Origin of the sequence: Achromobacter sp. ACM03 (assembly GCF_014851665.1) — a bacterium.
GTDB classification, from domain to species: domain Bacteria; phylum Pseudomonadota; class Gammaproteobacteria; order Burkholderiales; family Burkholderiaceae_B; genus Achromobacter; species Achromobacter aegrifaciens.
In genome coordinates this window covers 1-55,532 of the sequence record NZ_JACVAD010000002.1, presented here as the reverse complement: position 1 = coordinate 55,532, position 55,532 = coordinate 1, and the positions used below count along the sequence as shown (strand labels likewise).

At 66.3% G+C, this 55,532-nt stretch carries 58 protein-coding genes and 2 tRNA genes (1 of these 60 running past the window's edge); 54 read left to right on the top strand and 6 right to left on the bottom strand.

Going from position 1 to position 55,532, the window contains the following annotated elements; all coding sequences use genetic code 11:
- The 3 genes from IB257_RS08540 to IB257_RS08530 form a co-directional block, all read left to right on the top strand.
- Positions 1-1,582, top strand: the final stretch of a protein-coding gene (locus tag IB257_RS08540; RefSeq protein WP_054455466.1) for a glutamate synthase-related protein. Its footprint begins 3,158 nt before the window's first position; the window shows 1,582 of its 4,740 coding nt (coding positions 3,159-4,740); its start codon lies off the left edge, out of view; the stop codon is at positions 1,580-1,582.
- 8 nt (positions 1,583-1,590) lie between these two features.
- On the top strand, positions 1,591-3,057 hold the full coding sequence (locus IB257_RS08535) for a glutamate synthase subunit beta (RefSeq protein ID WP_054455468.1): 1,467 nt from the start codon (positions 1,591-1,593) through the stop codon (positions 3,055-3,057).
- A gap of 195 nt (positions 3,058-3,252) precedes the next feature.
- Positions 3,253-3,891, top strand: a complete 639-nt coding sequence (locus tag IB257_RS08530) for an OmpW family protein (RefSeq protein WP_054455471.1) — start codon at positions 3,253-3,255, stop codon at positions 3,889-3,891.
- A 34-nt stretch (positions 3,892-3,925) separates the two neighbouring features.
- Here the strand turns inward: IB257_RS08530 and IB257_RS08525 are convergent, their stop codons facing one another.
- Positions 3,926-4,798 (bottom strand): LysR family transcriptional regulator, encoded by an 873-nt coding sequence (locus IB257_RS08525; RefSeq protein ID WP_192492179.1) that lies wholly within the window; start codon positions 4,796-4,798, stop codon positions 3,926-3,928.
- Positions 4,799-4,863: 65 nt separating this feature from the next.
- Here IB257_RS08525 and IB257_RS08520 point away from each other — a divergent pair, with 65 nt between their 5' ends.
- From IB257_RS08520 to IB257_RS08395, 26 genes are all read left to right on the top strand, one after another.
- Positions 4,864-6,087: a YbfB/YjiJ family MFS transporter gene (locus IB257_RS08520; RefSeq protein ID WP_192330602.1), complete on the top strand. Its 1,224-nt coding sequence runs from the start codon at positions 4,864-4,866 to the stop codon at positions 6,085-6,087.
- Between the two features lie 25 nt (positions 6,088-6,112).
- On the top strand, positions 6,113-7,090 hold the full coding sequence (locus IB257_RS08515; protein ID WP_054455477.1) for a tripartite tricarboxylate transporter substrate binding protein: 978 nt from the start codon (positions 6,113-6,115) through the stop codon (positions 7,088-7,090).
- 18 nt (positions 7,091-7,108) lie between these two features.
- A complete protein-coding gene (locus IB257_RS08510; RefSeq protein ID WP_192492178.1) occupies positions 7,109-8,170 on the top strand; it encodes a nitronate monooxygenase family protein in 1,062 nt (353 codons plus the stop codon).
- A 242-nt stretch (positions 8,171-8,412) separates the two neighbouring features.
- A complete protein-coding gene (locus IB257_RS08505; protein WP_054455481.1) occupies positions 8,413-9,249 on the top strand; it encodes an ABC transporter ATP-binding protein in 837 nt (278 codons plus the stop codon).
- Positions 9,246-10,034: a lipid asymmetry maintenance ABC transporter permease subunit MlaE gene (mlaE, locus tag IB257_RS08500; protein ID WP_054455483.1), complete on the top strand. Its 789-nt coding sequence runs from the start codon at positions 9,246-9,248 to the stop codon at positions 10,032-10,034. Before IB257_RS08505 ends, mlaE begins: the two co-directional genes overlap by 4 nt.
- 12 nt (positions 10,035-10,046) lie before the next feature.
- Entirely contained in the window at positions 10,047-10,544 is a 498-nt protein-coding gene (gene mlaD / locus IB257_RS08495) for an outer membrane lipid asymmetry maintenance protein MlaD (protein WP_054455485.1), read from the top strand.
- Positions 10,545-10,625: 81 nt separating this feature from the next.
- Complete coding sequence (locus tag IB257_RS08490) at positions 10,626-11,432, top strand: VacJ family lipoprotein (RefSeq protein ID WP_054455487.1); 807 nt, start codon at positions 10,626-10,628, stop codon at positions 11,430-11,432.
- Between the two features lie 37 nt (positions 11,433-11,469).
- Positions 11,470-12,099, top strand: a complete 630-nt coding sequence (locus tag IB257_RS08485; RefSeq protein WP_175180349.1) for a phospholipid-binding protein MlaC — start codon at positions 11,470-11,472, stop codon at positions 12,097-12,099.
- Between the two features lie 169 nt (positions 12,100-12,268).
- Positions 12,269-13,081, top strand: coding sequence for an ABC transporter ATP-binding protein (locus tag IB257_RS08480; protein WP_054455490.1), 813 nt, complete (start codon positions 12,269-12,271; stop codon positions 13,079-13,081).
- Positions 13,078-13,890 (top strand): ABC transporter permease, encoded by an 813-nt coding sequence (locus IB257_RS08475; RefSeq protein ID WP_042795704.1) that lies wholly within the window; start codon positions 13,078-13,080, stop codon positions 13,888-13,890. Before IB257_RS08480 ends, IB257_RS08475 begins: the two co-directional genes overlap by 4 nt.
- Before the next feature lie 5 nt (positions 13,891-13,895).
- Positions 13,896-14,141, top strand: a complete 246-nt coding sequence (locus IB257_RS08470) for a BolA family protein (RefSeq protein WP_013390953.1) — start codon at positions 13,896-13,898, stop codon at positions 14,139-14,141.
- Positions 14,141-15,406 (top strand): UDP-N-acetylglucosamine 1-carboxyvinyltransferase, encoded by a 1,266-nt coding sequence (gene murA, locus IB257_RS08465; protein ID WP_192492177.1) that lies wholly within the window; start codon positions 14,141-14,143, stop codon positions 15,404-15,406. Before IB257_RS08470 ends, murA begins: the two co-directional genes overlap by 1 nt.
- On the top strand, positions 15,403-16,080 hold the full coding sequence (gene hisG / locus IB257_RS08460) for an ATP phosphoribosyltransferase (protein ID WP_054455497.1): 678 nt from the start codon (positions 15,403-15,405) through the stop codon (positions 16,078-16,080). The genes murA and hisG overlap by 4 nt, the downstream gene beginning before the upstream one ends.
- Before the next feature lie 53 nt (positions 16,081-16,133).
- Positions 16,134-17,438, top strand: a complete 1,305-nt coding sequence (gene hisD, locus IB257_RS08455) for a histidinol dehydrogenase (RefSeq protein WP_054455499.1) — start codon at positions 16,134-16,136, stop codon at positions 17,436-17,438.
- Positions 17,435-18,523: a histidinol-phosphate transaminase gene (gene hisC / locus IB257_RS08450; protein WP_192492176.1), complete on the top strand. Its 1,089-nt coding sequence runs from the start codon at positions 17,435-17,437 to the stop codon at positions 18,521-18,523. Before hisD ends, hisC begins: the two co-directional genes overlap by 4 nt.
- Position 18,524: 1 nt before the next feature.
- Complete coding sequence (gene hisB, locus IB257_RS08445; protein WP_013390948.1) at positions 18,525-19,112, top strand: imidazoleglycerol-phosphate dehydratase HisB; 588 nt, start codon at positions 18,525-18,527, stop codon at positions 19,110-19,112.
- Positions 19,113-19,147: 35 nt separating this feature from the next.
- Positions 19,148-19,843, top strand: coding sequence for an imidazole glycerol phosphate synthase subunit HisH (gene hisH, locus IB257_RS08440; RefSeq protein WP_054455503.1), 696 nt, complete (start codon positions 19,148-19,150; stop codon positions 19,841-19,843).
- 56 nt (positions 19,844-19,899) lie between these two features.
- A complete protein-coding gene (gene hisA, locus IB257_RS08435) occupies positions 19,900-20,640 on the top strand; it encodes a 1-(5-phosphoribosyl)-5-[(5-phosphoribosylamino)methylideneamino]imidazole-4-carboxamide isomerase (RefSeq protein WP_054455505.1) in 741 nt (246 codons plus the stop codon).
- Complete coding sequence (gene hisF / locus IB257_RS08430; RefSeq protein WP_119449858.1) at positions 20,637-21,455, top strand: imidazole glycerol phosphate synthase subunit HisF; 819 nt, start codon at positions 20,637-20,639, stop codon at positions 21,453-21,455. The genes hisA and hisF overlap by 4 nt, the downstream gene beginning before the upstream one ends.
- Before the next feature lie 282 nt (positions 21,456-21,737).
- Positions 21,738-22,142 (top strand): phosphoribosyl-AMP cyclohydrolase, encoded by a 405-nt coding sequence (hisI, locus tag IB257_RS08425; RefSeq protein ID WP_054455509.1) that lies wholly within the window; start codon positions 21,738-21,740, stop codon positions 22,140-22,142.
- Positions 22,139-22,489, top strand: a complete 351-nt coding sequence (locus IB257_RS08420) for a phosphoribosyl-ATP diphosphatase (RefSeq protein WP_054455510.1) — start codon at positions 22,139-22,141, stop codon at positions 22,487-22,489. The genes hisI and IB257_RS08420 overlap by 4 nt, the downstream gene beginning before the upstream one ends.
- 17 nt (positions 22,490-22,506) lie before the next feature.
- Positions 22,507-22,875, top strand: a complete 369-nt coding sequence (locus IB257_RS08415; protein WP_054455512.1) for a histidine triad nucleotide-binding protein — start codon at positions 22,507-22,509, stop codon at positions 22,873-22,875.
- A 14-nt stretch (positions 22,876-22,889) separates the two neighbouring features.
- Positions 22,890-23,120: a Sec-independent protein translocase subunit TatA gene (gene tatA / locus IB257_RS08410; protein ID WP_054455514.1), complete on the top strand. Its 231-nt coding sequence runs from the start codon at positions 22,890-22,892 to the stop codon at positions 23,118-23,120.
- 71 nt (positions 23,121-23,191) lie between these two features.
- On the top strand, positions 23,192-23,716 hold the full coding sequence (gene tatB / locus IB257_RS08405) for a Sec-independent protein translocase protein TatB (RefSeq protein WP_125471990.1): 525 nt from the start codon (positions 23,192-23,194) through the stop codon (positions 23,714-23,716).
- A complete protein-coding gene (gene tatC, locus IB257_RS08400; RefSeq protein WP_054455518.1) occupies positions 23,713-24,504 on the top strand; it encodes a twin-arginine translocase subunit TatC in 792 nt (263 codons plus the stop codon). Before tatB ends, tatC begins: the two co-directional genes overlap by 4 nt.
- Before the next feature lie 77 nt (positions 24,505-24,581).
- Positions 24,582-24,950 carry a helix-turn-helix domain-containing protein gene (locus tag IB257_RS08395; RefSeq protein WP_054455520.1) on the top strand — a complete coding sequence of 123 codons (369 nt, stop codon included), beginning with the start codon at positions 24,582-24,584 and terminating at the stop codon, positions 24,948-24,950.
- Positions 24,951-24,977: 27 nt separating this feature from the next.
- Here the strand turns inward: IB257_RS08395 and IB257_RS08390 are convergent, their stop codons facing one another.
- On the bottom strand, positions 24,978-26,138 hold the full coding sequence (locus IB257_RS08390) for a trypsin-like peptidase domain-containing protein (protein ID WP_054455522.1): 1,161 nt from the start codon (positions 26,136-26,138) through the stop codon (positions 24,978-24,980).
- A 19-nt stretch (positions 26,139-26,157) separates the two neighbouring features.
- Here IB257_RS08390 and IB257_RS08385 point away from each other — a divergent pair, with 19 nt between their 5' ends.
- The 3 genes from IB257_RS08385 (at position 26,158) to IB257_RS08375 (ending at position 29,211) form a co-directional block, all read left to right on the top strand.
- Positions 26,158-26,934 (top strand): Nif3-like dinuclear metal center hexameric protein, encoded by a 777-nt coding sequence (locus IB257_RS08385; RefSeq protein WP_192492175.1) that lies wholly within the window; start codon positions 26,158-26,160, stop codon positions 26,932-26,934.
- 268 nt (positions 26,935-27,202) lie between these two features.
- Entirely contained in the window at positions 27,203-27,829 is a 627-nt protein-coding gene (locus IB257_RS08380; RefSeq protein WP_175212851.1) for a glutathione S-transferase family protein, read from the top strand.
- A 50-nt stretch (positions 27,830-27,879) separates the two neighbouring features.
- Positions 27,880-29,211 (top strand): MFS transporter, encoded by a 1,332-nt coding sequence (locus IB257_RS08375; RefSeq protein WP_192492174.1) that lies wholly within the window; start codon positions 27,880-27,882, stop codon positions 29,209-29,211.
- 33 nt (positions 29,212-29,244) lie between these two features.
- Here the strand turns inward: IB257_RS08375 and IB257_RS08370 are convergent, their stop codons facing one another.
- Positions 29,245-30,273 carry an AraC family transcriptional regulator gene (locus IB257_RS08370; RefSeq protein ID WP_054455530.1) on the bottom strand — a complete coding sequence of 343 codons (1,029 nt, stop codon included), beginning with the start codon at positions 30,271-30,273 and terminating at the stop codon, positions 29,245-29,247.
- A gap of 144 nt (positions 30,274-30,417) precedes the next feature.
- Between IB257_RS08370 and IB257_RS08365 the strand changes: the two genes are divergently transcribed.
- On the top strand, positions 30,418-31,185 hold the full coding sequence (locus IB257_RS08365) for an aldolase (protein WP_175163688.1): 768 nt from the start codon (positions 30,418-30,420) through the stop codon (positions 31,183-31,185).
- 117 nt (positions 31,186-31,302) lie between these two features.
- On the opposite strand, the gene mscL is transcribed toward IB257_RS08365, so the two are convergent.
- Complete coding sequence (mscL, locus tag IB257_RS08360; protein ID WP_042795720.1) at positions 31,303-31,749, bottom strand: large conductance mechanosensitive channel protein MscL; 447 nt, start codon at positions 31,747-31,749, stop codon at positions 31,303-31,305.
- A 140-nt stretch (positions 31,750-31,889) separates the two neighbouring features.
- Here mscL and petA point away from each other — a divergent pair, with 140 nt between their 5' ends.
- The 12 genes from petA to IB257_RS08300 all read left to right on the top strand — a co-directional run bounded on the left by petA (position 31,890) and on the right by IB257_RS08300 (position 40,499).
- Entirely contained in the window at positions 31,890-32,525 is a 636-nt protein-coding gene (gene petA, locus IB257_RS08355) for a ubiquinol-cytochrome c reductase iron-sulfur subunit (protein ID WP_054455534.1), read from the top strand.
- A gap of 74 nt (positions 32,526-32,599) precedes the next feature.
- Complete coding sequence (locus tag IB257_RS08350; protein WP_054455536.1) at positions 32,600-33,988, top strand: cytochrome bc complex cytochrome b subunit; 1,389 nt, start codon at positions 32,600-32,602, stop codon at positions 33,986-33,988.
- 23 nt (positions 33,989-34,011) lie between these two features.
- Complete coding sequence (locus IB257_RS08345) at positions 34,012-34,863, top strand: cytochrome c1 (protein ID WP_054455538.1); 852 nt, start codon at positions 34,012-34,014, stop codon at positions 34,861-34,863.
- Between the two features lie 154 nt (positions 34,864-35,017).
- Complete coding sequence (locus IB257_RS08340) at positions 35,018-35,629, top strand: glutathione S-transferase N-terminal domain-containing protein (RefSeq protein WP_006388039.1); 612 nt, start codon at positions 35,018-35,020, stop codon at positions 35,627-35,629.
- Between the two features lie 12 nt (positions 35,630-35,641).
- On the top strand, positions 35,642-36,091 hold the full coding sequence (locus IB257_RS08335) for a ClpXP protease specificity-enhancing factor (protein WP_054455540.1): 450 nt from the start codon (positions 35,642-35,644) through the stop codon (positions 36,089-36,091).
- Between the two features lie 67 nt (positions 36,092-36,158).
- Positions 36,159-36,234: transfer RNA gene (locus IB257_RS08330), tRNA-Thr, on the top strand.
- A gap of 221 nt (positions 36,235-36,455) precedes the next feature.
- A complete protein-coding gene (locus IB257_RS08325) occupies positions 36,456-37,214 on the top strand; it encodes a GAF domain-containing protein (RefSeq protein WP_192492173.1) in 759 nt (252 codons plus the stop codon).
- Position 37,215: 1 nt separating this feature from the next.
- Positions 37,216-37,422 carry a sulfatase gene (locus IB257_RS08320; RefSeq protein WP_082401081.1) on the top strand — a complete coding sequence of 69 codons (207 nt, stop codon included), beginning with the start codon at positions 37,216-37,218 and terminating at the stop codon, positions 37,420-37,422.
- A 167-nt stretch (positions 37,423-37,589) separates the two neighbouring features.
- Positions 37,590-37,665 (top strand) — tRNA-Asn (locus IB257_RS08315).
- Positions 37,666-37,799: 134 nt separating this feature from the next.
- Positions 37,800-38,714, top strand: coding sequence for a transcriptional regulator GcvA (gcvA, locus tag IB257_RS08310; RefSeq protein WP_147400229.1), 915 nt, complete (start codon positions 37,800-37,802; stop codon positions 38,712-38,714).
- Between the two features lie 97 nt (positions 38,715-38,811).
- Entirely contained in the window at positions 38,812-39,285 is a 474-nt protein-coding gene (locus IB257_RS08305; protein ID WP_054455544.1) for a RidA family protein, read from the top strand.
- A gap of 17 nt (positions 39,286-39,302) precedes the next feature.
- Complete coding sequence (locus tag IB257_RS08300; protein WP_192492172.1) at positions 39,303-40,499, top strand: aminotransferase class V-fold PLP-dependent enzyme; 1,197 nt, start codon at positions 39,303-39,305, stop codon at positions 40,497-40,499.
- Positions 40,500-40,523: 24 nt separating this feature from the next.
- Here IB257_RS08300 and IB257_RS08295 read toward each other — a convergent pair whose 3' ends face one another.
- Positions 40,524-41,417, bottom strand: coding sequence for an EamA family transporter (locus IB257_RS08295; protein ID WP_192492171.1), 894 nt, complete (start codon positions 41,415-41,417; stop codon positions 40,524-40,526).
- A gap of 155 nt (positions 41,418-41,572) precedes the next feature.
- On the opposite strand from IB257_RS08295, the gene IB257_RS08290 reads away from it, so the two are divergent.
- From IB257_RS08290 to IB257_RS08255, 8 genes are all read left to right on the top strand, one after another.
- Positions 41,573-42,463: a helix-turn-helix domain-containing protein gene (locus tag IB257_RS08290; RefSeq protein WP_054455549.1), complete on the top strand. Its 891-nt coding sequence runs from the start codon at positions 41,573-41,575 to the stop codon at positions 42,461-42,463.
- Between the two features lie 88 nt (positions 42,464-42,551).
- Positions 42,552-43,994 carry a DUF2868 domain-containing protein gene (locus IB257_RS08285; protein ID WP_225588914.1) on the top strand — a complete coding sequence of 481 codons (1,443 nt, stop codon included), beginning with the start codon at positions 42,552-42,554 and terminating at the stop codon, positions 43,992-43,994.
- Entirely contained in the window at positions 43,987-45,375 is a 1,389-nt protein-coding gene (locus IB257_RS08280) for a GTPase/DUF3482 domain-containing protein (protein WP_175180342.1), read from the top strand. The genes IB257_RS08285 and IB257_RS08280 overlap by 8 nt, the downstream gene beginning before the upstream one ends.
- 356 nt (positions 45,376-45,731) lie before the next feature.
- Complete coding sequence (locus tag IB257_RS08275; RefSeq protein ID WP_054455552.1) at positions 45,732-47,339, top strand: ABC transporter substrate-binding protein; 1,608 nt, start codon at positions 45,732-45,734, stop codon at positions 47,337-47,339.
- Between the two features lie 117 nt (positions 47,340-47,456).
- Complete coding sequence (locus tag IB257_RS08270; protein ID WP_054455554.1) at positions 47,457-48,428, top strand: ABC transporter permease; 972 nt, start codon at positions 47,457-47,459, stop codon at positions 48,426-48,428.
- A gap of 10 nt (positions 48,429-48,438) precedes the next feature.
- Positions 48,439-49,365 carry an ABC transporter permease gene (locus tag IB257_RS08265; protein ID WP_054455556.1) on the top strand — a complete coding sequence of 309 codons (927 nt, stop codon included), beginning with the start codon at positions 48,439-48,441 and terminating at the stop codon, positions 49,363-49,365.
- 7 nt (positions 49,366-49,372) lie between these two features.
- Positions 49,373-51,100: an ABC transporter ATP-binding protein gene (locus IB257_RS08260; protein WP_054455558.1), complete on the top strand. Its 1,728-nt coding sequence runs from the start codon at positions 49,373-49,375 to the stop codon at positions 51,098-51,100.
- A gap of 25 nt (positions 51,101-51,125) precedes the next feature.
- A complete protein-coding gene (locus IB257_RS08255) occupies positions 51,126-52,334 on the top strand; it encodes an amidohydrolase family protein (protein ID WP_192492169.1) in 1,209 nt (402 codons plus the stop codon).
- 90 nt (positions 52,335-52,424) lie between these two features.
- Here IB257_RS08255 and IB257_RS08250 read toward each other — a convergent pair whose 3' ends face one another.
- Positions 52,425-53,897 carry a YdgA family protein gene (locus IB257_RS08250; RefSeq protein WP_125471003.1) on the bottom strand — a complete coding sequence of 491 codons (1,473 nt, stop codon included), beginning with the start codon at positions 53,895-53,897 and terminating at the stop codon, positions 52,425-52,427.
- Between the two features lie 304 nt (positions 53,898-54,201).
- Here IB257_RS08250 and IB257_RS08245 point away from each other — a divergent pair.
- Positions 54,202-55,532: DEAD/DEAH box helicase (locus IB257_RS08245; RefSeq protein ID WP_225588855.1), on the top strand; the 1,331-nt coding region annotated here is incomplete at its 3' end.

Genomic DNA, 55,532 nt, shown 5'->3' with positions numbered 1-55,532 from the left:
GATCGAAGACCTGGCCCAGCTGATCCACGACCTGAAGAACGTGAATTCCAAGGCTTCGGTGTCGGTCAAGCTGGTGTCCGAAGTGGGCGTGGGCACGGTGGCCGCGGGCGTCGCCAAGGCCAAGGCCGATCACGTCGTGATCGCCGGCCATGACGGCGGCACGGGCGCATCCCCGGTGTCGTCCATCAAGCACGTGGGCACGCCCTGGGAACTGGGCCTGGCCGAAACGCAGCAGACGCTGGTGCTCAACCGCCTGCGCAGCCGCATCCGCGTGCAGGCCGACGGCCAGATGAAGACCGGCCGCGACGTCGTCATCGGCGCGCTGCTGGGCGCCGACGAATTCGGCTTCGCGACCGCGCCGCTGGTCGTGGAAGGCTGCATCATGATGCGCAAGTGCCACCTGAACACCTGCCCGGTGGGCGTGGCCACGCAAGACCCGGTCCTGCGCAAGAAATTCCAGGGCAAGCCCGAACACGTCGTGAACTTCTTCTTCTTCATCGCCGAAGAAGTCCGCGAAATCATGGCCCAGCTGGGCATCCGCAAGTTCGACGACCTGATCGGCCGCGCCGACCTGCTGGACATGCGCTCGGGCGTGGAGCACTGGAAGGCCCAGGGCCTGGACTTCGCCCGCGTGTTCCACCAAACGCAATCCGACGCCGACGTGCGCCAGACCGAAGAGCAGGACCACGGCCTGGCCGGCGCGCTGGACCACCAGCTGATCGAGCGCAGCAAGCCCGCGCTGGAACGCGGCGAGAAGGTGTCCTTCATCGTCCCCGTGCGCAACCGCAACCGCACCATCGGCGCCATGCTGTCGGGCGCGGTGGCCGCGCGCTACGGCCATGAGGGCCTGCCGGACGACACCATCCACATCCAGTGCAACGGCACGGCCGGCCAAAGCTTCGGCGCGTTCCTGGCCCACGGCATCACGATGGACCTGGTGGGCGAAGGCAACGACTATGTCGGCAAGGGCCTGTCGGGCGGCCGCATCATCGTGCGCTCGCCCAACGACTTCCGCGGCTTCGGCCCGGACCACATCATCGCCGGCAACACCGTGCTGTACGGCGCGCTGGCGGGCGAGGCGTTCTTCAACGGCGTGGCCGGCGAACGCTTCGCGGTGCGCAACTCGGGCGCGGCCACCGTCGTGGAAGGCACCGGCGACCACGGCTGCGAATACATGACCGGCGGCACCGTCGTGGTGCTGGGCACGACCGGCCGCAACTTCGCGGCAGGCATGTCGGGCGGCGTGGCCTACGTGTGGGATCCGGAACGCACGCTCAAGCAGCGCGCCAACCTGTCCATGGTCGAACTGGAAAGCATCGTGCCGCACGCGGAACAGCTCGCCCAGAACAACATCGACGTCTGGCACAGCGCGCAGCGCGGCGGTGAACGCGAAACGGACGAAACCATCCTGCGCCGCCTGGTGGAAGATCACTTCCGCTACACCGGCAGCTTCCGCGCCCGCGAGATCCTGGGCGACTGGGAAGCCTCGCGCGGCAAATTCGTGAAAATCATGCCGACGGACTACCGCCGCGCATTGGGTGAAATGTGGCGTGCAGCCAACCCGCAACAACTGGCTGCGTGAGGGATACCATGGGAAAGATTACCGGCTTTATGGAATTTCAGCGTCTGCAGGAGGCCTCCGAGGCCCCGCAGAAGCGGCTGAAGAACTGGCGCGAATTCGTGCTGCACCTGAGCGACGATCAGGCCAAGCAGCAGGCGGCGCGCTGCATGGACTGCGGCATCCCGTTCTGCAACAACGGCTGCCCGGTCAACAACATCATCCCGGACTGGAATGACCTGGTGTACCGGCAGGACTGGAAGCGCGCGCTGGACGTCCTGCACTCCACCAACAACTTCCCCGAGTTCACCGGCCGCATCTGCCCGGCGCCGTGCGAAGCTGCCTGTACCTTGAACATCAACAGCGACGCTGTCGGCATCAAGTCCATCGAACACGCCATCATCGACAAGGGCTGGGCCGAAGGCTGGGTGTCGCCGCAGGTGCCGGCGCGCAAGACCGGCAAGAAGGTTGCCGTGGTGGGCTCCGGCCCCGCGGGCATGGCATGCGCGCAGCAGCTGGCCCGCGCCGGCCACTCGGTGACGCTGTTCGAAAAGAGCGACCGCATCGGCGGCCTGCTGCGCTACGGCATCCCCGACTTCAAGCTGGAAAAGCACCAGATCGACCGCCGCATCTCGCAGATGGAAGCCGAGGGCGTGGAATTCGCGCCGTCGACTTACATCGGCAATCCCAGCGACCCCGTGGCCGACGGCCTGACGGTGCGCACGCCGGAATCGCTGCTGGCCGAGTTCGACGCGGTGGTGATGAGCGGCGGTTCGGAAACCCCGCGCGACCTGCCGGTGCCCGGCCGCGAGCTGTCGGGCGTGTACTTCGCCATGGACTTCCTGCGCCAGCAGAACAAGGCGGTGGCGGGCGACCGGCTCACCAACCAGACGCTGGCCAAGGGCAAGCACGTGGTGGTGATCGGCGGCGGCGACACGGGTTCCGACTGCGTCGGCACCAGCAACCGCCACGGCGCGGCCTCGGTCACGCAGTTCGAGCTGATGCCCCAGCCGCCGGAAAGCGAGAACAAGACCATGACGTGGCCGTACTGGCCGCTGAAGATGCGCACCTCGTCCTCGCACGAAGAAGGCTGCGAGCGCGACTGGTCCGTGACCACCAAGCTGCTCCAGGGCAGCAATGGCAAGGTCGAAAAGCTGATCGGCGCACGCGTCGAATGGTTCAAGGACGAAGCCACCGGCCAAATGAAGATGCGCGAAGTCGAAGGCTCTGAATTCGAGATCAAGGCCGACCTGGTGCTGCTGGCCATGGGCTTCGTGTCGCCCGTGCAGACGGTGCTGGACGCCTTCGGCGTGGACCGCGATGCCCGCGGCAACGTACGCGCCAATACCGACGACTACCGCACCAACGTCGAGAAGGTCTTCACGGCCGGCGACATGCGCCGCGGCCAGTCCCTGGTGGTCTGGGCCATCCGCGAAGGCCGCCAGTGCGCGCGCTCTGTGGACGCCTACCTCATGGGCAGCAGCGAACTGCCGCGCTGATCGCCACGATCAGGCCGGGCCGGATAGCCGCCGAGCGCATTGCGCCGGCGGCGATTTTTTTTTCCCGCGCCCCCGCCTGTTGCAACATAACCACTTTTCGATTGCGGTCTTTTCACGATTTGACACACATCAAGCGGGCCGGCCGCCAGGTTTGAGAACCTGTCGTCTCACCCAATGGAAAGATCGGAGAAGAGAATGTTTTCGCTGAACGGCCGTATCCGCGCCACCGCCATCGCCGGCCTGATCGCCGCTGGCACGCTCGCCGCCCCCGCGCACGCCCACGAAGCGGGCGACGTGCTGTTCAAGGTCGGCGTGACGCAGGTCCGCCCCTCGTCCAACAACGGCACCGTGCTCAACGGCAGCGTCGGACTCGACGTCAACAACAACGTACGCCCGAGCTTCACGCTGACCTACATGGCCACGCGCAACATCGGTATCGAACTGCTGGGCGCCTGGCCCTTCCAGCATGACGTCAGCGGCAGCGGCCTGGGCAAGATCGGCTCGACCAAGCAATTGCCGCCGACGCTCAGCCTGCAATGGCACATCCTGCCCGACAGCATGATCCAGCCGTACATCGGCGTGGGCATCAACTACACCCACTTCTTCGACACCAAGGCGGAAGGCGCGCTGAAGGGTTCGGACCTGAAGCTGGGCGATTCCTGGGGCGTGGCCGCTCAACTGGGCGCTGACTTCAAGATCAACGAGCGCTGGTTTATGAACGCAGACATCCGCTACATCGACATCCGTTCCAAGGTGAAGCTGGACGGCCAGCACATCGGCACCGCGCGCATCGATCCGTGGGTCGCGACGATCGGCGTCGGCTACCGCTTCTAAAGGCAAAAGGGCCGCGCGCCAGGCGCGGCCTTCCTCAGTCTTGCGGCGCCTCCAGCTTGTGCCGCAGGGCCTGCAACGCCGGCGTGTCGTCGTCGGCGCGCCAGACCAGCTGGGTCAGGGCCCGGCCATGCGAGCCGGACAGGGCGCCGATGCGCACCGTGTGCTCCGCCCCCAGCACCGCCAGCACCGAACGCGGCACAATCGCCACGCCCGAGCCCGCCGCCACGCAGGCGACGATGGCGTGGTACGAGGCGAACTCCATCACCTTGCCGGGCGCGATACCTTCCTGGTTGAGCCAGGATTCCAGGATGCGCCGGTATGAGCATCCCGACGCGAAGGCAATCACGCTGCGGTCGCCCAGGTCCTTGGGACTGTCGATCGGATCCCAGGCCAGCGGCGAGATCAACGCCAGTTCTTCCTTGAAGGCATCCATGGCCGCCAGCCCTTCGGCCGGAAACGGCTGCGCCACGAACGCGGCCTCGATTTCGTAGTTGCGCACCTTGGCCGCCAGCGCGGCCGACGTGCCGGTCACCAGTTCGATCCGCACCTGCGGCCAGGCCGCGTGATAGGCCGCCAGGATCGGCGGCAGACGCGCGGCCGCCGTGCTTTCCATGGTGCCGATGCGCAGCACGCCCTGCGGCGAGCCGTCACGTACCGCGGCCTGGGCTTCGTCCGCCAGGCGCAGCAGCCGGTCGGCGTAGGACAGCAGCACCCGCCCCTGGTCAGACAGCACCAGCCGGCGATTCTGGCGGCGGAACAGCGGCGCCTCCAGCGAGGCCTCCAGCTGCTTCAGGCGCGTCGACACGTTGGACTGCACGCGGTTCAGATGGGCAGCGGCGCGCGCCACGCCGCCCTGGTCGGCAACCGCCTTGAAGATCTGCAGTGCATCCAGGTCCAAGTTTCTCATTTTGAGAACTCACTATCTTAATAATTCACTATTAATGATATTAGTACAGCCGTAGAGTAAGGGCCATGTCAACGCCCAATTACCCTTCCTCGTCACGCAGCGCTGCCGCCCTGGCATGGCCGGCCGCGCTGGCCCTGGCCGCCGCCATGGGGATAGGCCGGTTCGCCTTCACGCCGGTCTGGCCCCTGATGGCCCAGGAAACCGGCCTGTCGCTATCCCAGGGCAGCTGGCTGGCTTCGGCCAACTACGCGGGGTATCTGCTGGGCGCGCTGGCTGCGGTCGCCTGGCCCATCCGCCGGCTGCGGGGCACGCTGGCGGCCAGCCTGCTGGCAGTGGCCCTGCTGACGCTGGCCATGCCTGTCTGGCATGGCATGGCGGTCTGGTGCGCGCTGCGACTGGCCGCCGGCTACGCCAGCGCCAGCGCCTTCATCTGCGTGGCGGCGTGGCGGGCGGTGCCCGCGGGCGATCCGCGCGAGGCGGGCGCGTCCGCAGTGACCTACGCCGGCGTGGGCGCGGGCATTGCGCTGACGGGGCTGGCCTGCCTGGCGCTGGCAGCCTGGGACGCGCGCGCCGACACGGTCTGGTTCGCGCTGGGGGGGCTGGCGCTGGCCCTGTCCGCGATCGCCTGGCCAGGGTTGCGCCGCCAGGCGGCGCCAATGCCAGCGCAATCGGCCAGCGCCGCCGCACCCGCCGCCCGGCTGCCACGCGACATCCCCGCGCTGGCGCTGCACTATGGCGCGTTCGGCGTGGGCTACATCATTCCGGCCACCTTCCTGCCGGCGATGGCGAAGGAAATCATTCCCGACCCGGCCATCTTCGGCTGGGCCTGGCCCCTGTTCGGCATGGCCGCAGCGGTGTCCTGCCTGCTGGTGCCCCGCCTGGCACGGGGCCGCGACAGCGTGCAAGTCTGGCGCGCCGCCCAGGCGCTCATGGCGCTGGGCATGCTGGCCGTGGCGCTATGGCACCACATCGCCGCCGTGATCGTGGCCGCGGTGCTGGTGGGCGGCACCTTCATGGTGATTACGCAGGCGGGAATGCTGGCCGCCAGGCGTTCGGCCGGCGCCGCCGCGCCGCGCGCGGCGGCCCTCATGACCGCGGCTTTCGCCGCCGGCCAGATCCTGGGACCGCTGTTGGCGTCCTGGGCGGCGCATTGGGGCGCCGGGCTGCCGCAAGTGCTGGCGGCCAGCGCGGCACTGTTGGCGTTGTCCGCATGGCGTTTGGGAAAGATCACGACAGATGACGTGGCCGCTGGGCATAATGCGATCGGCCCGCGGGCCCGTTCACATTAAAAAAACAAAACCAGGAGTCATCTGTATGAAAGCATTGCGTCCCCTTATTGCCGCCCTGGCAGCCACCGCCGCCTTCAGCGGCGCCGCCCAGGCCCAGACCGCCGACTGGCCGGCCAAGCCCATCACCATGATCGTGCCCTACGCGCCGGGCGGCTTCGCCGACACCCGCGTACGCCTTTTGGCGCGCAAGCTGGGCGACACGCTGGGCCAGCCCATCGTGGTCGAGAACAAGGCAGGCGCCGGCGGCGTGGTCGGCACCAACCTGATCGCGCGCGCGGCGCCGGACGGCTACACCATCGGCACCGGCAATCTGGCGCCCATGGCGGTCAACCCGACGCTGATGAAGGACATGCCCTACGATCCGCAAAAGGATCTGGCCCCGATCATCCTGATCGAAAACAGCCCGCTGGTGCTGAGCGTGAACAACGAACTGCCGGTGAAGACGCTGGCGGACCTGATCGCGCTGGCCAAGAAGCAGCCCGGCAAGCTGTCCTTCGGCTCGTCCGGCGTGGGCGGCGCGCACCACCTGTCCGGCGAAATGTTCCGCGAACAGGCCAAGATCGACATCGTCCACGTCCCGTACAAGGGCGGCAGCCTGGCCGCGACGGACCTCATGGGCGGCCATATCTCGATGATGTTCGAAATGGGCTATTCCGCGTTGCCCGCGATCCAGGGCGCCAAGATCCACCCCATCGCGGTCACGTCCGCCAAGCGCCTGGCCGTGCTGCCCGACGTGCCAACCATGGCCGAATCCGGCCTGCCGGGCTTCGAGTCCTACAACTGGCAGGGCATCGTCGCCCCCGCCGGCACGCCCGCGCCCATCATCGCCAAGCTCAACGCCGAGTTCAACCGCATCCTGAAGGAACCGGACGTGCAGAAGGCCATCGCCGACACCGGCAGCCAGGCGGGCGGCGGCACGCCCGAGGAATTCGGCGCCTTCATCAAGAGCGAAACCGAGAAGTGGGCCCACGTCATCAAGGCTGGGAACATCCAGCTTCAGTAACCTTCCAGGAGTAATTCCATGGCTACCCGTCTGATTGATCTGCTCAAGCTGCACCATCCCATCGTCCAGGCCCCCATGGCCGGCGGCGCCACGACGGTGGAGCTGGTTTCCGAAGCATCGAAGGCGGGAGTCCTGGGTTCGCTCGGGGCGGCCTATATGAGTCCCGAGCAGATCGAGGCGGCGGCGCGCGACATCCGTGCGCGCACGCCGCTCCCGTTCGCCATCAATCTGTTCGCGTCGGTGCCGGAAGAACCCATGCGCGGCGACGCCAGTCGCATGCTGGCGCTGATGGCGCGCTACCACCAGCAGCTGGGCCTGCCGGCGCCCGCCGCGCCCGGCCCGCAAGCCGATCCGCTGCCGCAGCAGATCGAAGCCATCCTGCGGGTGCGTCCGGCCGTCTTCAGCTTCACCTTCGGCCGCATGCCGGCCGCGGCCATCGCGCGCTGCCGCGAACTGGGCATTCTGACCGTGGGCACCGCGACCACCGTGCGCGAAGCGGTGGCCCTTGAAGCGGACGGCGTGGACGCCATCGTGGCGCAAGGCGCCGAGGCCGGCGGCCACCGCGGCACCTTCCTGGACGGTTTCGAGGAATCGCTGATCGGCACCATGGCGCTGGTGCCCCAGGTGGCCGACGCAGTCTCTGTCCCTGTTATTGCATCTGGCGGCATCATGGACGGCCGCGGTATCGCCGCCGCCTTGGCCCTGGGCGCCGATCTGGCACAAATGGGGACGGCCTTCTTGACGACCGAGGAATCCGGCATCAATGAAGCCTACAAGGCGCTGCTGCCCGCCTCCCGGGCGGAACAGTCGCGGGTGACCCGTGCGTTTTCGGGCCGGCCCGCCCGCGGCATCGAAAACGCCTTCATGCGCGAGGCCGACGCGATTGCGGCCGACATCCTGCCTTACCCCCTGCAGAACGCGTTGACGCGCCCCATGCGCACGGCGGGCGGCAAGGCCGGCAACACCGACATGCTGTCCCTGTGGGCCGGCCAGGGCGCGCCGCTCGCGCGGCGCGAGACCACCGCCGACCTGGTCGCGCGGCTGGCCCGGGAGACCGCGGCGGCGCAGGCGCGCCGCTGAGCATATTGTTCCCTGAACCGAAAACACTGTTCCACGCGCGGGCTCTCGCGTTGTGATTACAAAGCGTCGGGCTACAATGGCGCCTCGCCGCCGGGAGCCCAGGCCCGACCTCGCCCCCGGCATATGAGTAACAGGGCGCTTCCCGACGCCGCCTGTCTTCGCCGCGCCGGCCATGAATTTTGCCGGTCGCATCGACCGGACAGCAGGGCAAGCTCCGCCGCCGAAACACCCTTTCGTTGCCCATGCCCGCTCAAACCAGCAAGACCCCGGAATTCGCCCTGCGCCTGGAAGGTGTGGCGCTAGGCTATGGTGATTTCACCGTCTTGCGCGACATTTCCATGGACGTGCGCGCCGGCCAGGTGGTCGCCATCATGGGCGGCTCGGGTTCGGGCAAGACCACGCTGTTGCGCGCGGCCACCGGCCAGCTCACCGCGCAGCGGGGCCGGGTGCTGGCCTTCGGCCAGGACATGGCCCACGTCAGCCGCACCGAACTGCAATCGCTGCGCACGCGCATGGGCGTCCTATTTCAGCAGGGCGCGCTTTTCACTGACCTGAACGTTTTCGAGAACGTGGCCTTCCCGCTGCGCGAACACACCAAGCTGGCGGAGCCCGAAGTCACCGAGCGCGTGCTGGACAAGCTCGACGCCGTCGGCCTGCGCGCAGCCGCGCACCTGAAAGTGGCGGAAATCTCCGGCGGCATGGCCCGGCGCGTGGCGCTGGCCCGCGCCGTCGTGCTGGAACCCGAACTCATTCTGTATGACGAGCCGTTTGCGGGGCTGGACCCGATCTCGCTGGGCATTACCGCGCGCCTGATCCGCAACCTGGCCGACCGCCTCGGCTGCGCCTCGGTGCTGATCACGCACGACGTGCATGAATCGTTTGCCATCGCGGACCAGGTGTACCTGGTCGGCCAGGGCAAGCTTGCCGCGGCCGGCACCCCCGAAATGCTGTCGGCCTCGCAAGACCCCTACGTGCAACAGTTCCTCAAAGGGGAGCCCGACGGCCCCGTCGCGTTCCAATATCCCGAGACGCCCGCTTTCAAGAAGTGGCTTTCGCAACAGGAGGGCCGCCGCGCATGAGCGGATCCAACAACGCCATCGGTGCGCTGGGCGGCTGGGTGCGCAACCGCGTTTCCGGCATCGGCTACTTCACCCGGTTCTTCGGCGCCATGCTCGCTCGCAGCGGCATTGCGCTGTCGCGTCCGCGGCTGGTGTCGCAGCAGGTCCATTTCATCGGCAACTACTCGCTGCTCATCATTGCCGTTTCCGGCATGTTCGTGGGCTTCGTGCTGGGGCTGCAAGGCTATTACACGCTGAACCGCTACGGCTCTGAAGAAGCGCTGGGCTTGCTGGTGGCCCTGTCGCTGGTGCGGGAACTGGGACCCGTGGTCACGGCGCTGCTGTTCGCGGGCCGTGCGGGCACCTCTCTCACGGCCGAAATCGGCCTGATGAAAGCCGGCGAGCAACTCGCGGCCATGGAAGTCATGGCCGTCGACCCCATCCGCCGCGTGCTGGTGCCGCGTCTGTGGGGCGGCATCATCGCCATGCCCATCCTGGCGGCGGTGTTCTCCATGGTGGGCATCCTGGGCGGCTGGGTCGTGGGCGTGCTGCTGATCGGCGTGGACGCCGGCGCGTTCTGGTCGCAGATGCAAAACGGCGTCGACGTCTGGAAAGACGTGGCCAATGGCGTCATCAAGAGCCTGGTCTTCGGCGTCACCGTGACGCTGGTCGCGCTCTATGAGGGCTGGCAAGCCAAGCCCACCCCCGAAGGCGTTGCCCGCGCGACCACGCGCACCGTGGTGGTGGGCTCCCTGGCGGTACTTGGGCTGGACTTCCTGCTCACCGCCTTGATGTTTGGAAATTGATACGGATCGATCATGTCTCGCGAAAAAACCGACTTCTGGGTAGGCCTGTTTGTATTGCTGGGCGCGGTCGCGCTGGCGTTCCTGGCGTTGCGCGCCGGCAACTTGAGCACCTTTTCTTTCGCCCCGACCTATACGCTGACGGCCAACTTCGATAACGTAGGCGGCCTCAAGGTGCGCGCGCCCGTCAAGAGCGCGGGGGTCGTCGTGGGCCGGGTTGCCGGCATCTCGTTCGATGACAAGACCTTCCAGGCGATCGTCTCGGTCAACCTGGAAACGGCCTATCAGTTCCCCAAGGACACTTCGGCGTCCATCCTGACGTCGGGCCTGCTGGGTGAACAATACCTGGGCCTGACCGCGGGCAGCGAAGAGGAAAACTTTGTCGACGGCGGCAAGATCCGCTACACGCAAAGCGCCGTGGTGCTTGAACAACTGATCAGCCAGTTCCTGTACGGGTCGGCCGAGAAGCAAGGCTCGAGCGCGCCGGAACCCGCCGCGAAAACGCCAAATTAAAGACAATGCGACAGACGCGGTAACAGCAGCGCGTCCAAGGTACGCAATATCATAAGAATCGTTGATAGGGATGCCCTGATCATGAATAAGAAAACCATTTGCAGGATTGCCACCGTTGCCGCCGCGGGCGCGCTGATGGCAGGCTGCGCCGCGCCGCAGAACCCGGATCCCCGCGATCCCTGGGAAGGCTTCAACCGGGGCGTCTACAAATTCAACGACACCGTCGACCGTGCCGTCTTCAAGCCGGTGGCGCAGGCCTACACCTTCGTCACGCCGCAGCCGGTGCGCAGCTGCGTGCACAACATCTTCAGCAACGTCGGTGACCTCTGGTCCGGCGCCAACAGCTTCCTGCAGGGCCGCGGCCACGACTTCGTCAACACGCTGGGCCGCTTCCTGTTCAACACCACCATGGGCGTGGGCGGCTGCTTCGACGTCGCCTCGGCCAACGGCGCGCGCCGCATCCCGAACGACTTCGGCACCACGCTGGGCGTGTGGGGCTTCAGCCAGGGTCCGTACCTGGTGCTGCCGTTCTTCGGCTCGTCGTCGGTACGCGACGGCGCTGGCCTGATCGGCGACTACGCGGGCACCACCTACGGCTACATGGGCGTCGATTCCATCGACAACGTGCGCCTGCGCAACTCGCTGTGGGGCCTGCGCGTGGTGGACACGCGCGCCAGCCTGCTGAGCGCCACCGACACCATCGACCGCGTCGCGCTCGATCCCTACAGCTTCGTGCGCGACGCCTATCTGCAGCGCCGCGCCGCCATGGTGCTGGGCCAGAAGGTGGACGACGAGTCCTCGCTGCCCAACTACGAAGACGACGAGGACGACGCCGCCCCCGCCGCGCAGCCGGCGGCTCAACCCGCGGCGCAACCTGCGGCCAAGTAAGCCGCGGGGTGCGCCCCAGTACAAGTAAGGAGTTTTGATGCGAGTTTCCTTTGTTTCCCTGCTGCAGCGTCTGGTTTTCACGGGCCTCGTGGCTCTGGGCCTGAGCGCCGGCGCGCAGGCCAAACCCGACCCCAACGGTTCTCCCGACCAGTTCGTGCTCGCCGCGGCCAACGAGGCCCTGGACGTGCTGAAGGCCGACGGCGCCGTCAAGGCGGGCAACACCGCCCGCATCAACCAGGTCGTCAACGAGCACATCCTGCCCTACGTCAACTTCCAGAAGACCACGCGCCTGGCCGCCGGCCGCTACTGGCGCCAGGCCAACGATGTGCAGAAAAAGGAACTGGCCGAGGCCTTCCGCGGCACGCTGGTGCGCACCTACAGCGGCGCGCTGACCCGCGTCACGTCCAGCACCACGGTGCGCGCACTGCCGTTCCGCGGCGACCCCAAAGCCGACGACGTGGTCGTGCGCACCCTGATCTCCCAGGGCAACGACCAGCCGGTGGGCGTCGACTACCGCCTGGAAAAGACGGGCCAAGGCTGGAAGATCTATGACATGAACGTCGAAGGCATCTGGCTCATCGAGAACTACCGCAACCAGTTCGCGCAGCAGATCAACCGCGACGGCATCGACGGCCTGATCAAGGCGTTGAACCAACGCAACCAATGATCGGCCTTGCGGCTGTCGCGGCCCGGCGCGCCCCAGTGGCCCGCCGGGCCGATTCTTTTAGGGACAGACCAGTCGGATACCCGGGGGAATGCCAGGGCTACCGGCCGGAACGGCAGCGACGCGCTTATATAATGATCAATTCGCTCTTTTCGGGCCATCTCCCGCCGTCATGTCCGCCGTCAGTCTAGAAAACGTCTCCAAGGTCTACTCCCCGCGCCAGCGCGGCTGGCAGAAGCTGCTCGGGCGCGCGCCCGCCGCCGGCTTCCAGGCGCTGGACAATGTCAGCCTGAATATCGAGCACGGCGAGTTCTTCGGCCTGCTCGGCCCCAATGGCGCCGGCAAGACCACGCTGATCTCGATCCTGGCCGGCTTGGCGCACGCCAGTTCGGGCCGCGCCACGGTCTGTGGATACGACGTCGTGGCCGACTACAAGTCGGCGCGGCGGGCTTTGGGCGTGGTGCCGCAAGAGCTGGTCTACGACCCGTTCTTCACGGTGCGCGAGACCCTGCGCATCCAGTCCGGCTATTTCGGCCTGCGCAAGAACGACGACTGGATCGACGAAATCCTGTTCAACCTGGGGCTGGCCGACAAGGCCAACTCCAATATGCGGGCGCTGTCCGGCGGCATGAAGCGCCGCGTGCTGGTGGCCCAGGCGCTGGTGCACCGTCCGCCCGTGATCGTGCTGGACGAACCCACCGCCGGCGTCGACGTGGACCTCCGGCGCACGCTGTGGGAATTCATTTCGCGCCTGAACAAGGCCGGCCACACCATCATGCTGACCACCCACTACCTGGAAGAAGCGGAAGCCCTGTGCGGCCGCATCGCCATGCTCAAGCGCGGCCGCATCGTGGCGCTGGACACCACCCAGGCCCTGATGGCCCGCGTCGGCGGGGTCGACCTGGAAGACGCCTTCGTGCGCATCATGCACGAAGGCGACGAGCAACCCGCGCCCGCCCTGCAACCCGAAGAGATCTCGTCATGACCCAGCCCGCCGCGACCGCCAGCCAGCCGCTGGTGCAGCCCCGCCTGGATGCGGGCTCCGGCTTCCCGACCTTGCTGCGCAAGGAATTGCTGCGCTTCTGGAAAGTCAGCTTCCAGACCATCGCCGCGCCCGTCATCACCGCGCTGCTGTACCTGCTGGTCTTCGCCCACGTGCTGGAAGGGCGCGTCATGGTGTATGGCAGCGTGCCCTACACGGCGTTCCTGATTCCCGGGCTCATGATGATGAGCATGCTGCAGAACGCCTTCGCCAATCCCTCGTCGTCGCTGATCCAGAGCCGCATCACGGGCAACCTGGTCTTCATGCTGCTGCCGCCGCTGTCGCACCGCGACATCTTCGCCGCCTATGTGCTGGCGGCGATCGTGCGCGGCCTCGCGGTCGGGCTGTGCGTGTGGGTGGTGGCGCTGTTCTTCGTGTCGCTGATTCCCGCCCACCCGCTGTGGCTGGCCGTCTTCGCCGTGCTGGCCTGCGGCATCATGGGCGTGCTGGGCCTGATCGCGGGCCTCTGGTCCGAAAAATTCGACCAGCTCGCGGCCTTCCAGAACTTCCTCATCATGCCGGCCACCTTCCTGTCCGGCGTGTTCTATTCCATCCACACGCTCCCCGCCTTCTGGCAGGGCGTGTCCCATTGGAACCCCATCTTCTACACCATCGACGGCTTCCGCTACGGATTCTTCTCGGTGTCGGACGTCTCCCCCTGGCGCAGCCTGGCGGTGGTGACGGGGGTGTTCCTCGCGCTATCGCTCTATGCGCTGCGGCTACTGGCCAGCGGCTACAAACTCAGGAACTGACGTCCATGCTTCCCACTCCCGCGCAAGTCCGCCAATACATCGCGGACGGCCTGCCCTGTGAACACCTAGACGTGCAAGGCGACGGCTCGCATTTCGACGCGGTCATCGTCAGCACTGCCTTCGAAGGCAAGCGCCTGATCCAGCGCCACCAGCTGGTCTATGCCGCGCTCGGCGACCGCATGAAGGCCGAGATCCATGCGCTGTCCATGCGCACCCTGACTCCCGCCGAATACCAGCAAGCAGGCAAGTAATGGACAAGCTACGCATCACCGGAGGTTCGCGCCTGCAAGGCGAAATCTCCATCTCCGGCGCCAAGAACTCGGCCCTGCCCATCCTGTGCGCAGGCCTGCTGACCGCCGACGTGCTGACCCTCAGCAACGTGCCGCACCTGAACGACACGGCCACCATGCTGCGCCTGCTGGGCCGCATGGGCATGCGCGCCGAGCGTGACGCGGACGGCACGGTCACGCTGCAGGCCAACCAGGTCGACAAGCTGGAAGCTCCCTACGATCTGGTCAAGACCATGCGGGCGTCCATCCTGGTGCTGGGCCCTCTGCTGGCGCGCTTCGGCGAAGCCCGCGTCAGCCTGCCCGGCGGCTGCAGCATTGGCCAGCGCCCCGTGGACCAGCACATCAAGGGCCTGGCCGCGCTGGGCGCGGAAATCAGCATCGAACACGGCTTCGTGGTGGCGCGCGCCAAGCGCCTGAAGGGCGCCTCCGTGCGCACCGACATGGTCACCGTCACCGGCACCGAGAACCTGCTGATGGCCGCCGTGCTGGCCGAAGGCCGGACCGTGCTGGAAAACGCCGCCTGCGAACCGGAAGTGGTGGACCTGGCCGAACTGCTCATCAAGATGGGCGCTCGCATCCAGGGCCACGGCACCAGCCGCATCGTGATCGACGGCGTCGAGTGCCTGCACGGCGCCGAACACCGCGTCATCTCCGACCGCATCGAAGCCGGCACCTTCCTGTGCGCCGTCGGCGCGGCGGGCGGCGACATCGTCCTGCGCAATACCGACGCGGACATCCTCGGCGCCACGCTGGGCAAGCTGACCGAGGCCGGCCTCACCATCGAGACCGGCCCCGACTGGATCCGCTGTGCCATGTCCTCGCGCCCTCGCGCCGTGGGCTTTCGCACGCTGGAGTACCCCGGCTTCGCCACCGACATGCAGGCCCAGGTCATGGCGCTGAACGCCGTGGCCGAAGGCACCTCGGTCGTCGTCGAGACCATCTTCGAAAACCGCTACATGCACGTGCAGGAACTGCGCCGCATGGGCGCGGACATCGACATCGACGGCCACACCGCCATCGTGCGCGGCGTGCCGAAGCTGTCGGGCGCCACCGTCATGGCCACCGACCTGCGCGCCTCGGCCAGCTTGGTCATCGCCGGCCTCGCGGCCGAAGGCGAAACCCTCGTCGACCGCATCTACCACCTGGATCGCGGCTACGACCAGATGGAAGTCAAACTGCGCGCCCTGGGCGCGAACATCCAACGCGTCACCAAGGAACAGGCATGAACGATGCCACCGTCATCCCCCCCTTGACCCTGGCCCTGTCCAAAGGGCGCATCTTCGAAGAAACCATGCCGCTCTTGGCCGAGGCCGGCATCGAAGTCCCCGAGAATCCCGAAAGCTCGCGCAAGCTGATCCTGCCCACCAGCGACCCCGGCCTGCGCCTGATCATCGTGCGCGCCTCGGACGTGCCCACCTATGTGCAGTACGGCGCGGCCGACCTCGGCATCGCGGGCAAGGACGTGCTCATCGAGCACGCCAAGGAGCAGCCCGGCGGCCTGTATCAGCCGATCGACCTGAACATCGCCAAGTGCCGCCTGGCCGTGGCCGTGCGCAAGGGCTTCGACTACGAAGGCGCCGTCCACCAGGGCGCGCGTTTGCGCGTGGCCACCAAATACGTGCAGTCAGCCCGTGAACACTTCGCGGCCAAGGGTGTGTACGTGGACATCATCAAGCTGTATGGTTCGATGGAACTGGCGCCGCTGGTGGGACTGGCCGACTGCATCGTGGACCTGGTGTCCACCGGCGGCACCCTGCGCGCCAACGACCTGGTCGCGGTGGAAGACATCATGCCGATCTCCTCGCGCCTGATCGTCAACCAGGCCGCGCTGAAGACCCGCGGCGCCCGCCTGCAACCGCTGCTGGACGCCTTCGAAAGAGCCGCTGCCCGCAACGCCTGACCCTCGCCCGCCGCGACGCCGCGGCGGCCGTTACCTGCTTGCTCCATGACGCCATGGCCCTGATCAATCGTCTCGACTCCCGCGATCCCGGATTCAAATCCGCCCTGTCCACGCTGCTGGCCTTCGAAGCCACCGAGGACGAATCCATCGACCGCGCCGCGGCCGGCATCCTGGCCGACGTGCGCGCCCGCGGCGACGCCGCGCTGGTGGAATACACGCAGCGCTTTGACCGCATGCCCGGCGCATCGGCCCAGACGCTGGAGATCCCCAAGGCGGACTGGCAGGCGGCCCTGGCCGCGCTGCCCGCCGCTCAGCGCAACGCGCTGGAAGCCGCCGCCGACCGCGTGCGCAGCTACCACGAACGCCAGCGCGCCGAGACCTGGACCTACACGGATGCCGACGGCACCATGCTGGGCCAGCAGGTGACTCCGCTGGACCGCGTGGGCCTGTATGTGCCCGGCGGCAAGGCCGCCTATCCGTCCTCGGTGCTGATGAACGCCATTCCGGCCAAGGTCGCGGGCGTGCAGGAACTGGTCATGGTCACGCCCACGCCGGACGGCGTGCGCAATCCCATCGTGCTGGCCGCCGCGGCCATCGCCGGCGTGGACCGCGTCTTCGCCATCGGCGGCGCGCAGGCCGTGGGCGCGCTGGCCTACGGCACCGCCACCGTGCCGGCCGTGGACAAGATCGTCGGCCCGGGCAACGCCTACGTCGCCGCCGCCAAGCGCCGCGTGTTCGGCGTCGTCGGCATCGACATGATCGCCGGCCCCAGCGAAATCCTGGTCATCTGCGACGGCAAGACGCCGGCCGACTGGATCGCCATGGACCTGTTCTCCCAGGCCGAGCACGATGAACTGGCGCAATCCATCCTGCTGTGCCCGGACGCCGCCTTCATCGAAGAAGTGCAGGCCTCGATCGAACGCCTGTTGCCCACCATGCCGCGCGCCGACATCCTGCGCGTCAGCCTGGCCAACCGCGGCGCGCTGATCCTGGTCCAGGATCTCGAAGAAGCCTGCCGGATCGCCAACGACATCGCGCCCGAGCACCTCGAGATCTCCACCGAGAACCCCGAAAAATGGACCGCGCAGATCCGCCACGCAGGCGCCATCTTCATGGGCCGCTTCAGCTCCGAATCGCTGGGCGACTACTGCGCCGGTCCCAACCACGTGCTGCCGACCTCGCGCACTGCGCGCTTTTCCTCGCCGCTGGGCGTCTATGACTTCCAGAAGCGCTCCAGCCTGATCCAGGTTTCGCATCAGGGCGCCCAGAAGCTGGGCCGCATCGCCGCCGAACTGGCGCTGGGCGAGGGCTTGCAGGCGCATGCCGCCAGCGCCCAATACCGGATCGACCAGCCATGAGCGTGCCGGGCCGCATCGCCGGCACCGTCCGGGCGGACATCCGCGAGCTGGCCGCCTATCCCGTGGCCCATGCCGAGGGCTGCATCAAGCTCGACGCCATGGAATGCCCCTACGAACTGCCCGAGGCGGTTCGCGACGACATCGCCCGCGCCGTGCGCGACACGCCGCTGAACCGTTACCCCGCGGCTGACCTGTCGGCGCTGCAAGCGGCCGTGAAAACGGCCTTCGGCGTGCCGGATGGGGCAGACGTGCTGTTCGGCAACGGCTCGGACGAGCTCATCCACATCGTGGTGCAGGCCTGCTGCAATCCGGGTGACACGGTGCTGTCGCCCTGGCCGTCGTTCGTCTACTTCGACATGGCCGCGCGCTTCGACCACGCCCGCTTCGTCGGCGTGCCGCTGACGGCCGACCTGACCCTGGACTTGCCGGCCATGCTGGCCGCCATCCAGGAACACCAGCCCAAGGTGGTGTTCCTGGCCGTGCCCAATAACCCCACCGGCGGCCTCTGGTCCGATGAGGATGTAGCGGCCATCATCGCCTCCGCCCCCGGCCTGGTGGTGCTGGACGAGGCCTACCAGCCCTTCGCCGGCCACACCTGGATGCCGCGGGTGCTGGACGCGCCGAACGTGGTCGTCATGCGCACGGTGTCCAAGATCGGCCTGGCCGGCCTGCGCTTCGGCTACCTGGCCGGCCACCCAGCCTGGATCGCGGAACTGAACAAGGTCCGCCCGCCCTACAACCTGGACGTGCTGACCCAGGCCACGCTGTCGGCCGTGCTGCGCCACAAGCCGGTGCTGGACGAACAGGCCGCCCGCCTGCGTGCAGACCGCGAACCGCTGGCCGCCGCCCTGGCCCAACTGCCCGGGGTGCGGGTATTCCCTTCCGCCGGCAACTTCGTTCTTGCCCGCTTTTCCGGCAAGCTGGACGGCAACGCCGTGCATCTTGCCCTGAAAACGCGCAAAATATTGATTCGCAACTTCTCCAACGCCCATCCGCTGCTGGCCGACTGCCTGCGCATCTCGGTGGGCGCCCCGGCCGAAAACGCCGCCTTGCTATCCGCCCTGCAAGAGATTTTGAGTGCTTAACATGCGTACCGCTGAGATCACCCGCAACACCAACGAAACCCGCATCCGCGTGGCCGTCAATATCGACGGCACCGGCAAGCAGACGATCGACACCGGCGTGCCGTTCCTGGACCACATGCTGGACCAGATCGCCCGCCACGGCCTGATCGACCTCGACATCAAGGCGGAAGGCGATCTGCACATCGACGCGCACCATACGGTGGAAGACGTGGGCATCACGCTGGGCATGGCCATCGCCAAGGCGGTCGGCACCAAGGCCGGCCTGCGCCGCTACGGTCATGCCTACGTGCCGCTGGACGAAGCGCTGTCGCGCGTGGTGGTGGACTTCTCCGGCCGCCCGGGCCTGGAATACCACATCCCCTTCACCCGCGCCCGCATCGGCGACTTCGACGTGGACCTGACGCGCGAATTCTTCCAGGGCCTGGTCAACCACGCCCTGATCACGCTGCACATCGACAACCTGCGCGGCGTCAACGCCCACCACCAGGCGGAAACGGTCTTCAAGGCCTGTGGCCGCGCCCTGCGCATGGCCATGGAAGTCGATCCCCGCATGGGCGACGTCGTGCCCTCCACCAAGGGCGTGCTGTAACACCTCCGCCATCCACCCGCAGCAGGCAGAAAGAAGTGACCACTATCGCCATCGTCGACTACGGAATGGGCAATTTCCATTCCGTCGCCCGCGCCCTGAAATACGCCGCCCCCGATGCCGACATCCGCATCTGCAGCCAGCCCCAGGAAATCGCCGCGGCCGACCGCGTCGTGTTTCCCGGCCAGGGCGCCATGGCGGACTGCATGCGCACCCTGAACGAATCCGGCCTGCGCGAGGCCGTGGTGCGCGCCGCGCGCGAGAAGCCTCTGCTGGGCGTCTGCGTGGGCGAACAGATGCTGTTCGATTCCAGCGAGGAAGGCGGCACCTCCTGCCTGGGGCTGTTCCCCGGCGTGGTGCGCCGCTTCTCGGGCCCCGGCTTTGCCGATCCCGTCAGCGATGACGCGGCCTGCCTGACCGACGCCGGCGGCGCCGGACTGGCCGACACCCGCCCCGAGCGCCTCAAGGTCCCGCACATGGGATGGAACAAAGTGCGCCAGACGCGCTCTCATCCTATCTGGGCCGGCATTCCGGACGAAACGCACTTCTATTTCGTCCATAGCTACTACGCCGACCCGGAAGATCCGGACCTGACTGTTGGTGAAACCGAGTATGGCCTTGCCTTTACCTGCGCGGTGGCGGCAGCTAACATTTTCGCGGTGCAGTTTCATCCCGAAAAGAGCGCCGAGCACGGTTTGCGCCTGTATCGCAATTTTGTAGACTGGCAGCCGTAGGCTCCGAGCCCACGCCCGCCAGCCCTTTCAACCCATATATTTTTTCGCTGCCCACCATGCTGCTGATCCCCGCCATCGATCTCAAAGACGGGCGCTGCGTGCGCCTGCGCCAGGGTGACCTGGACGATGCAACGGTGTTCTCTGAAGACCCCGCCGCCATGGCCACACGCTGGCTCGACCAAGGCGCTCGCCGCCTGCATCTGGTCGACCTGAACGGCGCCGTCGCCGGCAAACCCAAGAACGAAGCCCCCATCAAGGCGATCCTGGACGCTGTCGGCGACGACATCCCCGTGCAGATCGGCGGCGGCATCCGCGACCTCGACACCATCGAACGCTACCTCGACGCCGGCATCTCCTACGTGATCATCGGCACGGCCGCGGTCAAGAATCCCGGCTTCCTGCAGGACGCCTGCGGCGCCTTCCCGGGCCAGATCATCGTCGGCCTGGACGCCCGCGACGGCAAGATCGCCACCGACGGCTGGAGCAAGCTGACCCGCCACGACGTGCTCGACCTGGCCAAGAAGTTCGAGGACTACGGCTGCGAAGCCATCATCTACACGGACATCGGCCGCGACGGCATGCTGTCCGGCGTCAACGTCGAAGCCACGGTCCGCCTGGCCCAGCACGTGCGCATCCCGGTCTACGCATCGGGCGGCATCGCCGGCATCCAGGACATCGAAGCTCTCTGCGCCGTCGAGGAAGACGGCGTCGAAGGCGCCATCCTGGGCCGCAGCATCTACGAAGGCACGCTCGACTTCCAAGCGGCGCAGGCACGCGCCGACGAACTGGCAAAATGACCACCTCCAGCAGCACCCCCGCGGCCGGCGCGCCCGTGCAAAGCGCGCTGACCCGCCGCATCATTCCCTGCCTTGACGTCACCGCGGGCCGCGTCGTCAAGGGCGTGAACTTCGTCAACCTGCTCGACGCGGGCGACCCCGTCGAGATCGCCCGCCGCTACAACGAACAGGGCGCCGACGAACTCACCTTCCTCGACATCACCGCCACCAGCGACGGCCGCGACCTGATCCTGCCCATCATCGAGCAGGTGGCCTCGCAGGTCTTCATTCCGCTGACGGTGGGCGGCGGCGTGCGCCAGGTGTCCGACATCCAGCGCCTGCTGAATGCCGGCGCCGACAAGATCAGCATCAACAGCGCCGCCGTGGCCAATCCGGAACTGGTCCGGGCCGCCTCGGACTACCACGGCTCGCAATGCGTGGTGGTGGCGATCGACGCGCGCCGCGTCTCGGCCGCGGGCGAACCCGCCCGCTGGGAAGTCTTCACCCACGGCGGCCGCAAGGCCACCGGGCTGGACGCCGTGGCCTGGGCGCGCCGCATGGCCGCCTACGGCGCCGGCGAAATCCTGCTGACCAGCATGGACCGTGACGGCACCAAGTCCGGTTTCGACCTGGAACTCACCCGCGCCGTCTCGGACGCCGTGCCCGTGCCCGTCATCGCCTCCGGCGGCGTGGGCAACCTGCAGCATCTGGCCGACGGCGTCACCACCGGCCGCGCCAGCGCGGTGCTGGCCGCCAGCATCTTCCACTTCGGCCAGCACACTGTGGGCGAGTGCAAGCACTTCATGGCTGAGCAGGGCATCCCGGTCCGGATGTAGCCCCCCGAAGCGCCTGCGGCGCTTCCCCCCCAGGGGGGCGCCGCAGCGGACCGGCAGAGCCCGGCTCCGCGCAGCCCCGCTTGTGTGGCGCCTCGAATTGCATAGGCCGGATTGCTTGGCACGCATTGAAAAACCCAGCTCGGCTGGCCTGGATTGGGGATAGTCTGGATCAGTTTGGGAGGCCCCTCTCAGGCGTGCAACAAGGTATTGCCGTAAGATTATGAGTCCCCACGCGCCAGTGGCGGCCTGCAAGGCGCCGCGCGAGGACAACGGATGAATGAGATGAGCAACGAACCCGCCTGGATGGCCGATGTCGTCTTCGACGAAAACGGCCTGATACCCGCCATCGCGCAGGACGCCGAAAACGGCCAGATCCTGATGGTGGCCTGGATGAACCGCGAATCGCTCGCCGAAACGGCCGCCACCGGGCGCGCCGTTTACTGGTCGCGTTCCCGCCAGCGCCTCTGGCGCAAGGGCGAAGAGTCCGGCCATGCCCAGGAAGTCCATGAACTGCGCCTGGACTGCGACGGCGACGTGATCCTGCTCAAGATCCACCAGCAAGGCGGCATCGCCTGCCATACCGGGCGCGCCAGCTGCTTCTACCGCCGCCTGGAAGGCCAGACCGACCAGGCATCCTGGATCACGGTGGACCCCGTGCTGAAAGACCCCGAACTGATCTACAAATGACCGCTCAAGCCGCAAGCGCCGCCGAAATCCTCGCGCGCATCGCCGATACCCTGGAAACCCGCCGTCCCGAAAACGGCGGCGATCCCCAAGCCTCCTATTCCGCCAAGCTGCTGGCCAAAGGCCCGGACGCCTTCCTCAAGAAGATCGGCGAAGAAGCCACCGAACTGGTCATGGCCGCCAAGGACGGCGTGCCCGACCGCATCGTCAGCGAAACCGCCGACCTGTGGTTCCATTGCCTGGTGGCCTTGACCCATTTCAAGCTTCGGCCCGAAGACGTACTGGCCGAACTGGCTCGCCGCGAGGGCCTGTCCGGCCTGGTGGAAAAGGCAAGCCGCCCGCAAGATTGAACACGGAACCCGGAAAAATGAGCGACAACTGTATTTTCTGCAAGATCGCCGCTGGCGACATCCCGTCCAAGAAAATCTACGAGGACGAGGACTTTGTTGCGTTCCACGACATTAATCCGGCCGCGCCGGTACATTTATTGCTGATCCCTCGACGTCATGTCACATCCATGCAGGATATTAAGGGGGAGGACGCAGAATGGTTGGGTAGAATGATGTCGTTAGCGCCGCGGTTAGCCGCTGAAAACGGTTGCAATCCGGGCCCTGATGGCGGATTTCGCATCATGATCAATTCTGGCGTCGAAGGCGGCCAGGAAGTCCCGCATCTGCATTTCCACATCATCGGCGGCTCGCGACCCTGGAAAGGGCGCGTGGCCCCCAACGCGTAATTCGGAGAAACATCATGGGTAGTTTCAGCATCTGGCATTGGTTGGTTGTCCTGGTCATCGTGGCGCTGATTTTCGGCACCAAGAAGCTGCGCAACATCGGCTCGGACCTCGGCGGCGCGGTCAAGGGCTTCAAGGAAGGCATGAAGGACGCCAACGGCGGCGACAAGCCGGCCGAACCGATCGCGCAACAACGCGTCTCCGGCGACACCATCGACGTGCAGGCCAAGGAAAAATCCAACTCCTGAGCGCCTGCTCGGCTCCCGGGCCGTCCTGAACAGGCCGGCCCTTATTGCATCCACTCCCGAGCGGCCGTCGAATGTTTGATGTCAGCTTCACTGAACTGATGGTGATCGGCGTCATCGCCCTGATCGTCATCGGCCCCGAACGCCTGCCCAAGGTTGCCCGCACCGTCGGCCACCTGCTCGGGCGCGCGCAGCGTTACGTCAATGACGTGAAATCCGATATCCAGCGCGAAATCGAGCTCGACGAACTGCGCAAGTTCAAGAGCGAAATGGAAGATGCCGCCCAGGGCGTGCAGAAGTCGCTGAACGAAACCCAGGCCTCGCTGCAGGAACCCGTCCAGCAGTTCCGCGCGGAACTCGACGAAGTCGCGCGCGAAGCCAACATCAAGGCCGAACCGGCCGTGGCCAGCGAAACGCCTGCCGAACCCGAGCGCAGCATCGCGCCGCCGCCCGGCCAGAACCACAGCCTGGACCTGGATCTGCCACCGGTGGCTGCGCCTGCGCCTGCCGCAACCCAACAACCCGCGCCCAGCGCGCCCAAGGCCGACGACGCCGCGCCCGCCGCCAAGCCCGTTGCGCCCTCCGGAACCCCGACGTGACCCAGGACGCCTCCCAAGAAGAAGGCCAGCAGGAGACCTTCATCTCCCACCTGGTCGAGCTGCGCACCCGCCTGCTGCGCGCCGCCGCCGCCGTGATCGGCATATTCATCGTGCTGTTCATCTACCCCGGCGCGTCGGCCATCTACGACGTGCTGGCCCAGCCGATGCTGGCTTCGCTGCCCGAAGGCACGCGCATGATCGCCACCGGCGTCATCACGCCGTTCATGGTGCCCGTCAAGGTCACGATGATGGCTGCGTTCATCCTGGCGCTGCCTGTGGTGCTGTACCAGGCCTGGGCCTTCGTGGCGCCCGGCCTGTACCGGCATGAAAAGCGCCTGGCGCTGCCGCTTATCGTTTCCAGCACTTTTCTGTTCATCGCGGGCATGGCGTTCTGCTATTTCGTGGTGTTCCGCACGGTGTTCCACTTCATCGCCACGTTCGCGCCGCAGTCCATTACGCCGGCGCCGGACATCGAGGCCTACCTGAGCTTCGTCATGACGATGTTCATGGCCTTCGGCATCACCTTCGAAGTGCCCGTGGCCGTGGTGCTGCTGGTGAAGATGGGCGTGGTCGAACTGTCCAAGCTGAAGGCAGCGCGCGGCTACGTGGTGGTGGGGGCCTTCATCATCGCCGCCGTGGTCACACCGCCCGACGTGGTCAGCCAGTTCATGCTGGCAGTGCCTTTGTGCCTGCTGTATGAGGTCGGGCTGATCTGCGCCCGGCTGGTCACTCCCAAACCAGAAGCAGAGAGCGAGGCCGGTTCGGACTCGCTGACAGAACGCCACTGATCCCTTCGGACGGTCCTGCCCACAAAGCAGGACCGTTTCACCTTGTGGGCGGCCTGCGGCAACTCTACATTGCCCTTATGTCACTCGCCCAAAGACTGCATACCCTGATGCGCTGGCGCGGCATCAAAAGCCAGAACCAGCTGGCGCGCATTTCCGGCGTGCCGCAATCGTGCATCCATCGGATCCTCATGCGCGAAGACTGCTACTCGCCGTCTCGCGCCACCTTGCTGCGGCTGGCGCGGGCGCTGGACACCAGCGTGCCGTGGCTGACCGACGGCGTGGGGCCGGGTGGAGATACACCGCAAGACAGCGCATTCCCGCCGGACCATGCCCCGGACGGTTATTGCACGGAAATATGGGCGCTGCTGCGCACCCAATCCGAAAGCACCAAGAAAGCCATCCTGTCGGCGGTGCGCCTGATGGCCAAAGACCCCGCCGCGACCTGAGCCCCCGCCCGCGGACCCGGCCCCGTCCTAGCGCGGCTTGCCCGGGCGCGTACCCACCACCACGGCCAGCTCGGCCGGCTTGCCGCTGCGCAATATTCCCAGCTTGGCGCTCTGGCCCGGCGGCAGCTGCGCGATCTCCGACAGCAGGCTGGCGGTATCCATCATCCGCTTGCCGTTGACCGACTGCACGATGTCGCCCACCCGCAGGCCGCCGCGCGCCGCCGGCCCGTCGCGCATCACGCCAGCGATGATCACGCCGGTGGTGTCGCGGTCCAGCCCAAAGGCGCGTGCCAGCTCCGGGGTCACGTCCTGCGGCTCCACGCCCAGCCAGCCGCGCTTGACCGCGCCGGTCTTGACGATCTCGTCCATGACCTTGCGCGCGATCTCGATGGGGGTGGCGAAGCCTATGCCCATCGACCCGCCTGATTCGGAATAAATGGCGGTGTTGATGCCCACCAGATTGCCGGCGGCGTCGACCAGCGCGCCGCCGGAATTGCCGGGGTTGATCGCCGCGTCGGTCTGAATGAAGTTCTCGTAGGTGTTCAGGCCCAGTCCGTTGCGGCCCAGCGCCGACACGATGCCCAGCGTGGTGGTCTGCCCCACGCCGAACGGATTGCCGATGGCCAGCACCACGTCGCCCACGCGCAAGCCCCGGTCCGGCGCCAGCGTGGCAGCGGGCAGGGCGCGCAAGGTGGCCAGCTTCAGCACGGCCAGATCGGTGTCCGGATCCGCGCCCACCACTTTCGCGGTATCGCGGCGGCCGTCGGACAGCGCAACCTCGATCGCTTCCGCGGCCTGCACCACGTGGTAGTTGGTCAGCACGTAGCCGTCCTGGTTCACGATCACGCCAGACCCCAGGCTGGTCGAGGCCTGCCGCCGGGTCACGCCGGGCACCTGGCCAAAGAACTGGCGCAGCACCGGATCGTCGGGCAGCGGAATCAGCGGCACGTTAACGTGCTTGGTGGTGTATACGTTGACCACGGAAGGAGCCGCGCGGGCCACGCCCTCGGCATAGGACGCCGTGGCCTGGGTGCGCGCAGCGGGCGGTCTTGCGGCGGCCGCTGCGGACTGCGGCCCCGCCGCGGGTCCGGCCAGCCGCAGCAGGTCGGGCCGCAAGGTCGTCACGACGAATAGAATACCCAGGCAGACCGTGACGGCCTGAGCAAAGATCAGCCAATATCGGCGCATGATTCTGATAGGACTAGCTATGAGTAAAGTGGACTCCCACGTCCTGGCCAACTGGCTGGACGACACCCTGCAAGCGGCGCGGTTCAAGGACTATTGCCCCAACGGGCTGCAGGTGGAAGGCCGATCCGAAATCGCACACATTATCGCCGGAGTCACGGCCAGCGAAGCCCTGCTGCGCGTGGCGGTCGAGCGCGGCGCGGATGCGGTGCTGGTGCACCACGGCTGGCTCTGGCGCAACGAGGACCGCCGCGTCATCGGTACGCGCCGCGCGCGCATGGCCCTGGCCCTGAAAAACGACCTGAACCTGTACGCCTACCATCTGCCGCTGGACGCGCATCCTACGCTGGGCAACAACGCTCAGCTGGCGCGCGTGCTGGGCCTGACGCCCGCGCTGCGCGACGATGGCGCGCCGCAAACCTGTGGCCCCGACAACCTGGTCTGGCTGGGCGCCGCGCAAGGCGTGGTGACGCTGGGCCAGTTGGGCGAGCGCGTGGCCGAGCGCCTGGGCCGCCAGCCGCTGGTGGTGGGCGACCCGGACATGCCGCTGGCGCGCGTGGCCTGGTGCACGGGCGGCGCGCAAGGCATGCTGGGCGATGCGGCGGACGCAGGCGCCAGCGCCTACATCACGGGTGAGGTCTCCGAATCCACGGTGCACCTGGCGCGCGAAACCGGCGTGGGCTTCATCGCCGCAGGCCACCATGCCACCGAACGCTACGGCGCGCAGGCGCTGGGCCAGGCGGTCGCGGAACATTTCGGTATCAAGGTCGAATTCGTCGACATCGACAACCCGGCATAACCGGCAGCGCCCCCAAAGACACGCCCCCGCAAGGGGGCGTTTTCATTGCACGGCGCGCTATGGCCGTGCGCGCCGCTCGTGCCCGAATCGGCAGGACTCGGCTAGGGGAAAACCAGAGGGCGCGATCAAGGCGGCGCCTGTGCGTCGCATCTGGTCAATCGCGGTTCTCTCCCTGTCAATTCCGCACGCAGTCCACAGCCCTAGCATTCCATGCAGCCGCCCGCTGCCGGCCCCTTCCGGCCGGGCCTCCTACACACGGAGCCATTGAATGCTGACCCTCTACGACCACCCGCGCTCCGGCAACTGCTACAAGGTGCGCCTCTTTCTTGCGCTCATCGGCCGGGACTACCAAAGCCGGTTCGTCGACGTGCTGGCCCGCAAGAACCAGACCGCGGAATTCGAGCGCGTCAGCGCCTTCCAGCAGATCCCCGCGCTGACCGATGGCGACACCGCCATCTGGGACAGCCACGCCATCCTGCTGCATCTGGCGCATCACTACGCCCCCGAATGGCTGGCGCCGCTGCCGCGCATCGGCGCCATGCATGCCTGGATGTCGGTATCCGCCAACGAGATCGCCAACAGCCTCCAGCCGCTGCGCCTGACACACGTCGTCAGCAACGCCGAAGCCGCGCACCACCTGGGCGTAAGCGAGGCCCTGCTCGACGTGCCTGGCATGCAGGCCCGCACCGACCGCGTGCTGCAACGCCTGGACCAGCGTCTTGCGAGCCACGCCTGGCTGGCGGGCGGCGATGCGCCGACCGTGGCCGACATTGCCTGCTACGGCTACCTGGCGCTGGCCGAGGAAGCCGCCGTCGACATCGACGCCTATCCCGCCATCGCGGCGTGGCGCAAGCGCATACAGCAGTTGCCGGGGTATGTGCCACCGGGTCCCTGAGGCCCGCGCACAACGACAAAAACCACTATTACAAGACAAGAGGGAACGACATGGACGCCATCCAGGCCGCGCAGCCTATAGCCCAATCACACAAGAAACCGAATCTGTTCCGGGTCGCCGTTGCCACGGTCATCGGCACCGCCGTGGAAGCCTTCGACTTCCTCGCCTACGGTACCGCCGCGGCGCTGGTGTTCAACAAGATTTTCTTCCCGCAGTTCGATCCCGTGACCGGCACGCTGGCCGCCTTCGGAGCCTTCGCCAGCGGCATGCTGGCGCGGCCCATCGGCGGCATCCTCTTCGGCCATTTCGGCGACCGCATCGGCCGCAAGTCCATGCTGACTCTCAGCCTGCTGCTGATGGGCATATGCACGGTGCTCATCGGACTGCTGCCGACCTATGAACAGATCGGCATCTCGGCGGCGGTGCTGCTGGTGGCGCTGCGCATCGGCCAGGGGCTGTCGTTCGGCGGCGAAATGGGCGGCGCCATGCTGATGGCGGTCGAACACGCGCCGCCCAAATGGAAGGCATTCTTCGGCAGCCTGCCGCTGGTGGGCGCGCCTCTGGGCATCCTGCTGTCGGTCGGTTCCTTCGCGCTGGTGACGCGGCTGCCGGAAGAGGACTTCCTGTCCTGGGGCTGGCGCCTGCCGTTCCTGGCCAGCGCCGTGCTCATCGTCGTCGGCCTGTTCATCCGCCACGGCATCGACGAATCGCCTGAATTCGAAGAGGTCAAGCGCGAGAAGGCGCGCAACAGACAGTCCGTGCAAGACAAGATGCCCCTGGGTGAACTGCTGCGCGCGCACGGCAAATCGCTGCTGCTGTGCATAGGCTGCAAGATCGCCGAGGTCACGCTGATCTACACATTCCTGGTGTTCTCGGTTTCCTACGCGGTGTCCAAGCTCGGCTTCAGCCGCGCCGACGCGCTGCATGCCTTGCTCTACGGCGCCGGCGTGCTGATGTTCACCATTCCGCTGTTCGGCGTGCTGGCCGACCGCATCGGCGCGCGCCGCGTCTGTGGCTGGGGCGGCATGCTGCTGGGACTCATGGCCATTCCGATCTTTCTCGCGGTCGGCAGCGGTTCGTTGATGGCATACAGTCTCGCCGTCTTCGTCGCCATGGCCTTCAACTACGCGATCATGATCGCGCCGCAATCCAGCCTCTACAGCGCGCAGTTTCCCGCAGAGCTGCGCTATTCCGGATTGTCCATCGGGGTCCAGTTCTCGGCCGCCATCGGCGGCGGGCTGGCGCCGCTGATCTCGGCCACGCTGGTGCAGAAATTCGACAGCATTCTTCCCGTCGGCGTCTATCTGGCCTTCCTCGGCATCGTGGCCGGCACCTCGGCGTTTCTCATGAAGCCCACGCCGCAGGACCTGCACCGCGCCTGACGCGCAGGCACGGCAAGAGCAGGCGGCGCGACGCTACGCGCCGCCGTTGCCGCTTCTGGCAGTCTTGCGGTACAAGGCCGGCGACATGCCGAAGCGTTCATGGAAGCGGCGGATGAAATGGCTCGCGTGCTGAAAGCCGCAAGAGGCCGCGATCTCCTTGACCTCGACATGCGCACGCCGCGGATCCTCCAGCGCTTCCCTGGCCAGCTGCAGACGGCGTTCACGCACGTAGCTGGTGTATTGCAGCGAGCGCATCTTGAACAAGCGGTGCACCCAGCGCGTGGTCACGCGCAGCACATCCGCCACCGCCTGCACCGACAGTTCCGGATCGGTGATGTGGGCATCGATGTAGCTGGCCAGCACCTGCCAGTTATCGGCGGGCCCGCGCGCATCGCCCGGTATCTTCTCCAGCGCCTGGCTGGTGTAGATCGAAGCCAGCAGCGCCAACAGCGCCTGTTCGGCAAACAGCGACGACGTCGGGTTCGATTCCGCCTTGTCGAAGAACACATGATGCAGGCAGCGATGGGCGGTCTGCACCATGGGCAGGACGGCCACGCCCCGCTGCGCGGTGAACTGCGACATCGCCAGGCTGTGCGCGCCCAACAGGCGCGACAGCGGCCCCTTGACCACCACAATGCGCGAATCGGTGTACATCCGGATTTCCGATGGCAGCGCGGTCGTGCGGAAGATGATGTCGCCGGGTTCCAGCGGCAGCGTCGCATCGTTCTGCACGATGACGCCGTGTCCGGCAATCACAAAGCTCGCCAGGAACTCCGCATGCTCCAGATCGGCCGCATGTTCCGCGCGGTGCTGCACGCTGATCGGCGTGGACTCCAGACTCACCACCAGCCCGCCCGCGCGCAGCCTGCAGGCCTGCAATAGCAGCCTGGGCGGTTCGGTCAGGGCCCTGAATTCGCCCGGCAGCACCAGCTTGTCCAGTTCGCGCTCGTAGCCAGCGATCTCCTGCGCATAGAAAGGGCGGAACTGGGGCGCAAAGTTCAGATCCGCCTCGGAACAGGCGGGCCGGGCGGATGGATTCACTGTCTGGCGGGCGCGTGGCATGCTCGGAACACTCAGTCGGGTCGGCCAACACTGGCCGAAAGGCGCCGGCCTTCCTGTCGCATTGAGTCAACCCTCGTTCGTGATCGGTCAATCGCTGGCGGCGGAGGCGGGCGTGTAATGGAGCCATTATCCCAAGGAGACCCCATGCTGGAAAAACAAGCCCATGCCGACGCCTTCTTTGCGCGCTCCGCGAACAAGCTCGACTTCGGGAACTGGAGCGAAGAAGAGAAGGTGGCCCTGAGCTGTCGCATTCTCGCCAGCGAAGGCCATTCGGAAACGCTGGCGGGCCAGATCACCGTACGCAAGGAAGACGGCACGTTCCTGACGACGCCCTTGGCCCAGGCCTTCGACGAGATCGTCCCGGCCTCGGTCATCCGCATCAACGACAACATGGAAGTGCTCGACGGCCCCGGCACGCCGAACCCTGCCGTGCGCTTTCACTTCTGGGTCTATCGCCAGCGTCCCGACGTGCAATGCATCATCCACACGCACCCGCCCCATGTCTCGACGCTGTCCATGACGGGCCAGCCACTGGTCGTCGCGCACATGGACGCGACGCCGTTCCACAACGACTGTGCTCATCTGAAGGAATGGCCCGGCCTGCCCATCGCCGACCAGGAAGGCGAGATCATCTCGGCGGCGCTGGGCGCCAAGCGCAGCATCCTGCTGGCCAACCATGGCTTTCTGGCGGCCGGCTCATGCATCGAGGAAGCGCTGTACCTGTCGGTGCTGATCGAACGCGCCGCCCGCAATCAGCTGCAGGCGGCGGCCGCCTATGGCGAGGTGAAACCGGTGAACGATGCGCTGGCCGCCGAATCGCACGACTTCCTGCTCAAGCCCAGCATCGTGCGCGCAAGCTTCGCCATGTTCGCTCGGCGCGTCGAACGGCAAATGGCTGCGGAACGGGACTAGGGGAAGAAAACAGGCAGCGGATCGTTCAGCGGGGGCCGGCGTGCGCCGGCGGGAACGTCCGCCAGCCGCCGCCCGGATCCGCGTCTGCGTGGATTCCGGGCCTGCGGCAGCATCGGATCAGGGCTTTTTGAGCAGATCGCGGATTTCGCGCAGCAGCGCCACGTCTTCGGGCGTCGCAGCGGGCGCCGGCGCTTCCTCGGCCTTGGTGCGGGCCTTGTAGATGGCCTTGACCATCCAGAAGATCACGAACGCCAGCAACACGAAGTTGATGATGATCGTGACGAAATTACCCCACGCAAAAACGTTGGCGCCAGCCTTGGTCAGGTCGGCGTAGGTCATGGGGCCGTTGTAGCCGGCCGGCATCGACAGAACCAGGAACTTGTTCGAAAAATCGACCGAGCCTCCGAGGATGAAGTTGACCAACGGCATGACGATGTCCTTGACCAGCGAATCGACGATCTTGCCGAACGCCGCGCCGATGATGACACCGACCGCCAGGTCCACTGCGTTGCCTTTGACAGCGAAATCTCGGAATTCTTTGACGAAACCAGTCGCTTTGCTCATAAAAGCACTCCCTTCGTGATACGCCCGTGAGTGGGCTGGCGCTATAATACGCGGTTGCTATGTTGTTACAAATTCCCGCGAACCCGATGCCGCAGAAGTGATGCTACTCGTAGAGCGGGCGCATCAACAAGGATAGGAAGATGAGTCAGGATACGCTGGTGCACGATGATGACGGTGCGGTTGATCCCAACCTGCCACCTGATCCTTCGCGACGTTTCTGGGTTACCACCGCCTGTGCTGTGGGTGGCGTAGCAGGTGTCGCAACGGCAGTGCCGCTTGTGAGCACGTTTTCTCCCTCCGAAAAGGCCCGCGCTGCCGGGGCTCCCGTTGAAGTGGACGTCGGCGACATTCCCGTCGGCACCATGAAGACGGTTGAATGGCGCGGAAAACCGGTCTGGATCATCCACCGGTCGCCTGAACAACTCGCTGGTCTCAAGACCCAGGACGCCTTGCTGGCCGATCCTGATTCCAAGCGCCCCGGCTTCACGCCCAAATACGCCGAAAACGAAGGCCGCTCGCGCAAGCCCGAGCTCTTCGTCTGCGTCGGCATCTGTACCCACCTCGGCTGCTCGCCCACGTCCCACTTCGAGAAAGGCGGCAGTCTGGGCGCCGACTGGCAGGGCGGATTCCTCTGTCCTTGCCACGGCTCCACGTTCGATCTGGCCGGCCGTGTCTACAAGAACAAGCCCGCTCCCGACAACCTCGAAGTCCCGCCGTACCAATATCTCACCGACACCCGCATCATCGTGGGCGTCGATGAAGACAACAAGGCCTGACGCGCGCGTCGCGCTTTTTTCCCGAATTACGTAAGTAAAACAAATACGCCACGTATTAGAGAAGGAGCCGTTACATGGCTGGCGAGAAAACCGTCGAGACGACAGGCCTGTTGGGCTGGCTGGACCGGCGCTTCCCGGTGACCTCCACCTGGAAAGCCCATCTGTCCGAGTACTACGCACCGAAGAACTTCAACTTCTGGTACTTCTTTGGCTCACTGGCCCTGCTGGTGCTGGTGCTGCAGATCGTGACCGGCATCTTCCTGGTCATGCACTACAAGCCGGACGCCGAACGCGCGTTCCAGTCCGTCGAATACATCATGCGCGAAGTCCCGTGGGGCTGGCTGGTGCGCTACATGCACTCCACCGGCGCGTCGATGTTCTTCGTCGTCGTGTACCTGCACATGCTGCGCGGGCTGCTTTACGGTTCCTACCGCAAGCCGCGTGAACTCGTGTGGATCTTCGGCGTCGCGATCTTCCTCTGTCTGATGGCGGAAGCCTTCTTCGGCTATCTGCTGCCCTGGGGCCAGATGTCCTACTGGGGCGCGCAGGTGATCGTGAACCTGTTCGCAGCCATTCCCTTCATCGGCCCTGAGCTGTCCATCTGGATCCGCGGCGACTACGTCGTGTCGGATGCCACGCTGAACCGCTTCTTCGCCTTCCACGTCATCGCCATCCCGCTGGTGCTGGTGGGCCTGGTCGCGGCCCACCTGGTGGCGCTGCACGAAGTCGGCTCGAACAACCCGGACGGCATCGAGATCAAGCAAGGCCCGAAGGACAAGTACGGCCGCCCGAAGGACGGCATCCCGTTCCACCCGTTCTACTCGGTCCACGACCTGATGGGCGTGGCCGGCTTCCTGCTCGTGTTCGCGTTCATCGTGTTCTTCGCGCCGGAAATGGGCGGCTACTTCCTCGAGTTCAACAACTTCATCCCCGCTGACTCGCTGAAGACGCCTCCGCACATCGCGCCGGTCTGGTACTTCACGCCGTTCTACTCGATGCTGCGCGCCACCACCGACGAGTTCACCTGGGTGCTGGCGGGCGCTTCCGTGCTGGGCGCCATCGCGCTGCTCGTCAAGAGCAACCTGAAGGGCTTCATGCGCATCGCCGTCCCCGGCATCCTGATCGTCGTGGCCGTGCTGCTGCGCGTGATCGACGCCAAGTTCTGGGGCGTGGTCGCCATGGGCGGCACGGTCGTCATCCTGTTCTTCCTGCCGTGGCTGGACCATTCCCCGGTCAAGTCGATCCGCTACCGCCCGACCTGGCACAAGTGGATCTACGGCATCTTCATGGTCAACTTCCTGGTGCTCGGCTACATCGGTACGCAGCCGCCCAGTCCGCCGTTGAACATCACGTCGCAAATCGGCACGCTGCTGTACCTGGCATTCTTCTTCCTGATGCCGGTATGGAGCCGCCTGGGCACTTTCAAGAAGGTGCCCGACCGCGTCACGTTCCACGCCCACTGAGCCCACCAGATAACGGATTAACCATGATCAAGAAGCTGATTGGTGCCGTGGCCTTGATGCTCACGTGTACCGCCACCCTTGCCGCCGGAGGCGGCTACCCCCTGGACAAGGCCCCGTACCGCGTCAACGACATGTCGTCGCTGCAGAACGGAGCCAAGCTGTTCGTCAACTACTGCCTGAACTGCCATAGCGCGTCCTCGATGCGCTACAACAAGCTCAAGGACATCGGGCTGACCGACCAGCAGATCAAGGAAAGCCTGCTGTTCACCGGCGAAAAGGTCGGCGACATGATGAACGTCGCCATGACCCCGAAGGACGCCAAGCAGTGGTTCGGCACGACGCCCCCGGACTTGTCCGTGATCGCGCGCGCCAAATCCGTGAACGCCGGCCCCTCGGGCGCCGACTACATCTACACCTACCTGCGCACCTTCTACCGCGACACGGCGCGTCCCACGGGCTGGAACAACCTGGTCTTCCCGTCGGTGGGCATGCCCCACGCGCTCTGGGAAGTGCAGGGTCCGCGCGAACTCACGACCGTCGCCATGCACGAGGTCGAAGGCAAGGCGGGCGCCCCCAAAACCTGGGAACGCGTCACCACGGTGTACGATGCACAGGGTTTTTCCACGGTCAAGGCCGAACCGGTAGCCAACTACCACGGCCATGCCACCTTCGATGCCAAATTCAAGGCCGCTAACCCGGCCCAAGTCGCAACATACGACAACGACGTCGCCGACCTGACTGCGTTCATGTCCTGGATGGCCGAACCCGTCCAGACATTCCGCGTCCGTCTCGGCGTCGGTGTCATGTTGTTCCTGCTGCTGTTCTTCCTGGTTACCTGGCGCCTCAACGCCTCGTACTGGAAACACGTGCGCTAACCGCAACGCCCCGCCAGGTTTTTATCCGTCCCCGATTGCAAATGGGGACGGCATCAGCGGATAGGGCTGTACGCCTATCCCGCCTGGCAATTGGGGCCAGCGCCTGCTAGATTAAGGCGCTGGCCTTTCGTTTTTCAATAAAGGACTTACCGCCATGATGGTGCTCTATTCCGGAACCACGTGTCCGTTTTCGCAACGCTGCCGCTTCGTGTTGTTCGAAAAAGGCATGGATTTCGAGATCCGCGACATCGACCTGTACAACAAGCCCGAAGACATCTCGGTGATGAACCCGTACGGTCAAGTGCCCATTCTGGTCGAACGCGACCTGGTCCTGTACGAGTCGAACATCATCAACGAGTACATCGACGAGCGCTTCCCGCATCCCCAGCTGATGCCCGCCGACCCGGTCATGCGCGCCCGCACCCGCCTGTTCCTCTACAACTTCGAGAAGGAACTGTTCGTCCACGTCTCGACGCTGGAAGACCGCAGCGCCAAGCCCGACGAAAAGAAGCTGGCCAACGCCCGCCAGAACATCCGCGACCGCCTGGCCCAGCTGGCCCCCATGCTGCTGAAGAACAAGTACATGCTGGGCGAGGAATTCTCCATGCTCGACGTGGCCGTGGCTCCGCTGCTGTGGCGCCTGGACCACTACGGCATCGAACTGCCCAAGAACGCGGCTCCGCTGCAAAAGTACGCCGAACGCATCTTCTCGCGTCCGGCCTACATCGAAGCGCTGACGCCTTCGGAAAAAGTGATGCGTCGCTAAGGCTGTTGCGTGATGGGTGAAACTTCGACCAAACCGTACCTGATCCGCGCGCTGCACGAATGGTGCACCGATAACGGCTATACGCCCTACATCACCGTGCAGGTCGACGAGCACACCATGGTGCCCGTCGCCCATGTGCGCGACGGCCAGATCACGCTGAACGTGGGCACGCTGGCCACCAACCGCCTGGTGCTGGGCAACGAATTCATCGAATTCCAGGCCCGCTTCAGCGGCGTGACCGAAAACGTCTACGTTCCCGTGGGCGCCGTCAGCGCCATCTATGCGCGCGAAACCGGCGCCGGCATGGGCTTCGAAGTGCAGCCCTACGAACCGCCGGAAGCTGGCGCCCAGGGCGCGACGGCCACCGCCGCGCCCGAGGGCTCCGACGCCGACGCCGCCCCCGGCGACGACGGCGGAGACGACGACGAACCCAAGCGTCCGCGCCTGACCATCGTCAAATAAGGCATCCCCGCAAGGTCTGCATTTTTTTCATTACAATGCAGCCCTTCGCGTGCCCCAGGCACGCAGCGCCGGTGTAGCTCAGTTGGTAGAGCAGCTCACTTGTAATGAGAAGGTCGAGGGTTCGATTCCTTTCACCGGCACCAGATTCCAGATGCAGATCCGTCCTGAGACGATCTCAAAAACCCGCTCCGGCTATGACGGCGCGGGTTTTTTATTGCCTGCGTCATGAACGGAAAGCGTGAGGCCAAGCCAGCCCATTGCGCTTTGTCCTATTTACGCTGTCCCGAGCCCCGAAAACCGGCCTTTCCGCGAAATCGCTGCCTACAATCGCGCCAAGTTCTGGCCTCAGGAGGCGCGGTTCCCCATGCAGACAAATCATCTCCCCGGCGTGCGGCAAAAAAGCCTCTGGCAAAAGAGGTGGCCTAGAGAAGTCCTGTTCAATGGCCCGCCACTCCTCGTCGCCGGTACCGCCGCGGTGAAGAGCTGGCGCGAACCGCTGTTTGAACCCTGGATGTTCGGTCTGACGGCCGCCACGAGCGTCTGGCTGATTCTGGCAGCCCTGGTTCGCGTGGCTGCTGCACGCGCCGACGACGAGATGGATGGACCGGCCGCCGTCCACGAAGGTCTCGATGCAGCGGTCTCCACCATGCACACCATGCTTGCCGAATGGTGCGACAAGCGCAATTGTGGAACCGACCTGCGCACCACCTTCCACCGGGTCGTGCCTCCCGTTCATGAACCGCAGGAAATCGAGCAGATCATCAACTACGCGGGCGCTGGCGGCGAGGGTGCAGGACGAACCTTTCCCGTGCACACCGGCATTGCGGGCAGAGCTGTCCGCAGCAAGACACCGCTGGTGATGTCCAGCCAACACAGAACGGAAGATCAACTCCGCTCGGCACTAGTGCTTGAATGGGGGTATACCGCGGCCCAGGCCCGCCGTCTTGGACCCGGCCGCTATTTGGCTATGGCGGTGCCCGTCCTGGACCGTTCAGGCCAGCATCCCATAGGCGTGATCTACCTGGACTCGAGCGACCATGCGCTTTTCGAACGCAACGACGTTGCGGAAATCGTAGGCGCCGGCGCCAAAGCGATCAGCGACTTCGTCAGCAAAAGGTATTGATATGAACGCTGCCACCAACAAGAAACCTGACGCATTCTTCAAGGGATCCCGGCTAATTTCCAGGCCAGGCGCGGTAATCCAGGTTCGGGAACTGATGCTCACCGAATACGGGTTGCGTGCCATTACCAGTGCAAGCACGGGTATCCGGCAAGGGGCCATTGAAGAAGCTGGCCCACCGTCGCCGCTGAGAGGAATGGCTCCTGCCTGACCCCATTTGTACTGCGCCCGGTTTGGCTGCTTTTCGATACCGCAGATGGTCGCCGCATGCACTCGTGTCCTGGTGAGAAAGGCAAATATTCAGCGCGTCGACCCGTTACGCCTGGCCCGTTTTGCATTCTTCCGTTTTTTTGTGCATAATTCGCCCCCTCTACCTGTTCCCCGATAGCTCAGTCGGTAGAGCGACGGACTGTTAATCCGCAGGTCGCTGGTTCGAGCCCAGCTCGGGGAGCCAAAGAATGCAGTACTGAAGGGCCCGCAACTTGTTGCGGGCCTTTTGCATTGGGACGCGGTGCGCGCGCGCTGTTTGCCGGGCCGCGCGCGGCGTACGATGATGCGCATTCCCTCATCACCACATCGCCTGCCTCCATGCGTTCCGCGCGATCCCTGCCTGCCCTGGTTTCCCTGCGCGCCTTTGAAGCTGCCGCGCGGCGCATGAGTTTTTCCCTGGCTGCGCAGGAGCTCTTCGTAACGCAAAGCGCCATCAGCCACCATATCCAGCGACTGGAAGCCGAACTGGGCGTGGCCCTGTTCGAGCGGCTCACCCGCGCCGTGGCGCTGACCGCGGCGGGTCAGGCCTATTACGAGCGCGTACACGCGGCCTTCGAACTGCTGCGCCTGGGTACCGACGAGGTCCGTGCGCCCGAGACTGTGCGGCAGACGCTGCGCGTCGGGCTGCTGGCCTCGTTCGCCACGCGCTGGCTGGCGCCGCGCCTCGCGGCGTTTGCCGCCGCCCATCCCGACATCGATCTCCAATTGCAGCCCGACATCGGCCTGGCGGACGTTGCGGGCGGCGAGGTCGACGTCGCCATCCGCTACGGGCGCGGCGTGTGGCCAGGCGTGCGGGCTCGGCTAATCATGGCGGAGCGGCTGTCGGTAGTCTGCTCGCCCGCGCTGATCGCGGGCAGGAAACGGCCGCGCACGCCGCAGGATCTGCTGCGATTCCCGCTGCTGGCCTCGCATGCCCGCCATCCCTTCGAATGGGACGCCTGGGCGCGACATCACGGCGTGGACCTGGGCGGCGTGCGGCCCGTACGCCTGCATGACTACAACATCGTCGTGGAAGCGGCGCTGGCGGGGCAAGGCATGGCGATGGGCCGTCACCGCCTTATCGCCGCCCAGCTCGCCAGCGGCGCGCTGGTGGAGGCCCTGCCGAACGCCGCGCTCGAAGCTCCCCGCATCGGCTGGTGGTTCGTGACGCCGCGCGGCGCGCTTGGCGAAGCGGCACAGCGCTTCCACGCATGGCTGGCGCAGGCGGCCACGGAGCGGGGCGACACACATTAGTTTTACTCATGTGTACTGCGCGAAAATTGATTGGTCAGGGCCGGCAGCGGCCGATAGCATGAGGCTTGCCCATACTTTCCCTGTTCAGGAGTCCCTCATGACCCGCTCGATCTCCGGCCGTGTGGCCGAACTTGGCCTGACCCTCGAAGCCGCCGCCGCTCCCGCCGCCAACTACGTGCCCTTCGTGCAGGAAGGCAACCTGCTGTATATCTCGGGCCAGATCTCCCGCAAGGACGGCAAGGCCGCCTATCTGGGCCGCCTGGGAGACCAGGTTTCTGACGCCGATGGCGTGGCAGCGGCGCGCCTGTCGGCGCTGGGCCTGCTATCGCAGATCGCCGCCGCCACCGGCGACAAGCTGGATCGCGTGGCGCGCGTCGTGCGCCTGGGCGTGTTCGTGGCCAGCACGCCGGACTTCAACCGCCAGAGCGCCATTGCCAACGGCGCCTCCGACCTGATGGTCGAGGTGTTCGGCGACGCCGGCCGCCATGCTCGCAGCGCCGTCGGCGTGGCATCCCTGCCGCAGGGCGTGGCGGTCGAGATCGAAGCCGTTATCGCGCTCACGCAAGCCTGATCCCTGCCGGAGCCGCCATGTCCGCCCCCTTGACTCCCAGCGCCGTGGAAGCGTTGCGCGCCCAGACCCCTGGCGCGCACACCACCGTCCATTTCAATCACGCCGGCGCGTCGCTGCCCTCGGCCGCCACGCTGCATGCCATCCACGCGCACCTGCAACGCGAAGCGACGCAAGGGCCCATGGAGGCGGGCGTGCGGTCGCGGGAGCTGATTGAACAGGCTCGCACACTGGCGGCCCGGCTGTTCAACGCGGACCCGACCGAGATCGCGCTCACCGGCGGCAACTCGCCCGGCTGGGGCGCGGCTTTCGCGGCGATGGCGCCGTGGCGCGCCGGCGACCGCATCCTGGTGGGTCGCCACGAATGGGGCGGCAACCTGGCCGCCATGCGGCTCAAGGCGCAGCGTGCTGGCGCCACGCTGGAGACCATTCCCTCGGACGACAGCGGCTGCGTCGATCCGCAGGCACTGGAGGCCATGCTGGATGAGCGGGTGCGCCTGATCGCACTGACCTGGCTGCCCGCCAACGGCGGCCTGATCAATCCCGCCGCCGCCATCGGCAGCGTCGCGCGCCGCCACGGCATCCCGTATTTCGTGGATGCGGCACAGGCGGTCGGCCAGTTGCCCGTGGACGTCGCGCAGATCGGCTGCGATGTGTTGAGCGGGGCCGGACGCAAGGCGTTGCGCGGCCCGCGCGGCACAGGCCTGCTGTACGTGCGGCGCGACTTCCTGGACCAGCTCACGCCCGCCTTCGTCGACACCCATTCCGCCCCCCTGGGCGCCGACGGCGAGCCGGTGCTGCGCCAGGACGCCGCGCGCCTGGAATCGGCGGAAGCCTCGCTGGCGCTGCGCTGCGGCCTGGCCAACGCCTTGCAGGAAGCCCTGGACATCGGCCTGCCAGCCATCCGCGCGCGCATCGCCGCCACGGCCCAGGCCCTGCGGACCGAACTGGCGGCCATCCCCGGCATCACGGTGCTGGACCAGGGCCGCGAACGCTCGGGCTTGGTGTCCTTCAACTTCGCCGATCAGGACGCCGTATCCGTGCAACGCGCCATGGCGGCGCAGGGCATCACCATCGGCAGCAACGGCGTGCCCTATACCCCGCTGGACATGCAGGCGCGTGGCCTGACCCAGATCGCGCGGGCCTCGGTCAGCTATCTGACCAGCGACGCGGAAATCGACCGCCTGCTGGAAGGGCTACGCGCCCTGGCCTGCTAGGGCTTGCCCGGCCCTGGGCCAAGTTCAAGCCGCCGCACGCCGCGCGAAAGGCGTCCACTTGGTGAAGACCAGCAGGTTGCCCAGCATTACCAGCGCCAGGCCCAGCAGGGCCGGCGCCGTCCATTGATAGCCTTCGGCGAAGGTAGATACGCTCAAGGCCACCACCGGAAACAGCACCGTGCAGTAGGCGACCCGCGCCGGGCCCATGCGGCCCACCAACGTCAGATAGGCGGTAAAACCGATCACGGAGCCCGGGATGGCCAGATAGAGCAGGGCGCCGACGTAGGAAGCCGAGGTATCGAATTCGAACGGCAGGCCCGCCGCCAGACAACCCGCCAGCAGGATGGCTGCGCCATAAAGCATGCTGTAGGCGTTGCCGGTCAAGGGCCGGATGCCGGCGCGCTGCTGCAGCGACGACAGCATGTTGCCCGTCGAAAAGCAGAACGTACCCAGCAGTGCAAAGCCCAGGCCCAGCAGGGTTTCATGGCTGGCCTCCTGCCCCGCCAGTTCGGGCCAGAACAGCAGCACCAGGCCGGAAAAGCCCAGCGCGCCGGCCACCATCACGCGCGGCGCGACGCGGGTGCCGAACCACAGGCGGGCATTCAGCGCATTCCATAGCGTCGCCGCCGAAAACACCACCGACACCAGGCCGCTGGGAATCCACTGGGTTGCCGTGTAGAAGCACAGGAAGTTCAGGCAGAACAAGCACAGCCCCTGGCCCACGCACAGCCAGTGGCCGCGCCGGTCTATTTTCTGCAGCTTGCGGGTCAGCGCCAGGACCGCGAACAGAACCAGGCCCGCCAGCGCGAAGCGGTAGAAGATCGAGACGGGAATCGCCACCACGCCCAATTGCAGCTTGATGGCGATCCAGGTTGTGCCCCAGATGACGACTGTGAGGAAATACAGGAAGAGGTTCACGATGCGATGCTGAAACAGGGACGCGGTAAGGCGGTCCGCAAGACCGCCGGGGAATCCAGTTTGCGCCTCCCTGGCCCGCAAGAATTGCCGGTTCTTGCGGTTTTCTTCCCCGCGCGCACGCGCCGCGCGCGAGATCGCAGTAGCATTCCACTCATATGGCTACCGTCGCCTCGGCCCCGGCCGATTTCTCCGTCTTCCGCACCCTGGCGGGCTCCACCGCGACGTTGGGACGCGCCGCCGCGCTGGGCGAGGGCATCGCCATCTCGCAATGGTCACGCAGCGCCCACGAAACCATGGGCTACGACAATCCGGGCCATCACACCCTGTCACTCTATCTGCGTGGCGGCGACAAGTCGTTCCGCCTGGGCCAGGACAGGCTACATGGCGGCGCCGGCAAGTTCTGCGTGCTGCCCTCGGAGCACTACTCGCGCTGGAGCATGAACGACAGCGTGCAATTCCTGCATCTGTACATCGCTCCGGAACGCCTGGCCCGCGAAGCCGTCATGCGGTTGGACTGCGAGCCCCGCACGCTGGAACTGCGCGACCGCACCTACATCCACGACGACTCGCTGATCGACGTCTGCCGGCAGCTGCTGGACACAGACTGGAACCAGCCCGCCGACCGGCTGGCGGCCAGCAGCGCGGCCGAAACAGTCCTGCACCATCTGCTGAACCAGGGCGTGGCGCGCAAGCCCGCGGCAACGCTGCGCGGCGGTCTCGCGCCCGCCGTGCGCCGGCGCATCATGGACTATGTTGACGCGCACCTGGCCGAGCCGCTGACGCTGGACGAACTCGCAGGCGTGGCGGCGCTATCCACCTACCACTTCGCCCGCATGTTCCACACCTCTTTCGGCGAGCCGCCGCATGCCTGGGTACGGGCGCGGAGGCTGGCGCATGCGCGCAAGCTGCTCGCAGCCGGCAAGGGCGACCTGGCCGGCATCGCCCAGGCCAGCGGCTTCGGCAACGCCAGCCACTTGGCGCGGGTCTTCCGCGACGCCGTCGGCGTCACGCCCGGACAGTACCGCAGCGCCCGCGCCAGGCACTGACGCGTGGGGCTGTGGCCCCGTTTCCCGTCCCGCCCGGTCTACAATGGTCCACCGCCCCCAGGGCCTGACCGTACCGCCGCCCGACGCGATGCCGTCTACGACCTCTCGCGATTCCATCCCCCCGGCTGAACCCCTCGGCGCCGGCCCCGTGCGCGCGCACTGGCTGGCGGAGCTGATACGTCTGCGCGAAGCGCATTGGGGGCCGCTGGAAGACGCAGCCGCAGTGCGCCGCGTACGCCAGCAGGACGCCGATCTGCCCGCGCGCATCCTGGCTCGCGCCGCGTTGCTGGCGCAGCGCGAGAATCTCATCCCCCTGATCGACACATGGCGCCGCAGCGCGCTCGCCATGTTGGCCGCGTTGTTCCTGCTGGCCGCCATTTCCGGCGCAGGCGCCGCGCTGGGCGCGCTGGGTGACGGCTCGCGGCCAGTCAACGTGCTGTGGGCGCTGGGCGCCTTGCTGGGCCTGCATGCGCTCACCTTCCTGCTGTGGCTGGGCAGCTTCCTGCTGCGGGCGTCCTCCGTCACGGGACTGGGGCGTCTCTGGCTCTGGGCCACGCGCAAGCTGGCCCGCGGCCCCGACAGCGCGCTGGTACCGCAGGCTTTCCTCAACCTGCTGGCCCGCGCGGGCGCCTTGCGCTGGCTCTTCGGCAGTGTCAGCCACCTGCTGTGGCTGACGGCCCTGTGCGCAGCGCTGGCGGTGCTGCTGGCCGTGCTTTCCACCGCCAGCTACCGCTTCATCTGGGCCACCACCTTGCTGGCGCCCGACACATTCGTCGGGCTGACACAGGCGTTGGGCTGGCTGCCGTCCCTGCTGGGCTTTCCGCTGCCGGACGCATCCATGATCCGCGCCAGCGACGGCGCCCAGGCCCTGCCCGCCGAGGCGCAGGCGCAGTGGTCGCTGTGGCTGATCGGCGTGCTGGTGGTCTACGGCATCCTGCCCCGTCTGTTGGCCGGCGCCCTGTGCGTGGCGGGATCGCTGCGCGCCTTGCGCCGCCTGCGCATCGATCCCTCGCTGCCCGGATTCTCCGCCTTGCGCGATCGCCTGGAGCCGCCCGCCCTGCCCACTGGCATAGACCGCCCGGTCGATCCCCTGCACGAACCGCGCGTCGGCGCGCCGCCGCTCGCGGGCCTGGGCGGCCAGCCGGTGCTGCTGGGGCTCGAACTGCCGCCGGACCTGGCCTGGCCACCCGCCGATATGCCCGCGGGCGTCCAGCAGGCCGGCAATCTGGATACCCGCGAAGAGCGCAACCGCGTGCTGGATGCGCTCGCCGGCCAGGCCGCCACGCGCATGCTGATCGCCTGCGATGCGCGCCAGACGCCGGACCGCGGAACGCTGTCGCTGATCGCCGAACTGGCCGCGCACGCGGAACAGACGCGTGTATGGCTGGTCACGCCGCGCGCGGACGCCGAGGCTCCCGCCACCCGCGCCCCGCTATGGCGCGAACGCCTGCTGGCGCTGGGCCTGCCCGCCGATGCCGTGCTGCAAGCGCCGCTGGCCCCGCTCGCCTGGCTGGAGTCCGGCCATGGCTGAAGACCTCATCAAGATTGCGCTGGTCGGCCATACCAACACCGGCAAGACCTCGTTGCTGCGCACGCTGACGCGCGACACCACCTTCGGTGAAGTCGCCGACAGCCCTGGCACCACGCGCCACGTCGAAGGCGCGCGCCTGCGGCTGGAAGGGCGGGCCGTGCTGGAATGGTTCGACACACCGGGCATGGAAGACAGCATCTCGCTGCTGGAGTACCTGGAAAAACTCGACAGCCCGCAAGAACGCCTGGACGGGCCGGCGCGCATCCGCCGCTTCCTCGACACGCCCGAGGCGCATGGCCGCTACGAGCAGGAGGCCCGCGTGCTGGCCAAGATGCTGGACTGCGACGCGGCGCTGTACGTCATCGACGCGCGCGATCCGGTGCTGGGCAAGCACCGCGACGAACTCGCCATCCTGGCCGCCTGCGGCCGGCCTCTGCTGCCTGTGCTGAACTTCGTCAACGCGCCCGCGCATCGCGCCGACGAATGGCGCGCCGCCATGGCCCGGTTGGGCCTGCACGCGGTCGTCGAGTTCGACACCGTCGCGCCACCGCTGGATGGCGAACAACAGCTCTATGCCAAGCTCGGCGTGCTGCTGGACCGCCACGCCGCCGCGCTGGCCCGGCTGTCCGCCAATCTTGCCGAGCAGCGCCGCGCGCGCCGTGGCGCCGCCTACGAACTGCTGGCCGACCTGCTGGTCGACGTGGCGGCCTTGCACGTCTCCAGCGCCAGCGACGACGCGGCGCTCGCGGCCGCCTCGGGCGCGCTGCGCGACCAGGTGCGCCAGCGCGAGCAGACCTGCGTCAACGCATTGCTGGCGCTCTACAACTTCCGCGCGACGGACTTCACCGATGATGCGCTGCCCCTGCAGGGCGAGCGCTGGGGCATGGACCTGTTCCATCCCCAGGCCCTGAAGGACATGGGCGTGCAGGTGGGCATGGGCGCCGCCGCGGGCGCCATGGCCGGCGCGGCGGTGGACCTGTTCAGCGCCGGTTTGAGCCTGGGCACCGGCATGCTGATCGGCGCGGCCGCCGGCGGCCTGTGGCAAGGCGTGGAAAAGCTGGGCAAGCGCGTGGCGGGCAAGCTGCGCGGCTGGCGCGAAATCAGCGTCGACGACGCGGTGCTGCGTCTTTTGGCCCTGCGCCAGCGCCAACTGATCGAAGCGCTGGAGCGCCGCGGCCATGCCGCGCGCGAGCCATTGAGACTAGACCATCCGGACGACGATGCCTGGCGCAAAGGGCCCCTGCCCGAAGCGTTGAAAGAGGCCCGCAGCCGGCCCGAATGGTCGGCCCTGGGCGAGCACTACGAAGACAGCGACCGCCGCAAGCGCGTGGTGCGCGAATTGGCGAAAACCCTTGCCGACGCACCCCCGCCCGGCGCCTGAGCGCAGAGCCGCCAGCCTTGCCGCACGCACCATTCCACGCCGCCGGCAAGCAAGTACTAACCCCAATCCAAACCGATTGACGCTTAAACGAATGCGTCGATAAGATTCGTCCTACATCGATGCGGGTCCGTCCCCGTCATGATAATCACAAGGGGTTGGGTCTATCGTGAAGTCGAAGTCCTACGCAGTGATTCCCGGCAGCGCCATCACCGGCGCACGCGCAGCTCGCGCTGCGTCCCGCCAGACCCCAATCCGTCTTTCGTCGTAAGCAGCAACGCCATGCCCCGGATCCCCATGGGGCCGGGGCCCTGTCACTTCTGTCGCGCTATCCGCGCACCACACGGAGCATGAGGGCTATGCGTACTTTTCCCCACCTGAAGCAAGCTGCGCTCGCCGCTGCCATCGCCGCATCGCTGGCTTTCAGCGCCGGCGCGGCCGCCAAGACCTTTCACTGGTCCTATCAAGGCGATGCGACGTCCATGGATCCGATGGCCCTGAACGAAACGTTCACGCTGGGCTTCCAGGGCAACATCTACGAAACGCTTGCCGGCTACGACGGCAACCTGAAACTGACTCCGCTGCTGGCGGAAAGCTGGGAGAACCCCGAACCCACGAAGTGGGTGTTCAAGCTGCGCAAGGGCGTGAAATTCCACGATGGTTCGCCGTTCACGGCGGACGACGTCATCTTCTCCTGGAAGCGCAGCCTGACCCCGGGCTCCGACATGAAGGGCTACGGCGCCAAGGCCTCCGACATCAAGAAGATTGACGACTACACCATCGAAGTCACCACGCCCACGCCCAACCCCATCCTGCCGCGCGAATGGGTGTTCCTGTACATCATGAGCAAGTCGTGGTCGGAAAAGAACAAGACCACCGAAGCCACCAACGTCAAGGGCGACAACCAGGGCAACTATGCCAACCTGAATGCCAACGGCACCGGCCCCTTCATGCTGGCCTCGCGCCAGCCCGACGTGAAGACCGTGCTCAAGCGATACGACGGCTACTGGAACAAGAACATCAAGACCAACGTCGACGAAGTCATCTTCCAGCCCATCACGCAGGAAGCGACGCGCGTGGCCGCGCTGATCTCCGGCGAAATGGACCTGGTGCAGCCTGTACCGGTGCAGGACTGGAAGCGCCTCGAAGACGCCAAGGGCGTCAAGCCGCTGACCGCGCCGGAAGCGCGCGCCATCTTCATCGGCATGGACCAGGACCGCGACGAACTGCTGTTCTCGGACGTGAAGGGCAAGAATCCCTTCAAGGATCCCAAGGTGCGCGAAGCCGTGGTGCTGGCCGTGGACACCAAGGCCATCAACGAGAAGATCATGCGCGGCGCTGCCAAGCCGCTGGGCTCGCTCATCGCCACCGCCATCAATGGCTATGACGATTCCTTCGGCGCGCCGTACAAGCCGGATCCCGAGCGCGCCAAGAAGCTGCTGGCCGAAGCCGGCTATCCCAAGGGCTTCACGGTCACCATGGACTGCCCGAACGACCGCTACGTCAACGACGAAAAGGTCTGCCAGGCCGTGGCCGGCATGCTGGCGCGCGTGGGCATCAAGATCAACCTGCTGGCGCAGACCAAGTCGAAGTACTTCGGCAAGATCCTGCTGCAGGCCGGCAACCAGACCAGCATGTACATGCTGGGCTGGACGCCCAGCTCCACCGACGCGCACAACACGCTGCTGAACCTGGCCTCGTGCCGCAATGCCAAGACGGCGGCGGGCCAGTTCAACCTGGGCGGGTACTGCAACAAGAAGGTCGACGAGCTCACCGACAAGATCGGCGTCGAAACCGACCAGGCCAAGCGCAACGCCATGATCAAGGAAGCCTTCGAGATCGTGCGCAACGACTATGGCTACCTGCCGCTGCACCAGCAGCCCATGTCCTGGGGCGTGAAGGACAACATCCAGGTCATCCAGCGCGCCGACGACGTGCTCGACCTGCGCGACGTCGTCCTGCCGTAATCCGGCGACGCGAGCCCCGGGCGGCACCTGCCGCCCGGGCGCGCCCGGCCCAGCCCCGGTTCCCGCTACCCGAGGGAAACGCGGCCCGGCGTCATCTGAATCCGAGGGCTCCCGATAATGCTTTCCTTTGTTGCGCAACGGCTTATCCAGTCGGTGCTGGTGATGTTGACGGTGGCGCTGATCGCGTTCTCCATGTTCCGCTATGTGGGCGATCCGATAGCCAGCATGGTGGGCCAGGACACCACCCCTGAACAACGCGCGGAACTGCGCAAACAGCTGGGCCTGGACGATCCCTTCGTGGTGCAGTACGCGCACTTCGTGGCCAACGCCGTGCGCGGCGACTTCGGCATATCGTACCGGCACCGCCGACCCGTCAGCGAACTGCTCGAAGAGCGCATGCCGGCCACGCTGGAACTGTCCTTCGTGTCTGCCGTGATGGCGCTGGCCCTGGGCATACCCATGGGCATCTATACCGCGCTCAAGCGCCACGGCGTGCTGTCCAAGGCCTTCATGGCGATCTCGCTGGCCGGCATCTCGCTGCCCACCTTCCTCATCGGCATTCTGCTCATCCTGTTCTTCGGCGTGCAGCTGCGATGGCTGCCCAGCTTCGGGCGCGGCGACGTGGTCAGCCTGGGATGGTGGACCACGGGCTTTCTGACCAAATCAGGCTGGCTGGCGCTGATCATGCCGGCCATCACGCTGGCGCTGTTCCAGATGACGCTGATCATGCGGCTGGTGCGCGCCGAAATGCTGGAAGTGCTGCGCGCCGACTTCATCAAATTCGCGCGCGCCCGCGGCCTGCCGGAACGGCTGATCAATTTCCGCCATGCGTTGAAGAACACCATGGTGCCCGTCATCACGATCACCGGGCTGCAACTGGGTTCCATCATCGCCTTCGCCATCATCACGGAAACCGTGTTCCAGTGGCCCGGCATGGGCCTGCTGTTCATCCAGGCCATCAGCATGGTGGACATCCCCGTCATGGCGGCCTATCTGGTGCTGATCGCCTTCATGTTCGTGCTCATCAACCTGGTCGTGGACCTGCTGTACTTCGCCGTGGACCCGCGTCTGCGTGTGCAGAGCAAGTAAAGGACTCATCATGATTGCTCGCATCGCTCCCTTCTTCGCCCGTGCGGCCGACAGCGACCTCTGGCACAGCTTCAAGCGTTCGCCCGGCGCCATCATCGCCGCTATCGTCACGCTGGCCATCCTGCTGGGCGCGCTGTTCGCGCCCGTCGTCGCGCCGCACAACCCCTTTGACCTGGCATCCTTGAGCATCATGGACGCCAACACGCCGCCGGCCTGGGAAGAGGGCGGCAGCCCAGACTTCCTGCTGGGCACCGACGACCAGGGCCGCGACATCCTGTCGGCGGTTCTGTATGGCTCGCGCGTGTCGCTGCTGGTGGGTTTCGCGTCCGTGCTGTTCTCGATGGTGCTGGGCGTGAGCCTGGGCCTCATCAGCGGCTATGCAGGCGGACGCGTGGACAGCTTCATCATGCGCATCGCCGACGTGCAGCTGTCGTTTCCAGCCATTCTGGTGGCGCTGCTGATCGACGGCGTGGCGCGCGGCCTGCTGCCGCGCGACATGCACGACCAGCTCGCGCTGTATGTGCTGATCTTCGCCATCGGCATCTCGGGCTGGGTGCAGTACGCCCGCACCGTGCGCGGCTCCACACTGGTGGAACGCAACAAGGAATACGTGCAGGCGGCCCGCCTCATCGGCATCGGACCCATCACCATCCTGCGCCGGCACATCCTGCCCAACGTGATGGGACCGGTACTGGTCATCGCCACCATCCACCTGGCCATCGCCATCATCACCGAAGCCACGCTCTCGTTCCTGGGCGTGGGCGTACCGCCCACGGCGCCGTCGCTGGGCACGTTGATACGTATCGGCAACAGCTACCTGTTCTCGGGCATGTGGTGGATCTCCATCTTCCCCGGCATCGCGCTGGTGGCGCTGGTGCTGTCGGTCAACCTGCTGGGCGACTGGCTGCGCGACGCGCTCAACCCCAAGCTGCGCTGAGGACGCCATGGCCCTGTTGAACATCGAAGATATCCGCATCGAATTTCCCAGCCGCCGCGGCACGCTGGTGGCCGTGGACGGCGTCTCGCTGTCCCTGGAAAAAGGCGAGATCCTGGGCGTGGTGGGCGAATCCGGCGCCGGCAAGTCCACCATCGGCAATGCCGTGATCGGCCTGCTGGAGGCGCCTGGCCGCCTGGCGGGCGGCGCCGTGCTGCTGAACGGCGAACGCATCGACACGCTGACTCCGGCGCAGCAGCGCAAAGTGCGCGGCCGCCGCATCGGCATGATCTTCCAGGATCCGCTGACCTCGCTGGATCCGCTGCAGACGGTGGAAAGCCAGCTGGTCGAAACCATGCAGGTGCACCTGAACCTGTCCCAGGCCGAGGCCCAGAAACGCGCCGTGCAGCTACTGACGCAGGTCGGCATCGACAAGCCGGAACTCCGCGTCAAACAATACCCGCACCAGTTCTCGGGCGGCATGCGGCAACGCGTGGTGATCGCGCTGGCGCTGTGCTGCGAGCCCGAAGTCATCATCGCCGACGAACCCACCACCGCGCTCGACGTGTCGATCCAGGCGCAGATCCTGGAACTGCTCAAGAAGCTGTGCCGCGAAGAGCAGGTGGGCATGATCATCATCACGCACGACATGGGCGTGATCGCGGACGTGACGGATCGCGTGGCGGTTCTTTACCACGGCAAGCTGGTCGAACAAGGCCCCACCTCCAAGATCCTGGGCGACCCCGACCACCCCTACACGCGCAGCCTGATCTCGGCCGTGCCGCGTCCCGACATCAAGCTGCGACGCTTCCCGCTGGTGACCTACATCGAGGACGTGAAAAAGCCGGCGCAGCCGCTGGACCTGGCCACCCACTGGCTGGGCCAGCGCCGCGACTTCGGCGCGCGCACCGGCGGTCCGCTGGTGCAAGTCAACGACCTGAGCATGCGCTTCGTGTTGAAGAGCGCGCTGCTCAAGCGCAACCAGCGCACGCTGGATGCCGTCAAACGCGTCAATTTCTCCATCGGCGAAGGCGAGGTCTTCGGCCTGGTGGGCGAGTCCGGTTCCGGCAAGTCCACCGTGGCGCGGCTGATCTCCGGCCTCTACACGCCGAGCGAAGGCTCGGTCAATTTCGGTGGCACGGACCTGACCGCCCTCAAGGGCGAGAAGCAGCTGAACCCGTTCCGGCGGCAGATTCAGATGATCTTCCAGGATCCGTTCTCCTCGCTCAATCCGCGCATGCGGGTGCTGGACATCGTGGCCGAGCCGATCCGCTTCCACAAGCTGGCGGCCAGCGAAGCAGAGACGCGCCGCATCGTGGCCGACCTGCTGGACGTGGTGGGCCTGGGCGATCGCGCCGCCGAACGCTTTCCGCACGAATTCTCGGGCGGCCAACGCCAGCGCATCTGCATCGCGCGGGCGCTGGCCACGCGCCCCCGCTTCCTTATCTGCGACGAACCGACCTCGGCGCTGGACGTGTCCATCCAGGCTCAGATCCTGAACCTGCTGAAAGACCTGCAGGAGGAACTCGGGTTGACCATGCTGTTCATCAGCCACGACCTGCCGGTGATCCGCCAGATGTGCGACCGCGTGGGCGTGATGCGCTATGGCGAACTGCTGGAAGTGGCCAACACCGAAGACCTCTTCGAACGTCCGCAGCATCCCTACAGCCAACACCTGCTTGGCCTCATGCCCCGCCTGCAATCCATGTCCCGCGAGGGCCTGGAAGTGGCGGAGTAACGCCAGGCGCAACCCGGAGCGAGACATGACGGCGACACGACAGACCCTGTTTACAGGCGGCCAGGTTTTCGACGGCAAGGGCAAACTGCTGCCCAAACACGGCGTGCTGGTCGAAGGCCGGCACGTGGTGCGCGTGGCGCCGGCCGGGGAGTTTTCCGGCTACGCCGGCGCGACCGTGCGCACGGACGGCATGACGCTGATGCCCAGCCTGGCCGACTGTCACGTCCATCTGGTCTACACCGGCGGCGCCGATCCCAACGCGCAACTGAGCAAGCAAGGCCCTGCGCAGATCACGTTGACGGCGCTGGAGAACGCACAGGCCAGCCTGCGCGGCGGCGTCACCGCGCTGCGCGATTGCGGCGGCAAGGACTACCTGGAATTCGGCGTGCGCGACGCCATCGCGCGCGGCGTGTTCCCCGGCCCCACGATCAGGGCCTCGGGCCGCATCATCTGCATGACGGGCGGCCACGGCAACCGCATCGGCCGCGTGGCCGACGGCTGCGAGGACGTGATCAAGGCCGTGCGCGAACAGGTCCACGCCGGCTGCGACCTGGTGAAGATCATGGCCACGGGCGGCGTCATGACGCCCGGCGTCAGCCCCATGGACGCGCACTACAGCTTCGACGAAATGAAGGCCGGCGTGCACGAGGCCAAGCGCTTTCGTAAAAGCACCGCCAGTCATGCGCAAGGCACGCTGGGCATCCTGAACGCAGTGCGCGCCGGCATCGATTCCATCGAGCACGGCATCTTCATGGACGACGAATGCCTGCGCGAGATGCTGGACGCCCAGACCTATCTGGTGCCCACCATCGCCGCGGTGCGCAACATCATCGCCAACGCCGACAACGGCATCCCCGCCTACGCGGTCGAGAAGGCGCGCGCGGTGGAGCAACGCCACCGCGAATCGTTCCAGATGTATTACAAGGCGGGCGGGCGCATTGCGCTGGGCACCGACGCCGGCACCCCGTTCAACCTGCACGGCGAGAACGCCATGGAATTGGCCTACATGGTCGAGTTCGGCATGACGCCCGTGGACGCGCTCATCGCCGGCACCTCGCGCGGACACGACCTGATGGGCATGGACCAGCACGGCGCCATCGTCGAGGGCAACGTGGCCGATCTGCTGCTGGTGCAGGGCGATCCCACCGAAGACATCATGAAGGCGGCCGACAAGCGCTTCCACGTTGCGGTGCTGCGCAACGGCGAAGTGGCCGCCGGCGCCTTGCCCCTCTGAAACGCGACGGTTCCCAGCCCGCAATGAAAAAGGCCGCCGCGCCCTGGGCGCGGCGGCCTTTGTACAGCTCGAGTCGAGTGGTGCGCCGGCTTAGCGGGCGCCGCCCATCGCGCCGCTCATGACCATCATCAGGAACTGCTCGACCGGCATCTTCTTGCCGTTGAAATCGACCTGGCCGTCGGCGTAGTTCAGGTACGTCACGATGTTGTTGTTTTCGACCTTGGCCATGCCCATGGCGGTAGCCATGGTGCCAACCATTTCAGCCTGGCCCTTGGCGGTCTGCTGAGCCTGCTCGGCCGGCACGCCGCGCACCTGGGGCTCGATGGCCATCAGGTCGCTCAGGTTGCCCTTGGACAGCACCAGCTTGGCATTGAGCTTGCGGATCGTCTGCTTCAGCGTATCGGCGAACTCACCGTCCAGCGATGCCGGCTTGGCCATGTCCAGGTCCAGGTTGAAGGTCGACGTGCCGTTGGCGGTACGCACTTCCAGCGGCGACACTGCCAGCGTCGGGTTGCCAGCCAGCAGCAGCTCGACGTTGGTCTTGAGGACCTGCTTTTCTTCATCCGTGAACTGGGGCGACTGCTCTTCGCCCTTGCTCTGCATCATGCGGCGCGAAGCGGCTTCATAGACGTCGTTCAGCGCCTTGAACGCCTTCGAATCCAGCTTCTGCGCGTCCAACACCAGCTTCAGGCCGGCCATGTCCTTTTCCTGCACGTTGATCATGCCGAAATCCATGGCCATCTTCACGCCCATGAGCGAGTTGGCTTCGGTCATGTCGACGGTAATCGCGGTGTCCTTGAGCTGGACCGGCGGCTTTTCCTTGGACGTGATGGTCCAGTTCTTGAGCGCGACCTTCTGGCTGCCCACGTACATGTCGTTCGAAGCCGGCGTCATGTCGCTGGTCAGGGTCAGGCCGGTCATGGCCATGCTGACGATGTCGCTTTCTTCGGACTCGCCCGCCAGCGTCAGGCTGTCGGCCTTCAGCGCGACCGTGCCGTGCTTGCTGCCGGTGGCGTAGGTCACGTCGCCCTTCATGCCCGAGAACTTCAGGCTGTTGGCGTCCTTGGCGAACTCGACGGGAGCCATGTCGAAGTTGCCGCTGATGTTCTTGGCGTAGCTGACGCTATAGGCGCCGGACAGGGGCACCGCGCCCTTGGCGGCGGCGAACCATTCCTTGACCAGGGGCGTCTCTTCCAGCTGGAAGCGGCTGGCCACCATGGCGGGCGCAAACGAGCCCGACTTCAGGTTGGACAGCGGGAAGGGGCCGTGGTCCAGGTGCTCGAGGAACACGAGTTCGTGGTCGACGGCCGGCTTGCCGTCGGCGGCCGGCTCGGTGAACTTGACGCGGTAGCGCTCGGTGGACGAAAACACGCCGCGGTCGAAGGAGACCAGCTCAACCACAGGGGTCACACCCCATTTTTCGCCGACCTTCTTCAGTTCAAGGTTGGCCTGCTCGATCGATTGCTTGACGAAAGCCTCGGCCTTCTGGCCCGTATACCAAGCCGTGCCGGTCCATACTGCGCCCAGCGCGACGACTACGCCCACAATTGCCGATTTTTTCATTGCGATCCTTTATTCTTCAAATGGATGAAAGCGGACGGATTATAGGGATTGCAGCCTAGGGAAAACACTTATTTCGTGCAAAGGCGCTGCAATGTGTTGCTTATTGATACAGAACCAGCCTTCCCGGGCGGTGCTGCAGCGCCACATCAGCTACAATCCTTCGGTGCGTTTTGCCAATCTGCGCACGTCCGCTAGGCCCTTCGCTGCCAAGCTTCGCCCGTCAGGGCGCTTCCCTTTTCTCCTTTATTCGTCCGCCTGGATTGGAGTCTCTCAACTTGAGCGACGGGCTGCCGCTGGAGTTGTTTTGACTACCTCTTCCCCTTTTGCCGACCTCGGGCTGGCTGATTCCCTGTTGCGCGCCATTGCCGAAACCGGCTACACCGCGCCCACTCCCATTCAGGCCCAGGCAATTCCCCAGGTCCTCAAGGGTGGCGACCTGCTCGCCGCCGCACAGACCGGCACCGGCAAGACCGCCGGCTTCACGCTGCCCATCCTGCACCTGCTGATGCAGAAAAAACCCGAGCAGCGCAAGCCCGGCCGCCCGCGCTGCCTGATCCTGACCCCGACGCGTGAGTTGACCGCGCAGGTCGAGGAATCGGTGCAGACCTATGGCAAGTACACGCCGCTGTCCTCCATGGTGATGTTCGGCGGCGTCAACATCAACCCCCAGATCTCCGCGCTGAGAAAGCCGCTGGACATCCTGGTCGCCACCCCCGGCCGCCTGCTGGACCACTGCGGCCAGAAGACCGTGGACCTGTCCGGCGTCGAGATCCTGGTGCTGGACGAAGCCGACCGCATGCTGGACATGGGCTTCATCCGCGATATCCGCAAGGTCCTCGCGCTGCTGCCCAAGCAGCGCCAGAACCTGCTGTTCTCGGCCACCTTCTCCGACGAGATCCGCACCCTGGCGCGCGGCGTGCTGAACAACCCGGGCGAAGTCTCGGTCACCCCGCGCAACACCGCCACCGAACTGGTCACCCAGACGGTGCACATGGTGGAACAGCACCACAAGCGCGACCTCATCAGCCACATCATCCGCGAAAGCGGCTGGCACCAGGTGCTGGTGTTCACCCGCACCAAGCACGGCGCCAACCGCCTGGCCGAAAAGCTGGTCAAGGACGGCCTGACCGCCGCCGCCATCCACGGCAACAAGAGCCAGTCGGCCCGCACCCGCGCGCTGGCCGGCTTCAAGGACAGCACCGTGACGGTGCTGGTGGCGACCGACATCGCCGCCCGCGGCCTGGACATCGACCAACTGCCCCAGGTAGTGAACTTCGAACTGCCCAACGTGCCCGAAGACTACGTGCACCGCATCGGCCGCACCGGCCGCGCCGGCGCCACCGGCGCCGCGGTCTCGCTGGTCGACAACAGCGAAATCAAGCTGTTGAAGGACATCGAGCGCCTGATCAAGAAGACCATCGAGCGCAAGCCCGTGGAAGGCTGGACGCCGCCGGCCACGACCGCGGCGGCCTACGACCGCCAGGAGCGCGACGAAGACAACCGCAGCCCGCGCGGCGGCGGCGGCCGTAATGGCGGCCGCAGCGGCAATGGCAATGGCGGCCGTTCGCGCCAGGGACAAGGCCAGGGCCAGCCCCGCGCCGCGGCCGGCAACCGCGCCCCCGCGCCGGCCCGTGC

What these genes read in the sequence shown, in the direction of transcription:
- IB257_RS08535 (WP_054455468.1), top strand. Translation starts at nt 1,591, where the DNA reads ATGGGAAAGATTACCGGCTTTATGGAATTTCAGCGTCTGCAGGAGGCC.
- IB257_RS08530 (WP_054455471.1), top strand. Translation starts at nt 3,253, where the DNA reads ATGTTTTCGCTGAACGGCCGTATCCGCGCCACCGCCATCGCCGGCCTG.
- IB257_RS08525 (WP_192492179.1), bottom strand. Translation starts at nt 4,798, where the DNA reads ATGAGAAACTTGGACCTGGATGCACTGCAGATCTTCAAGGCGGTTGCC.
- IB257_RS08520 (WP_192330602.1), top strand. Translation starts at nt 4,864, where the DNA reads ATGTCAACGCCCAATTACCCTTCCTCGTCACGCAGCGCTGCCGCCCTG.
- IB257_RS08515 (WP_054455477.1), top strand. Translation starts at nt 6,113, where the DNA reads ATGAAAGCATTGCGTCCCCTTATTGCCGCCCTGGCAGCCACCGCCGCC.
- IB257_RS08510 (WP_192492178.1), top strand. Translation starts at nt 7,109, where the DNA reads ATGGCTACCCGTCTGATTGATCTGCTCAAGCTGCACCATCCCATCGTC.
- IB257_RS08505 (WP_054455481.1), top strand. Translation starts at nt 8,413, where the DNA reads ATGCCCGCTCAAACCAGCAAGACCCCGGAATTCGCCCTGCGCCTGGAA.
- mlaE (WP_054455483.1), top strand. Translation starts at nt 9,246, where the DNA reads ATGAGCGGATCCAACAACGCCATCGGTGCGCTGGGCGGCTGGGTGCGC.
- mlaD (WP_054455485.1), top strand. Translation starts at nt 10,047, where the DNA reads ATGTCTCGCGAAAAAACCGACTTCTGGGTAGGCCTGTTTGTATTGCTG.
- IB257_RS08490 (WP_054455487.1), top strand. Translation starts at nt 10,626, where the DNA reads ATGAATAAGAAAACCATTTGCAGGATTGCCACCGTTGCCGCCGCGGGC.
- IB257_RS08485 (WP_175180349.1), top strand. Translation starts at nt 11,470, where the DNA reads ATGCGAGTTTCCTTTGTTTCCCTGCTGCAGCGTCTGGTTTTCACGGGC.
- IB257_RS08480 (WP_054455490.1), top strand. Translation starts at nt 12,269, where the DNA reads ATGTCCGCCGTCAGTCTAGAAAACGTCTCCAAGGTCTACTCCCCGCGC.
- IB257_RS08475 (WP_042795704.1), top strand. Translation starts at nt 13,078, where the DNA reads ATGACCCAGCCCGCCGCGACCGCCAGCCAGCCGCTGGTGCAGCCCCGC.
- IB257_RS08470 (WP_013390953.1), top strand. Translation starts at nt 13,896, where the DNA reads ATGCTTCCCACTCCCGCGCAAGTCCGCCAATACATCGCGGACGGCCTG.
- murA (WP_192492177.1), top strand. Translation starts at nt 14,141, where the DNA reads ATGGACAAGCTACGCATCACCGGAGGTTCGCGCCTGCAAGGCGAAATC.
- hisG (WP_054455497.1), top strand. Translation starts at nt 15,403, where the DNA reads ATGAACGATGCCACCGTCATCCCCCCCTTGACCCTGGCCCTGTCCAAA.
- hisD (WP_054455499.1), top strand. Translation starts at nt 16,134, where the DNA reads ATGGCCCTGATCAATCGTCTCGACTCCCGCGATCCCGGATTCAAATCC.
- hisC (WP_192492176.1), top strand. Translation starts at nt 17,435, where the DNA reads ATGAGCGTGCCGGGCCGCATCGCCGGCACCGTCCGGGCGGACATCCGC.
- hisB (WP_013390948.1), top strand. Translation starts at nt 18,525, where the DNA reads ATGCGTACCGCTGAGATCACCCGCAACACCAACGAAACCCGCATCCGC.
- hisA (WP_054455505.1), top strand. Translation starts at nt 19,900, where the DNA reads ATGCTGCTGATCCCCGCCATCGATCTCAAAGACGGGCGCTGCGTGCGC.
- hisF (WP_119449858.1), top strand. Translation starts at nt 20,637, where the DNA reads ATGACCACCTCCAGCAGCACCCCCGCGGCCGGCGCGCCCGTGCAAAGC.
- hisI (WP_054455509.1), top strand. Translation starts at nt 21,738, where the DNA reads ATGAGCAACGAACCCGCCTGGATGGCCGATGTCGTCTTCGACGAAAAC.
- IB257_RS08420 (WP_054455510.1), top strand. Translation starts at nt 22,139, where the DNA reads ATGACCGCTCAAGCCGCAAGCGCCGCCGAAATCCTCGCGCGCATCGCC.
- IB257_RS08415 (WP_054455512.1), top strand. Translation starts at nt 22,507, where the DNA reads ATGAGCGACAACTGTATTTTCTGCAAGATCGCCGCTGGCGACATCCCG.
- tatA (WP_054455514.1), top strand. Translation starts at nt 22,890, where the DNA reads ATGGGTAGTTTCAGCATCTGGCATTGGTTGGTTGTCCTGGTCATCGTG.
- tatB (WP_125471990.1), top strand. Translation starts at nt 23,192, where the DNA reads ATGTTTGATGTCAGCTTCACTGAACTGATGGTGATCGGCGTCATCGCC.
- IB257_RS08395 (WP_054455520.1), top strand. Translation starts at nt 24,582, where the DNA reads ATGTCACTCGCCCAAAGACTGCATACCCTGATGCGCTGGCGCGGCATC.
- IB257_RS08390 (WP_054455522.1), bottom strand. Translation starts at nt 26,138, where the DNA reads ATGCGCCGATATTGGCTGATCTTTGCTCAGGCCGTCACGGTCTGCCTG.
- IB257_RS08385 (WP_192492175.1), top strand. Translation starts at nt 26,158, where the DNA reads ATGAGTAAAGTGGACTCCCACGTCCTGGCCAACTGGCTGGACGACACC.
- IB257_RS08380 (WP_175212851.1), top strand. Translation starts at nt 27,203, where the DNA reads ATGCTGACCCTCTACGACCACCCGCGCTCCGGCAACTGCTACAAGGTG.
- IB257_RS08375 (WP_192492174.1), top strand. Translation starts at nt 27,880, where the DNA reads ATGGACGCCATCCAGGCCGCGCAGCCTATAGCCCAATCACACAAGAAA.
- IB257_RS08370 (WP_054455530.1), bottom strand. Translation starts at nt 30,273, where the DNA reads ATGCCACGCGCCCGCCAGACAGTGAATCCATCCGCCCGGCCCGCCTGT.
- IB257_RS08365 (WP_175163688.1), top strand. Translation starts at nt 30,418, where the DNA reads ATGCTGGAAAAACAAGCCCATGCCGACGCCTTCTTTGCGCGCTCCGCG.
- mscL (WP_042795720.1), bottom strand. Translation starts at nt 31,749, where the DNA reads ATGAGCAAAGCGACTGGTTTCGTCAAAGAATTCCGAGATTTCGCTGTC.
- petA (WP_054455534.1), top strand. Translation starts at nt 31,890, where the DNA reads ATGAGTCAGGATACGCTGGTGCACGATGATGACGGTGCGGTTGATCCC.
- IB257_RS08350 (WP_054455536.1), top strand. Translation starts at nt 32,600, where the DNA reads ATGGCTGGCGAGAAAACCGTCGAGACGACAGGCCTGTTGGGCTGGCTG.
- IB257_RS08345 (WP_054455538.1), top strand. Translation starts at nt 34,012, where the DNA reads ATGATCAAGAAGCTGATTGGTGCCGTGGCCTTGATGCTCACGTGTACC.
- IB257_RS08340 (WP_006388039.1), top strand. Translation starts at nt 35,018, where the DNA reads ATGATGGTGCTCTATTCCGGAACCACGTGTCCGTTTTCGCAACGCTGC.
- IB257_RS08335 (WP_054455540.1), top strand. Translation starts at nt 35,642, where the DNA reads ATGGGTGAAACTTCGACCAAACCGTACCTGATCCGCGCGCTGCACGAA.
- IB257_RS08325 (WP_192492173.1), top strand. Translation starts at nt 36,456, where the DNA reads ATGCAGACAAATCATCTCCCCGGCGTGCGGCAAAAAAGCCTCTGGCAA.
- IB257_RS08320 (WP_082401081.1), top strand. Translation starts at nt 37,216, where the DNA reads ATGAACGCTGCCACCAACAAGAAACCTGACGCATTCTTCAAGGGATCC.
- gcvA (WP_147400229.1), top strand. Translation starts at nt 37,800, where the DNA reads ATGCGTTCCGCGCGATCCCTGCCTGCCCTGGTTTCCCTGCGCGCCTTT.
- IB257_RS08305 (WP_054455544.1), top strand. Translation starts at nt 38,812, where the DNA reads ATGACCCGCTCGATCTCCGGCCGTGTGGCCGAACTTGGCCTGACCCTC.
- IB257_RS08300 (WP_192492172.1), top strand. Translation starts at nt 39,303, where the DNA reads ATGTCCGCCCCCTTGACTCCCAGCGCCGTGGAAGCGTTGCGCGCCCAG.
- IB257_RS08290 (WP_054455549.1), top strand. Translation starts at nt 41,573, where the DNA reads ATGGCTACCGTCGCCTCGGCCCCGGCCGATTTCTCCGTCTTCCGCACC.
- IB257_RS08285 (WP_225588914.1), top strand. Translation starts at nt 42,552, where the DNA reads ATGCCGTCTACGACCTCTCGCGATTCCATCCCCCCGGCTGAACCCCTC.
- IB257_RS08280 (WP_175180342.1), top strand. Translation starts at nt 43,987, where the DNA reads ATGGCTGAAGACCTCATCAAGATTGCGCTGGTCGGCCATACCAACACC.
- IB257_RS08275 (WP_054455552.1), top strand. Translation starts at nt 45,732, where the DNA reads ATGCGTACTTTTCCCCACCTGAAGCAAGCTGCGCTCGCCGCTGCCATC.
- IB257_RS08270 (WP_054455554.1), top strand. Translation starts at nt 47,457, where the DNA reads ATGCTTTCCTTTGTTGCGCAACGGCTTATCCAGTCGGTGCTGGTGATG.
- IB257_RS08265 (WP_054455556.1), top strand. Translation starts at nt 48,439, where the DNA reads ATGATTGCTCGCATCGCTCCCTTCTTCGCCCGTGCGGCCGACAGCGAC.
- IB257_RS08260 (WP_054455558.1), top strand. Translation starts at nt 49,373, where the DNA reads ATGGCCCTGTTGAACATCGAAGATATCCGCATCGAATTTCCCAGCCGC.
- IB257_RS08255 (WP_192492169.1), top strand. Translation starts at nt 51,126, where the DNA reads ATGACGGCGACACGACAGACCCTGTTTACAGGCGGCCAGGTTTTCGAC.
- IB257_RS08250 (WP_125471003.1), bottom strand. Translation starts at nt 53,897, where the DNA reads ATGAAAAAATCGGCAATTGTGGGCGTAGTCGTCGCGCTGGGCGCAGTA.